This is a genomic window from Streptomyces sp. NPDC050842, from assembly GCF_044456565.1.
GTDB lineage: Bacteria > Actinomycetota > Actinomycetes > Streptomycetales > Streptomycetaceae > Streptomyces.
Genome location: NZ_JBITGA010000007.1, coordinates 452605 through 509085 on the forward strand (window position 1 = coordinate 452605; position 56481 = coordinate 509085).

At 72.2% G+C, this 56481-nt stretch carries 47 protein-coding genes; 23 read left to right on the top strand and 24 right to left on the bottom strand.

Annotated elements, in window-relative coordinates:
- Positions 1–36: 36 nt before the first annotated feature.
- Entirely contained in the window at positions 37–252 is a 216-nt protein-coding gene (locus ACIBG6_RS25745; protein ID WP_267043227.1) for a hypothetical protein, read from the top strand.
- 10 nt (positions 253–262) lie between these two features.
- On the top strand, positions 263–967 hold the full coding sequence (locus tag ACIBG6_RS25750; RefSeq protein ID WP_399224926.1) for a DUF4191 domain-containing protein: 705 nt from the start codon (positions 263–265) through the stop codon (positions 965–967).
- A gap of 71 nt (positions 968–1038) precedes the next feature.
- Here ACIBG6_RS25750 and ACIBG6_RS25755 read toward each other — a convergent pair whose 3' ends face one another.
- The gene (locus tag ACIBG6_RS25755; RefSeq protein WP_399224927.1) at positions 1039–1506 is read right to left on the bottom strand and encodes an RDD family protein; all 468 of its coding nucleotides are present in this window, start codon (positions 1504–1506) and stop codon (positions 1039–1041) included.
- A gap of 220 nt (positions 1507–1726) precedes the next feature.
- On the opposite strand from ACIBG6_RS25755, the gene glnA reads away from it, so the two are divergent.
- Positions 1727–3151, top strand: a complete 1425-nt coding sequence (glnA, locus tag ACIBG6_RS25760; RefSeq protein ID WP_329623901.1) for a type I glutamate--ammonia ligase — start codon at positions 1727–1729, stop codon at positions 3149–3151.
- Positions 3152–3250: 99 nt separating this feature from the next.
- Here the strand turns inward: glnA and ACIBG6_RS25765 are convergent, their stop codons facing one another.
- The 5 genes from ACIBG6_RS25765 to ACIBG6_RS25785 form a co-directional block, all read right to left on the bottom strand.
- The gene (locus ACIBG6_RS25765) at positions 3251–4099 is read right to left on the bottom strand and encodes a hypothetical protein (RefSeq protein ID WP_399224928.1); all 849 of its coding nucleotides are present in this window, start codon (positions 4097–4099) and stop codon (positions 3251–3253) included.
- Complete coding sequence (locus ACIBG6_RS25770) at positions 4096–6012, bottom strand: hypothetical protein (RefSeq protein WP_399224929.1); 1917 nt, start codon at positions 6010–6012, stop codon at positions 4096–4098. The genes ACIBG6_RS25765 and ACIBG6_RS25770 overlap by 4 nt, the downstream gene beginning before the upstream one ends.
- A 128-nt stretch (positions 6013–6140) precedes the next feature.
- Positions 6141–7043, bottom strand: a complete 903-nt coding sequence (locus ACIBG6_RS25775; protein ID WP_399224930.1) for a hypothetical protein — start codon at positions 7041–7043, stop codon at positions 6141–6143.
- A 117-nt stretch (positions 7044–7160) separates the two neighbouring features.
- Complete coding sequence (locus tag ACIBG6_RS25780) at positions 7161–7850, bottom strand: Crp/Fnr family transcriptional regulator (protein ID WP_399224931.1); 690 nt, start codon at positions 7848–7850, stop codon at positions 7161–7163.
- A gap of 146 nt (positions 7851–7996) precedes the next feature.
- Positions 7997–8272 carry a hypothetical protein gene (locus ACIBG6_RS25785; protein ID WP_392297083.1) on the bottom strand — a complete coding sequence of 92 codons (276 nt, stop codon included), beginning with the start codon at positions 8270–8272 and terminating at the stop codon, positions 7997–7999.
- Between the two features lie 149 nt (positions 8273–8421).
- Between ACIBG6_RS25785 and ACIBG6_RS25790 the strand changes: the two genes are divergently transcribed.
- Both ACIBG6_RS25790 and ACIBG6_RS25795 read left to right on the top strand, forming a co-directional pair.
- Positions 8422–8781: an ArsC/Spx/MgsR family protein gene (locus tag ACIBG6_RS25790; protein ID WP_399224932.1), complete on the top strand. Its 360-nt coding sequence runs from the start codon at positions 8422–8424 to the stop codon at positions 8779–8781.
- A 55-nt stretch (positions 8782–8836) separates the two neighbouring features.
- Positions 8837–10288: a PLP-dependent aminotransferase family protein gene (locus tag ACIBG6_RS25795; RefSeq protein WP_399225037.1), complete on the top strand. Its 1452-nt coding sequence runs from the start codon at positions 8837–8839 to the stop codon at positions 10286–10288.
- Here ACIBG6_RS25795 and ACIBG6_RS25800 read toward each other — a convergent pair.
- The gene (locus ACIBG6_RS25800; protein WP_399224933.1) at positions 10264–11184 is read right to left on the bottom strand and encodes a Gfo/Idh/MocA family protein; all 921 of its coding nucleotides are present in this window, start codon (positions 11182–11184) and stop codon (positions 10264–10266) included. The two genes, ACIBG6_RS25795 and ACIBG6_RS25800, sit on opposite strands and share 25 nt — an antisense overlap.
- A 220-nt stretch (positions 11185–11404) precedes the next feature.
- On the opposite strand from ACIBG6_RS25800, the gene ACIBG6_RS25805 reads away from it, so the two are divergent.
- From ACIBG6_RS25805 to ACIBG6_RS25820, 4 genes are all read left to right on the top strand, one after another.
- Positions 11405–12856 (top strand): hypothetical protein, encoded by a 1452-nt coding sequence (locus ACIBG6_RS25805; protein WP_399224934.1) that lies wholly within the window; start codon positions 11405–11407, stop codon positions 12854–12856.
- Between the two features lie 103 nt (positions 12857–12959).
- On the top strand, positions 12960–14141 hold the full coding sequence (locus ACIBG6_RS25810) for an ARPP-2 domain-containing protein (RefSeq protein ID WP_399224935.1): 1182 nt from the start codon (positions 12960–12962) through the stop codon (positions 14139–14141).
- A 137-nt stretch (positions 14142–14278) separates the two neighbouring features.
- Positions 14279–15310: a glutamine synthetase gene (gene glnII, locus ACIBG6_RS25815; RefSeq protein ID WP_399224936.1), complete on the top strand. Its 1032-nt coding sequence runs from the start codon at positions 14279–14281 to the stop codon at positions 15308–15310.
- Positions 15311–15692: 382 nt separating this feature from the next.
- Complete coding sequence (locus ACIBG6_RS25820) at positions 15693–16289, top strand: winged helix-turn-helix domain-containing protein (RefSeq protein ID WP_399224937.1); 597 nt, start codon at positions 15693–15695, stop codon at positions 16287–16289.
- A 21-nt stretch (positions 16290–16310) separates the two neighbouring features.
- On the opposite strand, the gene ACIBG6_RS25825 is transcribed toward ACIBG6_RS25820, so the two are convergent.
- A complete protein-coding gene (locus ACIBG6_RS25825) occupies positions 16311–17759 on the bottom strand; it encodes a PepSY-associated TM helix domain-containing protein (protein ID WP_399224938.1) in 1449 nt (482 codons plus the stop codon).
- 50 nt (positions 17760–17809) lie between these two features.
- Positions 17810–18400 carry a hypothetical protein gene (locus ACIBG6_RS25830; RefSeq protein WP_399224939.1) on the bottom strand — a complete coding sequence of 197 codons (591 nt, stop codon included), beginning with the start codon at positions 18398–18400 and terminating at the stop codon, positions 17810–17812.
- Between the two features lie 234 nt (positions 18401–18634).
- Here ACIBG6_RS25830 and ACIBG6_RS25835 point away from each other — a divergent pair, with 234 nt between their 5' ends.
- The 5 genes from ACIBG6_RS25835 (at position 18635) to ACIBG6_RS25855 (ending at position 25196) form a co-directional block, all read left to right on the top strand.
- On the top strand, positions 18635–19651 hold the full coding sequence (locus ACIBG6_RS25835; protein ID WP_399224940.1) for an NAD-dependent epimerase/dehydratase family protein: 1017 nt from the start codon (positions 18635–18637) through the stop codon (positions 19649–19651).
- A gap of 69 nt (positions 19652–19720) precedes the next feature.
- A complete protein-coding gene (locus ACIBG6_RS25840) occupies positions 19721–20521 on the top strand; it encodes a tyrosine-protein phosphatase (RefSeq protein ID WP_399224941.1) in 801 nt (266 codons plus the stop codon).
- A gap of 63 nt (positions 20522–20584) precedes the next feature.
- The gene (locus tag ACIBG6_RS25845) at positions 20585–23173 is read left to right on the top strand and encodes a hypothetical protein (RefSeq protein ID WP_399224942.1); all 2589 of its coding nucleotides are present in this window, start codon (positions 20585–20587) and stop codon (positions 23171–23173) included.
- Positions 23174–23256: 83 nt separating this feature from the next.
- Complete coding sequence (locus tag ACIBG6_RS25850; protein ID WP_317594423.1) at positions 23257–24141, top strand: metal-dependent hydrolase; 885 nt, start codon at positions 23257–23259, stop codon at positions 24139–24141.
- On the top strand, positions 24141–25196 hold the full coding sequence (locus ACIBG6_RS25855) for a PDR/VanB family oxidoreductase (protein WP_399224943.1): 1056 nt from the start codon (positions 24141–24143) through the stop codon (positions 25194–25196). The genes ACIBG6_RS25850 and ACIBG6_RS25855 overlap by 1 nt, the downstream gene beginning before the upstream one ends.
- 4 nt (positions 25197–25200) lie before the next feature.
- On the opposite strand, the gene ACIBG6_RS25860 is transcribed toward ACIBG6_RS25855, so the two are convergent.
- A complete protein-coding gene (locus ACIBG6_RS25860) occupies positions 25201–25611 on the bottom strand; it encodes a hypothetical protein (protein ID WP_399224944.1) in 411 nt (136 codons plus the stop codon).
- A 37-nt stretch (positions 25612–25648) separates the two neighbouring features.
- Here ACIBG6_RS25860 and ACIBG6_RS25865 point away from each other — a divergent pair, with 37 nt between their 5' ends.
- Positions 25649–26371, top strand: coding sequence for a TetR/AcrR family transcriptional regulator (locus ACIBG6_RS25865; RefSeq protein ID WP_399224945.1), 723 nt, complete (start codon positions 25649–25651; stop codon positions 26369–26371).
- Here the strand turns inward: ACIBG6_RS25865 and ACIBG6_RS25870 are convergent.
- Positions 26356–26688 (bottom strand): 5-carboxymethyl-2-hydroxymuconate Delta-isomerase, encoded by a 333-nt coding sequence (locus ACIBG6_RS25870; RefSeq protein ID WP_399224947.1) that lies wholly within the window; start codon positions 26686–26688, stop codon positions 26356–26358. The genes ACIBG6_RS25865 and ACIBG6_RS25870 overlap by 16 nt on opposite strands.
- Before the next feature lie 66 nt (positions 26689–26754).
- Here ACIBG6_RS25870 and ACIBG6_RS25875 point away from each other — a divergent pair, with 66 nt between their 5' ends.
- Positions 26755–27273: a GNAT family N-acetyltransferase gene (locus ACIBG6_RS25875; protein WP_399224948.1), complete on the top strand. Its 519-nt coding sequence runs from the start codon at positions 26755–26757 to the stop codon at positions 27271–27273.
- Here the strand turns inward: ACIBG6_RS25875 and pulA are convergent.
- The 7 genes from pulA to ACIBG6_RS25910 all read right to left on the bottom strand — a co-directional run bounded on the left by pulA (position 27260) and on the right by ACIBG6_RS25910 (position 40533).
- Complete coding sequence (gene pulA / locus ACIBG6_RS25880) at positions 27260–32551, bottom strand: pullulanase-type alpha-1,6-glucosidase (protein ID WP_399224950.1); 5292 nt, start codon at positions 32549–32551, stop codon at positions 27260–27262. The genes ACIBG6_RS25875 and pulA overlap by 14 nt on opposite strands.
- Positions 32552–32635: 84 nt before the next feature.
- Entirely contained in the window at positions 32636–34351 is a 1716-nt protein-coding gene (locus ACIBG6_RS25885) for a carbohydrate-binding module family 20 domain-containing protein (RefSeq protein ID WP_399224951.1), read from the bottom strand.
- 134 nt (positions 34352–34485) lie between these two features.
- A complete protein-coding gene (locus ACIBG6_RS25890; protein ID WP_317594431.1) occupies positions 34486–35565 on the bottom strand; it encodes a LacI family DNA-binding transcriptional regulator in 1080 nt (359 codons plus the stop codon).
- Complete coding sequence (locus tag ACIBG6_RS25895) at positions 35553–37220, bottom strand: alpha-amylase family glycosyl hydrolase (protein WP_399224953.1); 1668 nt, start codon at positions 37218–37220, stop codon at positions 35553–35555. The genes ACIBG6_RS25890 and ACIBG6_RS25895 overlap by 13 nt, the downstream gene beginning before the upstream one ends.
- Before the next feature lie 50 nt (positions 37221–37270).
- Positions 37271–38170 carry a sugar ABC transporter permease gene (locus ACIBG6_RS25900; RefSeq protein WP_399224954.1) on the bottom strand — a complete coding sequence of 300 codons (900 nt, stop codon included), beginning with the start codon at positions 38168–38170 and terminating at the stop codon, positions 37271–37273.
- Positions 38167–39180, bottom strand: coding sequence for a carbohydrate ABC transporter permease (locus tag ACIBG6_RS25905; protein ID WP_399224955.1), 1014 nt, complete (start codon positions 39178–39180; stop codon positions 38167–38169). The genes ACIBG6_RS25900 and ACIBG6_RS25905 overlap by 4 nt, the downstream gene beginning before the upstream one ends.
- A gap of 75 nt (positions 39181–39255) precedes the next feature.
- Complete coding sequence (locus ACIBG6_RS25910) at positions 39256–40533, bottom strand: extracellular solute-binding protein (RefSeq protein WP_399224956.1); 1278 nt, start codon at positions 40531–40533, stop codon at positions 39256–39258.
- A 370-nt stretch (positions 40534–40903) separates the two neighbouring features.
- Here ACIBG6_RS25910 and ACIBG6_RS25915 point away from each other — a divergent pair, with 370 nt between their 5' ends.
- Complete coding sequence (locus tag ACIBG6_RS25915) at positions 40904–41950, top strand: LacI family DNA-binding transcriptional regulator (protein WP_399224957.1); 1047 nt, start codon at positions 40904–40906, stop codon at positions 41948–41950.
- A gap of 75 nt (positions 41951–42025) precedes the next feature.
- Positions 42026–42952, top strand: coding sequence for a phosphatase PAP2 family protein (locus tag ACIBG6_RS25920; RefSeq protein WP_399224958.1), 927 nt, complete (start codon positions 42026–42028; stop codon positions 42950–42952).
- Positions 42953–42961: 9 nt separating this feature from the next.
- Here the strand turns inward: ACIBG6_RS25920 and ACIBG6_RS25925 are convergent, their stop codons facing one another.
- A complete protein-coding gene (locus ACIBG6_RS25925; protein ID WP_399224959.1) occupies positions 42962–44533 on the bottom strand; it encodes an amidohydrolase in 1572 nt (523 codons plus the stop codon).
- Complete coding sequence (locus tag ACIBG6_RS25930; RefSeq protein WP_399224961.1) at positions 44443–45984, bottom strand: APC family permease; 1542 nt, start codon at positions 45982–45984, stop codon at positions 44443–44445. The genes ACIBG6_RS25925 and ACIBG6_RS25930 overlap by 91 nt, the downstream gene beginning before the upstream one ends.
- A 126-nt stretch (positions 45985–46110) precedes the next feature.
- Here ACIBG6_RS25930 and ACIBG6_RS25935 point away from each other — a divergent pair, with 126 nt between their 5' ends.
- The gene (locus ACIBG6_RS25935; RefSeq protein ID WP_399224963.1) at positions 46111–46716 is read left to right on the top strand and encodes a TetR/AcrR family transcriptional regulator; all 606 of its coding nucleotides are present in this window, start codon (positions 46111–46113) and stop codon (positions 46714–46716) included.
- Here the strand turns inward: ACIBG6_RS25935 and ACIBG6_RS25940 are convergent.
- Positions 46704–49691, bottom strand: a complete 2988-nt coding sequence (locus ACIBG6_RS25940) for a bifunctional [glutamine synthetase] adenylyltransferase/[glutamine synthetase]-adenylyl-L-tyrosine phosphorylase (protein WP_399224964.1) — start codon at positions 49689–49691, stop codon at positions 46704–46706. The genes ACIBG6_RS25935 and ACIBG6_RS25940 overlap by 13 nt on opposite strands.
- Positions 49692–49958: 267 nt before the next feature.
- On the opposite strand from ACIBG6_RS25940, the gene ACIBG6_RS25945 reads away from it, so the two are divergent.
- From ACIBG6_RS25945 to ACIBG6_RS25955, 3 genes are all read left to right on the top strand, one after another.
- Positions 49959–52214: a PIG-L family deacetylase gene (locus tag ACIBG6_RS25945; protein WP_399224965.1), complete on the top strand. Its 2256-nt coding sequence runs from the start codon at positions 49959–49961 to the stop codon at positions 52212–52214.
- Between the two features lie 68 nt (positions 52215–52282).
- Positions 52283–52801: a pyridoxamine 5'-phosphate oxidase family protein gene (locus ACIBG6_RS25950; RefSeq protein WP_399224966.1), complete on the top strand. Its 519-nt coding sequence runs from the start codon at positions 52283–52285 to the stop codon at positions 52799–52801.
- Entirely contained in the window at positions 52798–53229 is a 432-nt protein-coding gene (locus ACIBG6_RS25955) for a VOC family protein (RefSeq protein ID WP_399224967.1), read from the top strand. Before ACIBG6_RS25950 ends, ACIBG6_RS25955 begins: the two co-directional genes overlap by 4 nt.
- On the opposite strand, the gene ACIBG6_RS25960 is transcribed toward ACIBG6_RS25955, so the two are convergent.
- The 3 genes from ACIBG6_RS25960 to ACIBG6_RS25970 all read right to left on the bottom strand — a co-directional run bounded on the left by ACIBG6_RS25960 (position 53156) and on the right by ACIBG6_RS25970 (position 55848).
- On the bottom strand, positions 53156–53860 hold the full coding sequence (locus ACIBG6_RS25960) for a histone deacetylase (RefSeq protein ID WP_399224968.1): 705 nt from the start codon (positions 53858–53860) through the stop codon (positions 53156–53158). The two genes, ACIBG6_RS25955 and ACIBG6_RS25960, sit on opposite strands and share 74 nt — an antisense overlap.
- A gap of 27 nt (positions 53861–53887) precedes the next feature.
- Entirely contained in the window at positions 53888–54382 is a 495-nt protein-coding gene (locus ACIBG6_RS25965; RefSeq protein ID WP_399224969.1) for a GNAT family N-acetyltransferase, read from the bottom strand.
- 104 nt (positions 54383–54486) lie between these two features.
- Positions 54487–55848 (bottom strand): glutamine synthetase family protein, encoded by a 1362-nt coding sequence (locus ACIBG6_RS25970; RefSeq protein WP_015033133.1) that lies wholly within the window; start codon positions 55846–55848, stop codon positions 54487–54489.
- A gap of 289 nt (positions 55849–56137) precedes the next feature.
- Between ACIBG6_RS25970 and ACIBG6_RS25975 the strand changes: the two genes are divergently transcribed.
- Positions 56138–56479: a hypothetical protein gene (locus tag ACIBG6_RS25975; RefSeq protein WP_399224970.1), complete on the top strand. Its 342-nt coding sequence runs from the start codon at positions 56138–56140 to the stop codon at positions 56477–56479.
- Positions 56480–56481 lie beyond the last annotated feature (2 nt).

The window sequence follows — 56481 nt, forward strand, 5'->3', positions numbered from 1 at the left end:
GCCTCGTCTCATCCGCAATCGAGGGAGGACCCCGACATGCCGGCCGCATCGACGCACGTCCGCGTCACCGCGATCCCGTCCGTCACCGACGCCCTGAAGGCCGTGGAGGCCCTGCTGCTCGGCGCCGGGCAGCGCACCGCCCGGCGCAACGCCTGGACCTCCGTCCTGGAGGACCGCCGCCACGCCAAGGACCGGGTCGAGGCCCAGCATGTGATGGAGGCCGCGTCGGGCCGCGCTTCGCGGGCCACGTAAACTTCAGGACATGGCGAGGAAGGCAAACACGGGCAGCGCTGACGCTGCGAACCAGGGGCGGCTCAAGCAGATCGCCCTCACGTACAAGATGACCCGGAAGGCCGACCCTAAGGTCGGACTTGTCGTCGCAGGCGTGGGCATCGTCGTACTCGGTGTCCTCCTCGCGATCGGCTTCCTCATCGGTCATCCGGTCTACCTGGGCATCCTGGGCTTCGTCCTGGCGCTCCTGGCGGCGGCCATCGTGTTCGGGCGGCGCGCCGAGCGCGCGGCCTTCGGGCAGATGGAGGGCCAGCCGGGCGCGGCGGCGGCGGTGCTGCAGAACGTCGGGCGCGGCTGGACGACGACCCCCGCGGTCGCGATGAACCGCAGCCAGGACGTCGTGCACCGCGCGGTCGGCCGGGCGGGCATCGTGCTGGTGGCGGAGGGCAACCCGAACCGGGTGAAGACTCTGCTGGCGGCCGAGAAGAAGCGGATGAGCCGCGTCGTGGTGGACGTGCCGGTGCACGACCTCATCGTCGGCGACGGCGAGGGCCAGGTGCCGCTCAAGAAGCTCCGTACGACCATGCTCAAGCTGCCCCGCGTGCTCACCGGCCCGCAGGTCACCGCGGCCAACGACCGGCTGCGTGCGATGGGCGACCTGATGAGCAACATGCCGCTGCCGAAGGGTCCGATGCCGAAGGGCATGCGGATGCCTCGCGGCGGAAAGATGCGCTGACGCGCCCGACCCCGTACGCGAGAAGGGCCCCGGACCACACGGTCCGGGGCCCTTCTCGCGTACTCGGGGGGTCAGATACGGACCTGGACGGCGCCGGAGAGGCGGTCGTGGAGGCCGCGGCCGTCGCGGTCCCAGATGAGGGCCGGGATGGCGAGGCAGACGAGCACGGAGCGGATGACCACCCACGGAAGGCTCAGCCGGCCGCCGTTCGCCGAGACGACCCGCAGACCGAAGAGGCGCTTGCCGGGCGTCGACCCGATGGTGCCGACCGTGAGGACGCTCAGGACGAGCAGGAGGCCGAGCGCCCAGTTGCTGGTCGCCTGGCTATAGCTGTCGGTGATCAGGCCGTATGCGATCAGAAGGCACAGGGCCCAGTCGAAGGCGAGGGCCCCGAGCCGGCGGCCCGGGCGGGCGATCGAGCCGGGTCCCTCCTCGGGCAGTCCCAGCTGCTGACCCCGGTAACCGAAGTCCACGCCTGCTTGCTCCGCCGCGGCACGGGGGCCGGAGAGCCACGATCCGAGTGCTTGCCTGTTGTCCACCCGACCACGGTACTGCGCCCGTTTTCGATCACTTCCGTCCGGGTCGGACTGGGCACGTCGCAGCACGCCGCACACCCGCTCCGGTTAACTTCGACGAAACAAATGGGTCATGCTGGAGAAATCCCGTCTGCCTATGGTCGGGTCCAGCGTGTGCCACCGCAATGGCGCACGACCGAGCTGCAACCCCGCCCCTCCCCGGGCCGGGAGTAGGAGGAGTTGGATGTCCGAGAAGCACGGGTTCCAGAACGCCGACGAGGTCAAGAAGTTCATCAAGGACAACGACGTCAAGATGGTCGACGTCCGGTTCTGCGACCTTCCGGGCGTGATGCAGCACTTCACGATCCCGGCGACGGCCTTCGACCCGGCTGAGGAGCTCGCCTTCGACGGCTCGTCGATCCGCGGCTTCCAGGCGATCCACGAGTCCGACATGTCGCTCCGCGCCGACCTGTCGACGGCCCGTGTGGACCCCTTCCGCCGCGACAAGACGCTGAACATCAACTTCTTCATCCACGACCCGATCACGGGCGAGCAGTACAGCCGTGACCCGCGGAACATCGCGAAGAAGGCCGAGGCGTACCTCGCCTCCACCGGCATCGCCGACACCGCCTACTTCGGCCCCGAGGCGGAGTTCTACGTCTTCGACTCGGTGCGCTTCGAGACCTCGGCGAACCAGGGCTTCTACCACATCGACTCCGAGGCCGGCGCCTGGAACACCGGTTCGGAGGAGAACAACCGCGGTTACAAGGTCCGCTACAAGGGCGGCTACTTCCCGGCCCCGCCGGTCGACCACTTCGCCGACCTGCGCTCCGAGATCTCCCTGGAGCTGGAGAACGTCGGCCTGCAGGTCGAGCGCCAGCACCACGAGGTCGGCACCGCCGGCCAGGCCGAGATCAACTACAAGTTCAACACGCTGCTCGCCGCGGCCGACGACCTGATGCTCTTCAAGTACATCGTGAAGAACGTCGCCTGGCGCAACGGCAAGACCGCGACCTTCATGCCGAAGCCGATCTTCGGCGACAACGGCTCGGGCATGCACGTCCACCAGTCGCTGTGGGCGAACGGCGACCCGCTGTTCTACGACGAGACCGGCTACGCGGGCCTCTCGGACACCGCCCGCTACTACATCGGCGGCATCCTCAAGCACGCGCCGTCGCTGCTCGCCTTCACCAACCCGACGGTGAACTCGTACCACCGCCTGGTCCCGGGCTTCGAGGCCCCGGTCAACATGGTGTACTCGCAGCGCAACCGCTCCGCCGCCATGCGCATCCCGATCACGGGCTCGAACCCGAAGGCCAAGCGCGTCGAGTTCCGCGCGCCGGACCCGTCCTCGAACCCGTACCTCGCCTTCTCGGCGCTGCTCCTCGCGGGCCTCGACGGCGTCAAGAACAAGATCGAGCCGGCGGAGCCGATCGACAAGGACCTGTACGAGCTGGCTCCCGAGGAGCACGCGAACGTCCAGCAGGTCCCGACCAACCTGGAGGCCGTCCTCCACGCCCTCGAGGACGACAACGAGTACCTGCAGGCCGGTGGCGTCTTCACGTCCGACCTGATCGAGACGTGGATCGACTACAAGCGCACCCACGAGATCGCCCCGATCCAGCTGCGCCCGCACCCGCACGAGTTCGAGCTCTACTTCGACCTCTAAGCCGCGGATTCTCCAGGCTTCACGCTGAGGGCCGCCGCCCCCGGACTTCCGGGGGCGGCGGCCCTCGCCGTTCGTCGAAGACGGCCATGCGACAGCACGTCACGACGACGTGCGGTGCCCCGTGCGTCGGGATGCAGAATCCACGCGCCGCAGCGTCTCATCGGCCTGCGGGATGCCCATGCCGCTGAGGAGCTCGGCCAGCTTCACCCCGATGAAGCCACGGTCCTCGGCGCCCAACCCCTGAAGCAGAGCCACGAGAGAACGCTCCCACTCCGCCTGATCACTTAGCAGGCTCCGGTTCTGCACCGTCCAGTCGAGCACCTCCCGTGCCTGATCCGGGTGGTGCAGCAACCACAGTCCCGCGAGACTGTACGGGCCCTGGGCCACAGCCTCCCGATAGAAGCGGTAGGCCGCTCGCCGCTCATCGCCCCACACGAACGGCATGTCGGCCGCTTGCGAGGGCTCGGGGACACTCAACGGCAGCGATCGCCCGATCCGGTAGGAGATGCCCACCTCCGGCACCTGGAACTCCATGCGGACCGCGTCTGCTCGCACGCCCCGCCTGCCCGCGTCATGGGCGATCCACGAACGTACGTCCCCAGCCGCCAGGCGCTCCCGGGCGACCAGAGCCGGATCGGAGACCCACCATGCGGCGGACACCCGCGTCGAGCCTCCGTGCCGCGTGTCCGCCCGGTGGTCGTGGAGGTCCACCACGGCATCGTGCTCCACCAACGACACCCAATACGCCCGCTCGAAAGCCCTGCGTCCCACCATGGTCAGGCTCGGGGACCGATACGGGCATGTCTCGTCGTGCCTCGGACACGCCACCCGGGGTTCCTCCCCGGTCGCGAGGAACACCAGCGCGCGGTCGACGCGGCTGCCGAGCCGCAGACGCAGCAGGCCGCGCAGCGGGGAGGAGGTCAGCGGTTCCACGAGCGCGCCGCTCATCGCACACCCTCCCCCGCCGGAACCGGCGAACGGTCACGGAGCCGGGCGAAGAGAAGCCGGCGAAGGCCACGGCTGCCTCCGGACGCCCGCAGCACCGCACCGAGGAAGGCTTCCATCTGCGGGCGGCCGTCCGGCCCGAGCGAGGATTCCAGTGCCTCCAACCCCTGCGCCATCGGATGGTGCAGCTGATCGTCGTCGAGCGCCGTCAGTACCAGGGGAACCAGGACCTCCCAGGAGTCGGCGAACAGGTCGGCAAGCATTGTCCTCCGGACGCCCGCACGGTTGATCGCGGGAAACCCGTTGGAGCAGAGGCCCTGGACCGCTCGGACCGCGTACGTGCGGCGGGCGGTCGAGGGCTGTTCGCCCAGCCAGTCGGTGAGTCGGCGAACCACGCGTTCCCTGTTGGCTCTCTCGGTCAGCAGCACACCCAGGGCAGCGGAGACGGCCTTGGACACGTCGTCGTCCAACGGCTCGCCCCTGCCGTCCAAGACCGTGCCCAGCAGTCCGAGGGCGAAGTCGGGCAGAGCAAGCCCCAAGCTGCCCGCGCACGTCTCGGCCACCGTGCAGCGCTTCTCCACCCCCTTGAGGCGGCTCCACTGGCCCAGTTGAGCACGGACAGCGGCGGACAGCACCGTGTCCTGGACCACTTCTCCGAGCGCGTGGGCGACGAGACGCCGCTGCCAGCTACGTGAGGAGCGGGCGAACGGGTCGAGCTGGGCGAGGGCGTCGGGGCCGGACGCCAGACACAGCACCTGTCCGATCCGCCGGCCCGCGACCCTGTCCACTCCGGGCTCGTACGGCAGGTCGAGCAGCCACGTCATCAGGACGCCGGAGAAACCCTCGTAGTCGAGCCACAGGCGCCGGAGGACCTGTTCGGCAAGGTGTTTGCCGCGAAAGACCACCGGCTCGCTCCAGTAGCGGTACCCCCGTGCTGCTCCCGCGGTCCGAGACAACAGTCGTGCCTCCACCCCGGCAAGGCGGTCGTCGATGTCACGGCCGAGAAGGTCGTCGTTCGCCTGCTCGGACGGCGGCTGCGTGCCTCGCACGGCGAGCAGCGGCCTCAGCCGGGCGGCGAACCGCTCGACGACGGACCGGTCCTGCTCCTCAAGCAGGGCGATGGTCGCGGTCAGCGCCAGGTCGTCGACACTGCGACGCACGTTGTTCAGGAGCGTCCCCGCCTCTTCGGCGGTACCGATCCGCAGGTTGTCGGCAGCCGCCTCCAGAGTTCGGTGGTTCGCTGCGACCTCGCCCAGTTCCTCAGCCACATCGACGCCGACGACTGGAGATCCGGCAGCCAGGTACTCCTTGAACGGCGGCACGTCGAGCGAACGGACCGCTTCCCTCAGCTGCTCCGCGCTGAGCGTCCCCGCGTCGGCCATGCCCTGCAGCCGTGACTGGGCAACGTCACGGGGCGAAGGCCCGATGTGGGGGCGGCACCAAGGGGCGATCGCGCGGGGCAGTGCGATCGTCCGGTTCACGATGACGACCAGGTACGCGTCCTTGGCGCGGAGATGGCCGGTGAGCTGGTTGAGCGCCACTTCGTCGAGGCACTCCCCGGCCTCCGGCACGATGCCCTGGACCACGTATCCGCCGGTGGACGATGGTGTCCACCCGGTCAGGTCGGTGGCCGAGTCGAGACCGACGATCCGGCCGTTGCCGGTGACTTGCCGGAGCAGAGCGAACGCGGCCGTACTCATACCGCTTCCGGATTCTCCACGCAGCAGCAGCACTCGACGCCCAAGGAGGATTTCCTCGCAGAGAGCGTAGGAGGGCGGTTCGACAAAGTCGCGCAACCGATCGTCTACTTCTTCCGGCGGGTAGGGGCCCTCGCGGAAGCGCGGCTTTGCGATCGTTCCCTCGGCCTCGCCATCGAGGACCCCGTAATAGTTGTTGTTGGTGACCGGGCCGTGCACATCCCCCATGACCGCGGGACCGTTCCGCACGTTCTGCTCGTTGCCGTCATACGTCGCCTCCGAGCCCTGCGCGGGAACCGAAGGCCGCTGCGGGACCTCGTCAGGAGCTCCGTCGGCTCCGGCCGCAGTCATCGCTGCTCCCCGGGCGCGCCGGTGTTCTTGGTGCCCGAGACGTTGTCGCCGCTGCCCCAGTGCTGGTTGGTAGCGGTGTAGTGCGTGTCGCCGCCGGTGTGGCTGACGTCGCCGGAGACGTCGCCCATGATGGCCGTGCCACCACGGACCTCCTGCCTATTGCTGTGATAGCTCCTCCCCGGCTGCTGGACGGGGGCGCCGGCCGGCTCTGCCGCCTCGACCGGACCGCGCGACGTGTCTGCGGCCAGCACGCCCGACCGGAAGAGATTGCCGGAGGGCGAAGGGATGAACAGCCAGGCCCGCTGGGCGAATGGCTTGCCCTCGACCGTGGCAGGCACCTCGATGCACCGGTCGGGATGCAGCCCGGCGTACCCGCTCAGCACCACGTCCTCGTACACCCGGTCGGAGAGGATCGCGGCAAGGTGGGTGGTCTGCTCGCTTGAGGAGGCGAGGACCGCCTTGACCGGCCGGGAATCGAGCAGCCGATGGGTGTCGTTGCGCGGCGTTCCGTTGCCGTCACCCGGTCGGCCCTCGTCCGGCAACGGGCCCACGTGCACGCTGGCCCGGAGACGGATGCGGGGCCCGACCGACAGGTTGTACTGGGCGAGCACCTCGTCCAGTTCCTTCAGGAACGGCCAGATGACGAACGGCAGGTGCGCCGGGTCGAAGCCGAAGACGATGCCGTCTCCCGTGTTGGCCGGAAACCTTTTGTCGTGCTGCACTCCGGTCAGCCCGGCCTTGGCCAGGGCCTGGTCGACGAGCTCGGGGATCATCTGGCTGACGGGGGCGTGGAGCACAGCCGGGAGACCGGTGAAGTCCTTGGCGTCGACGGCCAGCACGCCTTTGTACGGCGGCAGGGGACGGCTCTCGGCCCAGGGCGCGATCAGCTGCTCAGACATGGGCAACCTCCTCCGGAGTGGTGACGACCGCAGGTGCGCGGCCCGTCGCCAGCCTGGCCCGAGAAGGACCCGACGAATGCCCAGCGCTGGGCACCCGGGTGGTGGCGGTGATCACTTCTACTCGGTGGTCCGGCCCGCCCACATTCGGAGGATCTCCATGTCGCAGATCGTGATCACTCGCCGTCCCGTTTCCACCGCTCCGGCCTGTCGCAGCTCCTGAAGGCTTCCCACGACGGCATTGCGGGTGACGCCGATGGCCTGGGCGAGCTCTCCCTGGGTCAGCCCTGTCAGCCGCAACGGCGCGGCGCCGGCTCCTACCGGTCCCATGAGGTCCGCCAGACGGACCAGCGAGCGGGCCAGACGCGTATGGAGTGGCAGACGCTGCAGTTCGGCATGTCTCAGGTCGGACTCGCGGAGCCGTGCGAGGGTCTGCTGCATCAGCTCCATGACCAAGCCCCGGTCCTCCACGAAGGCACGGAACCTCTCGGCCTCCAGCATCACGGCCTTGCAGGGACGCAGCGCGATGACGTCGGCGATCCGTGCCTGGTGATCGAAGACGGCCACCTCGCCCAGCAGGTCACCGGGGCCGCGGAAGGCCAGCAGGGTGGACTCGCCGCTCTCCTCCCGGCGTATGACCTTGACCAGCCCATCGGTGAGCGCCAGCAGATGGGTGCCGGACTCGCCCTGCCGCAGCATGGTGCCACCGGCCCGGTACCGTCGCTCCACGCCGAGGCCGCACAGCTCCCGCCACACGTCCGGGGCCAGTCGCCGACCCCGCCCTGACGCCTCTCGGTCATCAACCGTCATGACGCGGTTGTATCTCCGCCAGGGCGGCTCCTCCCTGCGGTTCGCCCTTGATGGCTTGATACATGCGGTTTCGCTGCTGCCAGTGCCGGGAGGGCCGCCGTCCCGAGGTTCCGGGACGGCGGCCCTCCTGGCGACCTTTCGCCGGGTCAGCGGCCGTAGCGGATCAGGGCGCGGACCATGCGGCAGGTGGTGTCGGAGGGCGGGTGGATGCCGATCTCGGCGGCCGTCGTGCGTATCGTCGCGTTCGTGGCCTTCGACGGGACGTAGACGCCGGCGTCGAGGAGGGCGATCGCGAGACGCATCGCCTTCAGGCGGCGGTTGTGCGTCACGTACCACTCGCGGGGGCGGCCCGCGGGGAGCGGCTTCCTCTGGAGCGGCTTCCAGGGTTCGAGGGACGGTGTCCGGATCACGGCGAGAGCCATGGGCTACCTCCTGGCGAACGGTGGGGTGCGGGCCCTCCCCGGGACCCTCACCTTCACCCCCTATTTTAGTGGCCCCCACTGACAATCGCCCCTGGCCAGGCAGGGTTTGGGGGGTGGTGGAGGGAGGTCTGGGGGGTACCGTGGGGGGCATGGAGATCTGGATCAATCCCGCCTGTTCCAAGTGCCGCAGCGCCCTCACCCTCCTCGACGCGGAGGGCGCCGACTACACCGTGCGGCGCTACCTGGAGGACGTGCCCTCGCCCGAGGAGATCCGGCAGGTGCTCGACCGGCTCGGGCTCGAACCGTGGAACATCACGCGGACGTCGGAGGCCGTCGCCAAGGAGCTGGGCGTGAAGGAGTGGCCCCGGGACGCGGAGAACCGGGACCGGTGGATCGAGGCCCTCGCCGGGCACCCCAAGCTGATCCAGCGGCCGATCATCACGGCGGAGGACGGCACGGCCGTCGTGGCCCGGTCGGAGGAGGCCGTGCGGGACGCCCTGTCCCGCTGAGCCGGTGACGCAGGCAGGGCCGGGACACGGCCCGGAAGGAAGTGCGGTGAGCGGGATGGCGGACGGAGGGCCCGGCGGGCTCGGGGTCGATCTTCATCTGGAGCTCGGTGCGAGCGGCAGCCGGCGGGCCGTCCTCACCGAGGCCCTGCGCGAGGCCGTCCGCGGCGGACGCCTCGCGCCCGGGACGCTGCTGCCGCCCTACCGGTCGCTCGCCGCCGACCTCGGGATCGCCCGGAACACCGTCGCCGACGCCTACGCCGAGCTGGTCGCCGAGGGCTGGCTGACCTCCCGCCAGGGCTCCGGGACCCGGGTGGCCGAGCGGGTCCTCGCTCCGGCCCCCGGACCGGCACGGCCCGCCGCGCCGGCAGCACTCCCGTACGACCTCGTCCAGGGCAAGCCCGACCCCGGCGCCTTCCCGCGCGCGGCCTGGCTGGCGGCCGCCCGGCGGGCGCTGACCGCCGCGCCCCACGAGGTCTTCGGCGTCGGGGACCCGCGCGGCCGGATCGAGCTGCGCCGGGCCCTCGCCGCGTACCTCGCACGGGTCCGGGGCGTACGGACCACCCCGGACCGGATCGTGGTCTGCTCCGGCACCGCGCACGCCCTGCGGCTCCTCGCGCGCGTCCCCCTGGCGACGCACGCCCGCGAGAAGCCCGCCCGCCAGACGGCCGACCACAAGGCGCCTCCCCGCCCCTGGGCCGTCGAGGCCTACGGACTCCCCTACCACCAGGGGCTGCTGGGCGAGGCGGGCATCCACACGCTGCCGCTGGCCGTCGACGAGGACGGGGCGCGGATCGCGGAGATCCCCCCGGAGGCGGGCACCGTCCTGCTCACCCCCGCCCATCAGTTCCCCACCGGCGGGCCGCTCCACCCCGAGCGCCGGGCCGGCGTCCTGGAGTGGGCGCGGCGCTCCGGCGGGCTCGTCGTGGAGGACGACTACGACGGCGAGTTCCGCTACGACCGGCGGCCGGTGGGCGCCGTCCAGAGCCTCGACCCCGACCGGACCGTCCTCCTCGGCTCCGTCAGCAAGAGCCTCTCCCCCGCGCTGCGGATCGGCTGGATGTGCCTGCCGGAGGCCCTCGTGGACGGGGTCGTCGAGGCGAAGGGCCTGCGCGAACCGCACACGTCGGCGACGGAGCAGCTCACGCTCGCGGAGTTCGTCGACTCCGGCGCCTACGACCGGCACGTCCGGCGGATGCGCCAGCACCACCGCGTGCGGCGCGACCGACTGGTTTCGGTGCTCGCGGAGGGCGTGCCGCGGGTACGGGTGACCGGTCTCTCCGCCGGGCTGCACGCCCTAGTGGAACTGCCCCCGGGGACGGAGCGGGCGGCTGTCGCCGCCGCGGCCCGGCACGGGGTCGCCGTGGAGGGCCTCGCGGACTACCGGCACCCGGAGGCACTGGGCGCGGCTCTCCCCGACGGCCTCGTCGTCGGCTACGCCACGCCCCCGGACCGGCTGTACCCGGCGGCCCTGGACGCGCTGTGTCAGGCCTTGTCCGCCGTGCTCTGAGCGGCGAGCCGCTCCGCCTCCGTCAGGATCTCGGTCAGGCGCAGGCCGAAGCGGGCGTCGCACGGGTGCGGTTCGCCGGTGCGGGCCGCCGTGAGCAGGGCGTCCGCGGCCGCGGCGAAGGCGTCCACCGCGCCTCCCCAGCGGGGCAGTTCGGCCCGGCCCCGGGTGCCGTGCAGGGAGAGCGTCACCTCCGCCGCCTCCGGTGGGGCGCTCAGCGTCAGGGTGGCCGTGCTGCTCGCGCCGGAGCCGTGGCGCAGGACCAGGTGGTGGGTGTCCGCCGGGCCCGGTACGGCCGTGATCGCGGTGACGTCGCCGAGGACCGGCAGGTAGACGGAGAGGACGTGCGGGCCGACGTCCCACAGCCCGCCCTTCTCCCGCCGCCACGGGGAGTCCGCGTACACGCTGGTGGAACCCGTCCCGTAGAGCGAGCCCAGCCAGTGCGCCTCGCCCAGGAACCAGCCGCCCGCCGCCGTCTGCTCCTCGATCCAGCGGGCCGTCGTCTCCGCGAAGCGGAGCGTGCAGAACACGACGGAGGCGACTCCGGCCTTCTCCGTCGCCTCGGCGACCTCGCGGGCCGCCGCCACCGTCGTGGCGACCGGCTTGTCGAGCAGGACGTGGCAGCCGGCCTCCGCCGCCCGCACCGCCAACGGGGCCTGGACGTCCGGCGGCAGCGCGAAGGCCACGGCGTCGCTGGCCGCGAAGAGCGCGTCCACGTCGTCGTACGCGCGCGTGCCGAATTCGGCGGCGAGCGCCTCCGCCGCCTCCGGGCGTCTGCCCCACACCCCGCTGAACTCGACGCCCGGATGCCCGGCGAGCGCGGGCGCGTGCGTACGGGCGGCCCAGGGACCGGTGCCGAGGAGTCCGATACGGGGCTTCGCGCCCTGGTGCTTCGCCATGCCCCCAGTCTGCCTGGTGCGTCTGACAGCGAGGGCGCGGAAGAGCGAGGGTGACGGGCCCGGGCCCGTAATCCGCTGGCGGGCCTCCCCCTCCCCGGTGTTAGCGTCTTCCCCGCCGGCCGCGGGACTTCGGTGCGACTTCCGGAACCTGCCTCTGAAGCAACGTCTTCGCTGTTCGTGCCCCCATTCCCCGGCCGGCGCCCACGAGAAGGGGAGAGCCTTGTCCGAGCTCGTCGCCGCCGAGGACGTGCTCCTCTTCGTCAACGCCGCCGTGACCGCCACCGGCCAGCGCGAGTTCCGCTCCTCCGCCGCCGCGCAGCGCTTCTCGCTTCGGTTCGTCCACGAGTACGTACGGGTCAACTACCGCCCCGTGTACGCGGCCGCGCTCGCCCTCGACATCAACCACCACAACGCCGCCCTCATCGTCGAGCAGCTGCTGCGCACGCCCCACGAGGCGGGCGGCCCCGAGGCGAAGCGGGCCGAGGGGCGGCTGATCGCCGCGCGGCTCGCGCTGCTGCCGCCGCAGCGCGTCTACCGGCTGTTCCGCGCGCTGCGCGCCGCCGGGGTCAACAACCGCCGCACGCGCGCGATCGTGCGCGCGTGGATCGCCGCCCGGCCCGATCCCGCGCTGGACGCCGTGAAGTACCGGCCCGGGGTGAAGGCCGCCCTCCGGCACGTCCACGGCCGGCCGGCCGATCCCGAGACCGGCGACTTCCTCTTCGCGCCGGGCCGCCGCGTCCGGTACGGGAACGCCACCCTCGACGCGTACCGCCGCGCGCACTACGAGCAGGGCGCGCTGTACGAGCTGCCGTTCACGGTCGCCGAGGGCTTCGCCGCGCGGCACAAGGTGCCCCGCGCCCTGTTCCTGGAGCGGATCGCGCCCCGGATGACGCGGCTCGAGCAGCTCAGGACGGAGCGGGCCGCCGACCTGACCGTCATGCCGCTCACCCGGCTCGCGCTGTACGTCCTCGCGCTGCCGTTCGGCGAGCGGGTGGAGCGGCGGGCCGAGCTGACGCACGCGCTGCGCGCCGCCGCCCGGCGCGCGGCCGGGCCGTACGCGGGGAGCTGGGGGCGGGTCGCCGCCGTCCTTGACGACAGCTTCTCCTCCTCCGGTTCGGCGGTGAAGCGGCGCCGTCCGCTGGCCGTCGCGCTGGGCTGCCACTTCCTCCTGGAGGCCCTCGCGGCGCCGGGCGCGTACACCGCGCTGTGGACGTCGGGCGGCTCCGATCCGCTGCTCGTCCGGCCGTCCGGGCCGACGCCGCTCGGCCTGCGGATCCTGGACGCGCTGGAGACCGGACCCGACCGGATGGTGATCGTCTCGGACGGCTGGGACAACGCCCCGCCGGGGCTCGCGGGAGAGGTCCTGCGGGTGTGGCGGTCGCGGCTCGATCCGGAGCGGCGGACGAGTGTCGTCCACCTCAACCCCGTATACGACGCGGAGGGCTTCGACGTGCGCCGGCTGGCACCGAGCGTGCCGACCGCCGGGATCCGGGATGCGGAGGATCTGGCGGCCCTGGTGGAGATCGCGCAGTTCGCGGAGGGGCGGACGGGGTTCGCCGAGCTGGGGGCCTATCTGGACCGGCGCGTGGAGCTGTTCTTGAGACCGACCGGCACATGGGGGGCGGAAGAAGGAGCGGGGCTGGGTGCGTGCAGTTGCAAGGCGGAGGATTGAGGCATGGCGGAGCCATGGTGATTGACGACAACGCGGCAGATGTGCGTGCCCAGGCCCGCGACGCCGCCCCCCATGTGCCGGTCGGTCTGAAGGGGGCCGGGGGATGACGCGGATCGATCTGACCGGGCTCGACGTCCGGCCCGCGCAGGTGTGGGGCGGGGTGCGGATCGTGCCGCTGGTGCGGGCCGAGCCGGTGGCCGGGCTGCGGCTGCGCCGGGAGGTGTACGAGGGCTCGGGGCTCGGTGCCGTGGACCTCGGCGACCGGACGACCTACACCTCGTACGTGCCGCACGGCTTCGTCGCCGACTGGACGGGCGCGGGATCGGGGGCGGAGCCCGGAGGCCGGCCGGGGGCCGAGTCCGCCGTCTACGGGACCCGGCTCGGCGACGAGGGCGCGCCCGCGTGCGTGCCCGTGCGCCGCATCCACCGGCTGGCCAAGCGGCGGCAGGGCGAGCGGCGGCTGCGCTTCCTGCCGCTCCACCTCGCCCTTGAGGGGTACCTCGCGCTGCACTTCGGCGGGCCGTCCGTGGTCTGGGACGACTGGTCCAGGAAGGCCCTCGGGCACGGCCTCTCGCCGCGCGCCGAGGCGGCGTACGCGGGCTGGTCGGTGCCCGGGCTCGCGGAGGCCCTGCGGATCTTCGAGCTCCATCCGGGCCAGTGCGGGCTGCTCCTGTACGTGGCCGACGCGCTGGCCGCGGCCTTCGTGGTCCCGCACCCGGAGGACTACCGCGTGCTGCACCCGACGCTCGTGGAGGACCTGTACGGGGAGCTGGTCCACCAGTACGCGTACTACGGCGGGCCGGTGCCGGAGTTCACGGCGCGGATCCGGGACGGCGTCGGCGGCATCCGTACCCTCACGGACCTGCGGGCGGCGGCGCGCGAGCAGGAGCGGGCCTGGGCCGACGCGCACGACGGGCTGATGGCGCGGGACCTCCTGGAGACCTCGTACGCCTTCGAGCGGGTGCACCGGATGGGGGACTTCGACCTGCACCGGTTCCTGCCGCCGTTCCTGCGGGACGGGCGGGAGCAGCACATCGGCGAGCTGATCACCGACCACAAGGGGCGGGCGGCGTATCTGAAGACCTTCCGGCTCTCCGAGAAGCAGATCCGGAAGGGGCATCTGCTGCGGACGCTCGCGGACCGCGACTGGCACCTGGGGCGGACGGCGGAGGCCCTCGGCACCTCGTACGCGGAGGTGGTGCGCCGGATCGAGGCGGCGGGGCTCGGCGGGCTGCTCGATTCGCACGTCGTCGCACGGCGCGCGCGGGAAAAAGAGGAAAGCTGAGTAACACGGGGTTCACAAACGGGCAACCGACGGGAAATCCGGTGTTGCGAAGCTGCGACCGGACACAGACACCGCAGCTTCTCGCAGCGCCGCGAGCCGCCGCGCACCCGCAGCAGCACGCCCAAAGGATGAGGCCCGTGACCTTCAAGGCTGAGTACATCTGGATCGACGGCACCGAGCCGACCGCGAAGCTTCGCTCGAAGACGAAGATCATCGTGGGCGGCGGCGCCGCGCTCGACGAGCTGCCGATCTGGGGCTTCGACGGTTCCAGCACGAACCAGGCCAAGGGCCACGCCTCGGACCGTGTCCTCAAGCCGGTCTTCGTCTGCCCGGACCCGATCCGCGGCGGCGACGACATCCTGGTGCTGTGCGAGGTCCTCAACACGGACATGACGCCGCACGAGTCCAACACGCGTGCCGCGCTGGCCGAGGTCGCCGCGAAGTACGCCGCGCAGGAGCCGATCTTCGGCATCGAGCAGGAGTACACCTTCTTCGAGGGCGACCGCCCGCTCGGCTTCCCCGTCGGCGGCTTCCCCGCCGCGCAGGGCGGCTACTACTGCGGCGTCGGCTCGGACGAGATCTTCGGCCGTGACGTCGTCGAGGCGCACCTGGAGAACTGCCTCACGGCGGGCCTGGGCATCTCCGGCATCAACGCCGAGGTCATGCCGGGCCAGTGGGAGTTCCAGGTCGGCCCGCTGGCTCCTCTCACGGTCTCGGACCAGCTGTGGGTGGCCCGCTGGCTGCTGTACCGCACCGCCGAGGACTTCAAGATCTCCGCGACCCTGGACCCGAAGCCGGTGAAGGGCGACTGGAACGGCGCGGGCGCGCACACCAACTTCTCCACCAAGGCGATGCGCGAGGGCTACGACGCGATCATCACCGCCGCCGAGTCCCTCGGCGAGGGCTCGAAGCCGCTCGACCACGTCAAGAACTACGGCGCCGGCATCGACGACCGCCTGACGGGTCTGCACGAGACCGCCCCGTGGGACAAGTACTCCTACGGCGTCTCGGACCGCGGCGCCTCGGTCCGCATCCCGTGGCAGGTCGAGCAGGACCAGAAGGGCTACATCGAGGACCGTCGCCCGAACGCGAACGTGGACCCGTACGTGGTGACCCGCCTGCTGGTGGACACCTGCTGCGAGGCCCTGGAGAAGGTCGGCCAGGTCTGATCGTCCGGTCCTCCGGACCGCGATCCCGACGCACTTCCGAAGAGGCGCCCACCGTTCGTACGGTGGGCGCCTCTTCCGTCATGTGGGATGGATGACACGGGGTTTGGCCGGGGAAAGGCTCGTCGGGGGCATTCCCTTCTGGTTCAATAGGGATATGGCCACGATGACGAACGACACCGCGACAGGTCGCAACGACCTCGAGCCGTTCTGGCCTTCCCGGCAGCACGACGACTTCGACCGGGTCTGTTGCCGCGCGAGGAACGCGTCGGCCCTCTAAAGCCCCGATCGGTACGGTCCGATCCCCGGCCTTCGGCCGACGCGCACGACGACTGACGTACGACGCCTGTCCGTTCGTTTCTCCGCGCGAAAGAGCTGACTCTCCATGGCCCACATCCAGAGTGCTCCCCTCACCGCCGTCCGCCCCGGCCGGCACCGGCTCCGGGCCGTCGACCCCAACGAGGTCGCCGGACTCCCCCCGCTCTCGCCACTCTCCCCGCTCTCCCCTCTCTTCCAGCTTTCCCAGGTGGCGGAGCTCCTGCCGCCCGGCGCCACGCTGCTGCCCGCGCCGCAGCACGCGCTGCCGACGCTGCCGGGCCGCCCGCCGATGGTCGGGTACCTCGTGCTCGTACCGGCCGATCAGCAGCCGCAGGCGCCCGTGGCCGCCCCCGTCCCCGCGCCGCCCGTGGCGGCGGAGGAGCAGGGGCCCGTGGTCATCGACGGGGTCCGGCGGATCGCCGTCGTGGACGGGGAGGAGCTCGACCTGACATATCTGGAGTTCGAGCTCCTCGCCCATCTGGTGGCGCACCCCCACCGGGTGCACACCCGCGACCAGTTGGTCACGACGGTGTGGGGGTACGGGCACGTCGGCGACGGTCGTACGGTCGACGTGCACGTGGCCCGGCTGCGCCGGAAGCTGGGCGCCGAGCACCGCCACACGATCCAGACCGTGCGGCGGGTCGGCTACAAGTACACGCCCTGATCCCTGACTTGATCAGGTGGTTCAGAGCGTTCGCGAGGCCCTCGCCCTCACCTTCGCCACCAGGGCGAGGGTGAGGTCCACGGCCAGGAACAGCAGCAGGCTGAGGCCGAGCAGCGGGACGAACCAGCCGACGAGTGCCGTGGCCGCCGCGAGCGGCAGCAGCATCGTCACCGGGACCTTGCGCCAGGCCCCGCGCGCCACCGGGCGGCCCGGGCGGCGCTGCCACCACATGCGGTAGCCCCAGAGGATCAGCAGGATCAGGGAGAGCGCGAGGGCCGCGAGCGCCAGCTGGTTGAACAGGCCCAGGAACACGCCGGTGTGCGCGTCGATGCCTATCCGGGTCAGCTTGGCGAGGAGCGGGTGGTCGGCGAAGGCGAGGCGGTCGAGGACCGTGCCGTCCGCCGGGTTCACGGCCGCCGAGTCCAGCTGGAGCGGGAACTGCGTGTCGGTCTCCTTGACCACGTACCCCTTGCCGTCGGCGGGCAGGACGACCGAGATGCTCGGGCTGTCGATGCCGGCCGCGCGGGCCGCCCCGACGGCCTTGTCGACGCCGATGTCCGGGCCCTGGGCGGTGGTGCCGCCCTGCTGGTGGCCGGCGCCGTGCCCCTCGTGTTCCGAGCCGGCGCCGGCGCCACCGTCGAGGGTCGCGGTGAGGGTGGGGGTCGCGCCGCCGAGGCCGTCCTGCACGACGCCGATGTTCTCGCCCGCGTACCGCGACCAGGTCAGGCCGGTCGCGGAGAGCAGGACGAGTCCGGTCACGGCCCACAGGCCGACGGAGCCGTGCCAGGAGAGCGTGCGGCGGCGGGACTTCGGGCCGCCCTCGGGGACGAACAGCGCGCGGCGGTTCTTCCTGCGGCGGCCGAGCCAGAGTGCCAGACCGCCGAGGGCGATCACCCACAGCCAGCTGGCGGCCAATTCGCTGTAGTTGCGGCCGAGCTCGCCGAGGTGCAGATCGGCGTGGAGACCGTCGATCCAGGTGCGCAGCGGCAGGGCGCCGGAGCTGCCGAAGCTGGGCAGCTGCCCGCGTACGTCCCCGGTGTACGGGTCGACGAAGACGGCGAGCGACGTGCCTTCGGGGACGTCCGGGTCGGCCATCAGGACGCGGGTGGTGGCGTCCGGTTCGGCGCCGGGCCAGACGGCGGTGACGGTGCCGTTCGGGTTGACCTTGCGGGCGATGTTCACCTGCTGCGAGAGCGGCAGGGTGGTGTCGCCGACCGGGACCTCCAGCTCATGCGCGTAGATCACCTTCTCGGCCTGGAAGGAGAGCGCGTAGAGCAGGCCGCTGGCGGCGGCCACGAGGAGGAACGGGGCGACGAGGACGCCCGCGTAGAAGTGGAGGCGGAGGACGAGGGGGCGCAGGGCGCTCCAGGTGCCGGCCTTGGCGGGGGCCTTGGCGGCGGCGGGGGTTTCGGATGTCTCCGACGGTGGCGCCTCGGTGGTTTCCGGGCGTGCGGGATCGTCGATGGTCATGGCTGACTGTCCTTGGAGTCGACGTGGACAACGGGAGGAGACCCCCGGTGTCAGACGTGTGCTCCGAGGGTCGTGGCGCGGGGTACGGACAGCCGGGGCGGGCCGCGCCGGGAGACGGTGTGCGCGAGGACGACGGTGTGGGGGCGGTGGGCGTGCCCGCGTGCCCTGCGGACCGGGCCGCGGGGGACGTCGGGGACGCGGACGCGGGCGCACAGCAGGCGCAGCGGGGTGAACGCGTACGCGAGGGCCGCCTCGGCGACCCTGAAGAACGCGGCTTCGCCGTGGGCCAGCCAGAGGCCGCAGAGGAGCGCGGCGAGGAGGTGGACGGCGAGCATGCCCGGGTCGGAGTCCATGCCGGTGGCCATGCCGGGCGATCCCATGAGGCCCATGGGGTCCATGGCGGCCTGGCCGGTCGCCATGGTGTGCGGGTGCGTCATGGCCGCCGTCGCGTCGCTCGCGGCGTGCGCCGGCGGGTGCGAACCGGCCATCGAGAAGAGCAGGTGCAGGGCGCCCTGGAGGACGAGCATGGCGCCCGCGATCGTCGGCGCGCCCCGGCGGCGTCCGGCCGCGGCCCAGGCGGCGACCGCCGTCGCGGCGAAGGCGCCGAGGAGACCGGACGTCGGGAGCTGATGCGCAGACATGGACGAATGCCCCACGGCTGCCAAGGTCACGCACACCACCGCGAAAAGTGCGGCTCGCAGGGCGCGCAAGGGCGACCGGGCATCCGTCATCGCCCGCCATGGTGTCATCCCGCCATCTGGCCGAACAGACCCCCTCCCGCACCTCCGTCCCGCCCGGCGCGTTCCTCCCCCGGCGGAATCCTCCCGGAGCGGAATTCCTTGGCTCCGCGCACCGCCGCCGGGCACGCTTCGATCATGAAATTGCTGATTCTCGGTGGTACGGAATTCGTGGGTCGCGCGGTCGTCGAGGCCGCGCTCGGCCGGGGCTGGGAGGTGACGGTCTTCCACCGCGGCCGCCACGAGCCCCCGGCCGGAGTCACCTCCCTGCTCGGCGACCGCACCACCGGCCCGGAGGGGCTGGCCGCGCTCGCCACCGGTTCGTGGGACGCCGTCGTGGACACCTGGTCGGCCGCGCCGTCGGCGGTCCGGGACGCGGCGCGGTTGCTCGCGGACCGGGTCGGGCGGTATGCGTACGTGTCGAGCCGCTCCGTCTACTCCTGGCCGCCGGCCGCCGGACTCGGCGAGGACGGCCCGCTGGTGGAGGGTTCGCCGGACGCCGGCGACGTGCCGTACGCGGAGGCCAAGATGGGCGGCGAACTCGCCGCCACGGCCGCCTTCGGGGCGGACCGGACGCTGCACGTCCGCGCGGGCCTGATCATCGGCCCGTACGAGAACGTCGGCCGGCTCCCCTGGTGGCTGGGCCGGATCGCCCGCGGCGGTACGGTCCTGGCCCCCGGTCCGCGCACGCTCCCCCTCCAGTACGTCGACGCCCGCGACCTCGCCGAGTGGACGCTCGACGCCGTGGCGGCCGGGCTCTCGGGGCCGTACAACCTCGTCTCCCCGCCTGGGCACACGACCATGGGCGAGCTGCTCGACGCGTGCGTGCGGGCGACCGGCGCGGACGTCGAGCTGCGGTGGGCGGAGCCGGACGCGGTCGTCGCGGCCGGGCTCGAGCCCTGGTCGGAGCTGCCCGTGTGGCTGCCGCCGGGCGAGATGTACGACGCGATGCACACCGCCGACGTCTCCAAAGCCGTCGCGGCGGGGCTGCGCTGCCGGCCGGTCGCGGAGACGGTCGCGGACACCTGGGCGTGGCTGGAATCGCTCGGCGGGGTCGCGCCGAGGCGCCCCGACCGGCCGGAGGTCGGGCTCTCCCCCGAGCGGGAGGCGGAATTCCTGGCGAAGCACGCGCCGGACATCGAGGGCGGTAGCTGACGAACTGCCCTCTTCCGGGAGATCCACTACGGTCGACAGGAAAGGGACGAACCGGAGGAGTCGACGCCCATGCCCGCCATCCCCGCCTCCTCCGTCGCCAATCTCCGCGACCTCGGTGGTCTGCCCCTCGGTGACGGGCGCGCCGTCCGGTCGGGTCTCGTCCTCCGCTCCGCGCAGCTCGACCGGCTCGATCCGGCCGAGGCGGTGGTGGCGGACCTGGGCATCCGTACGGTCGTCGACCTCCGGACGGAGAGCGAGCGCGGCGACCGGCCGGACCGGCTGCCGGCCGGGGCGCGGCTGCTCGTCGCGGACGTGCTCGCCGACCACCTGGCCGTCAGCGGGCTGCCGCCCGCCGCGCGGCTGAAGCTGCTGCTCACCGACCCGGCGCTGGCCGAGGAGCACCTCGGCGGGGGCCGGGTGCGGGCGGCCTTCGCCCGCACCTACCGGACCTTCGTGTCCGGCGACTCGGCCCGCGCCGCGTACCGGGCCCTGCTGACCGAGCTGGGCACGCCGGGCGCCGGTCCCGTGCTCTTCCACTGCTCGGCGGGCAAGGACCGGACGGGGTGGGCGGCGACGGTCGTCCTGTCGCTGCTCGGCGCGGACGAGGAGACCGTCCGGGCCGAGTACCTGGCGGTCAATTCGGCGGTACGGCAGGCGTTCGCGCCGATGATCGAGGGGTTCACGGCCCAGGGCGGCGACCCCGAGCTGGCGCTCGACCTGATCGGGGTCCTGCCGGAGTACCTGGAGGCGGGGCTCGACGAGGTGGCGATCCGGCACGGCTCGATGGAGAAGTACGTACGGGAGGGGCTCGGCGTCCCGGACGAGGTGACGGCGCTGATCCGCGAGCGGCTGACGGTCCACGCGGCCTGAGCCGCCGTCGAGGGGCGTCGGGGGCCGGGGTGACCATCGGAAGAATCGCTCGTTCTGCTGAACGTGAGCACCCAGGATCTCGATCCCTCGCCCGTGGGCCCCGTCGACGTCGAGCAGGCCGAGGCCGCGCTCGTCGAGCGCTATCCGCGCCTCGTGCGCATCGCCTATCTCGTGCTGCCGCCGACGCTCGGCCGCAACCGCCGGGTGCTGACCGCGCACGCGCTCGTGCAGCGTTCGCTGCCGCGCCGCCCGGTGCCGGGTCCGGCGGTCCCGGGGCCCCGGCGCACCGAGGACGCGGTCGATCCCGGCTACGCGTACGTGCGGGGCGAGGTGCTGCGGCAGGCACTGGTCGCCGGGCTGCCGCTGCGGCGGCGCGCGCTGCCGCGCCGGGCCCAGTTCCCGCCGCTGCTGCCGCAGGTGTGGGGGCTGCGGGTGTTCCCCCGGGTCGGCGGCGCCGACGAACTCGCCCTGGACCAGCGCCTGTCCGCCCTCTCGGGCCCCGGCAGGGCGGCGTACGTGCTCCGCGGCCTGGAGCGCCAGGGCGACCCGGAGGTCCTGCGCGTCCTGGCCGCGGCGGGCGTCACCGACCCGGCGGCGGCCCTCGCGGAGGCGGACGCGGTCGACGCAACGGAAGCCGACGCCCCTCCCGCGCCGGGCGCCGGTGCCGACGCGGCGGGTGACGCCGTGGGCGGGTCCGGAAGTGCCGGTAGCCCCGACGCCCCGGGCAGGTCCGGAAGTGCCGGTAGCCCCGTCGCCCCGGGCAGGTCCGGAAGTGCCGGTAGCCCCGACGGTCACGCCGACAGCACCCGGCGGCCCGGTGGGGACGGCTTCCCCGGTGGGAAAGGCCGCGCCGGCGGGAACGGCCTCCCCGGCGGGGACGGCCGCGCCGCGCGGGTCGGCGAGCAGGCCGGGCCCGGCCGGGGCGGGACCCCGGGCAGGGCGGGCGAGTTCGGCCGGCTCGCCGGTGCCTGGGCAGGCGGCGAGGCGGCCGTCCCCGGCGCCGAGGGGCCGCGTCCCGACGGCGGCACCCGAGACGGCGGACGGCCCGGCGATTCCGGCGGCGACGAGCGGCCCGCGGGCCCCGGGGGCGGCCATCCCGAGGCAGGGCGCGGCGCGCTGTCCGCGGGCACCGGGAGGCCCGGGAGGCCCGGAGACCTCGCGAGCGGCGAACGGCCCGGGGGCAGCGGAAGCCGCGGGGGGTTCGAGGACACCCGGTACGGCGACGCCGGTCGGGGCACGCCGGAGCGCACGTCGGCCGACGGTTACCGCGAGGCCGGTCGTGGGCGGCGGGGTGGGCGGGTCAGTGGGGCCGCTCTGCTGGAGTCGGCCGAGTTCGATCCCTGTTCGTTGCAGGCCCGGCCGACCGATCTGCTGCGGCGGCGGCAGCACGGCCGGGCCGCGCTCGTCGCCGTCGCCGCGCTCGTCGTGTGCGGGACGCTGCTCGGGCTGCCCGGGGACGGCTGGGGAAGAAACGGTGCTGCCGCCCCCTCGTACGCCCGCAACCCGGCCGCCGAAGCCGCCCTCGATCCCGGCGCCGTCAAGCGCGTGCCGCCCGCCGCCTGGCCCGGGTCGACGCGGCAGGACTTCTCGGTGTGGCCCGCGCGCGGCGGGCTCACCGGGGACCGTGCGCTGCTGCGGCGGGCGCTCGCCGTGTGGGCGCGGCCCGGGCTCTCCGTGCAGTCGTCCGCGACGCCGGGGACGCCCGTGGGGCCGCCGATGGGGCCGCCTCAGTTGTTGTTCGCCGGGCTGGTGGACGGGGTCCGGGTGGTGCTCTTCCATGACGGGCTGCGGGCCGTGCGGTACGCGGAGCCGGTGGCGGGGGCCGCGGGCGCCGCGCTGGACTTCGCGCGGACGGACGCGGCCGACGCCGTCGGTTCGGCCGCCCTCGTCGTCTCCCGCGCCTCGGGCAACGTCCGCTATCTGACGGCCCCTTGGGTACGGGAGACGGCCGTACGGGACCTGCTCGCGCCCGCGAAGGAGCCGTGGCCGCTGGCCCGGGACGCGTACGGGGTGACCGAGCCGGTGCCGAGTCCCGCGCAGGCGAAGGAGTGTGAGCGCTGGAATTCCCTCCAGGTGCGGGACGGTTCGGGCACGCGGCTCCTCACCGACCTGGGCGAGCTGGCGCCCGCCCGGCTCCTGTGGGGCCCGCCGGACGCGCCGGCGGACGTGACACGGCAGGAGGCCCGCGAGGCGTGGGCGCGGACGGCGTGCCGCCTGACGGCCGTCCGGGCGCACGGGGTGCGGTCGGTGAACGCCTGGCGATTCGCGCGGCAGCCGCTGCCCGAGGGCGCCGGCCACGGCACCTGGGTGTGCACCCGCGCGGAGACCTGGCGCGGTACGGGCAGCCGGGTGCTCGCCCAGTTCCTGGTCCCGTCCCCGAAGGTCCCGGCGGCGCTCGCGGCCCGGTCCGAAGGATCGCCGGCGTGCGGCGTGCGGGACCCCCGGGTCCTCGCGGGCGTGCTGTGGCAGGCGCCGAGCGGCGGCTGGTTCGTCCTGGCGGCGGGCAGTCCGGACTTCGCCTCCCTGGAGACCTCGGGCGGGGTGAGGGGCCGGGCGGACGGTCCGATGCTGGCGGTGAAGGCGAAGGCGGGGGCGCGGGCCGATCTGGACGGCACCCTGCGGGACGGCACCCGGGTCCCCGCGCTGCGGTGAGGGGAGGGCCGGGTGGCTCGTACCGCCAAAAAGGCGGTGCACAAGCCTGTTGCCATGGCCCTACCCCTCAGTACATTGACGGCATGTCTAATACGCAGCCTGCACCGGTGGCGTCGGAACACGTCGAGCTCAAGGCCCGCAAGGTCTCCTTCGACTGGGATGAGACCCCGCTCCACTGGGTTCCCGGCGACCCCTTCACCACGCACACGATCAATGTGCTGCACCTGCTGCTCCCGGCGGGCGAGCGGTGGTTCGTGCACGTCTACAAGCAGGCACTGCCGTACATCACCGACGACCGGCTGCGCGAGGACGTCATCGGCTTCATCGGCCAGGAGGCCATCCACTCCCAGGCCCACGACGACGTCCTCCCCCACCTGCGGAAGCTGGGCCTCGACCCGACCCCGTACACCGCGCAGGTCGACTGGTTCTTCGAGAAGCTCCTCGGGGACCGGACCCTGCCGCCGGGACGGCCGCGCCGCTGGTGGCTGATGGAGCGGGTCGCGATGATCGCCGCCATCGAGCACTACACCGCATTCCTCGGCAACTGGGTCCTCAACGCCGACGAGCTCGACCGGCGCGGCGCCGACCCCGTCATGCTCGACCTGCTGCGCTGGCACGGGGCCGAGGAGGTCGAACACCGCTCGGTCGCCTTCGAGCTCTTCATGCACCTCGACGGCGGCTACCGGCGCCGCGCCCGCACCTGGGCACTCGCCTTCTCCGCGCTCGTCTTCCTCTGGCAGCGGGGCGCCCGCTTCTTCATGGAGAACGACCCGAGCCTGCTCGACGGCAAGGCCTCCTTCGGCCAGTTCTACCGCAAGGGCCGGCAGGGCGTGCTGCCCTCCACCCCGGACATGCTGCGCTCCATACCCCGCTACCTGAGCCGCGCCTACCACCCCTCCCAGGAGGGCGACACCGCGCAGGCGCTCGCCTACCTCGCCTCCTCCCCCGGCGCCGGCGGAGGCCACTGATGCCCCGGCTGACCACCGTCGCGCTCGTCGCCGGTGCCGCGCTGCTCGTCCGCCGCGCCGTGCGCAGCCGGATGTCCACCGCCCCGCTGTGGCCGATGCCCGCACTCGACGTGCCCGTGTCCGGGTACGGCAGGGGCCGTACGGTCCCCCGCCGGGTCCTCGTGACCGGGCGCGCCACGCCCGCCGAGGGTGTCGTCGAACTGCGCCTGGAGGGTGCCGGGTTGCCCGCGTGGCAGCCCGGCGCCCATGTCGACCTCGTCCTGCCCTCCGGGCTCGTGCGGCAGTACTCGCTCTGCGGCGACCCGGCCGACTCCGGTACGTACACGGTCGCGACACGTCTGATCGAGGACGGCCGGGGCGGTTCGCGCGAGGTGCACGAGCAGCTCCACGAGGGCACGGAGGTCGAGATCCGCGGCCCCCGCAACCGCTTCCCGCTGGTCGACGCCCCCGCGTACGTCTTCGTCGCCGGCGGCATCGGCATCACCCCGGTCCTGCCGATGGTCCGGGCCGCCGAGGCGGCCGGGGCGGACTGGCGGCTCGTGTACTGCGGGCGGAGCCGGGCCACGATGCCCTACCTGGAGGAGATCGAGCGGCTCGGCGGCGGCGACGGCGTCACCGTCGTCGCGGAGGACGAGTCCGGCTTCCCCGAGCTGGGATTCCTCGCGCACCTGCCCGCCGAGACCGTCGTCTACTGCTGCGGTCCCGACGGACTGATGGACGCGGTGGGCGCGGCGATGCCCGAGGGCCGGGCGCCGCGCCTGGAGCGCTTCTCCGCCGCCGCGCCGGCCGGCGGCACCGCCTTCGAGGTCGAACTGCGCCGCTCCGGCCGTACGGTGCGGGTGGCGGCCGACCAGTCGGTGCTCGCGGCGGTCCGCGAGGAGGTCCCCGGCCTCATGTACTCCTGCCGGCAGGGGTTCTGCGGTACCTGCCAACAGCGGGTACTGGAAGGGGAGATCGACCACCGGGACGAGCTGCTCACCGACGCGGAGCGGGACGACTCGATGCTGATCTGCGTCTCGCGCTGCGCGGGGAAGCGGCTCGTCCTGGACCTGTGACGCCCTACGGCAGGATCAGCCAGTCGAAGGCGAGGGCGGCCAGCAGGCCGCCCACCAGGAGCCAGGTGGCCAGCCGCGTACGGCCGTTGCGGGAGAGCTCGATCACGACGCCGCAGAGGATCATCGCGAGGCCGTACACCCCGACGACCAGGACGGACGTACGGCTCGCGAGACGGATCACCAGGACCACGGCGAGGGCGACGAGGAGCACGGAGGCGGCCGCGACGCGGAGCCGCCGCGCCTGCTTGGGGGTGAGGCCGCCCGCCGCGGGCGCCTCGTCGTCGTCGGACTCGTCGAACTCCTCGGCCTCGTCGGTGTCGTCGATTTCGTCGGTGTTCTCGGTGCCTTCGGTCTCGGGGGCCTCAGGTGCCTCCGGGGCCTCGACTGCCGTGGTTTCCTGGTCGGAAGCGCTCATGAAGCAGGAGCGTATCGGACCCCGTTAGGCTGTTCGTATGACGACCGGGGTACGCCGCAGGATGGGCGTCGAGGAGCGCAAGCAGCAGCTGATCGGGGTGGCTCTCGAACTCTTCAGCCACCGCTCTCCCGACGAGGTGTCCATCGACGAGATCGCCGCGGCCGCGGGGATCTCGCGACCGCTGGTCTACCACTACTTCCCCGGCAAGCAGAGCCTCTACGAGGCGGCGCTGCGGCGGGCGGCCGACGAGCTCGCGGCGAGGTTCGTGGAGCCGCCGCGGGGCCCGCTGGGGGCGCGGCTGCTGCGGGTGATGGGCCGGTTCTTCGACTTCGTGGACGAGCACGGGCCGGGCTTCGCCGCGCTGATGCGCGGCGGTCCCGCGGTGGGCTCGTCCACGACGAACGCGATGATCGACGAGGTGCGGCAGGCCGCGTACGAGCAGATCCTCGCCCACCTGAGGGTCGACGAGCCCTCGGCCCGGCTCGAACTGGTCGTCCGCTCCTGGGTCTCGCTCGCCGAGTCGACGGCCCTGCTCTGGCTGGACGGCCGCCGGGTCCCGCGCGCGGAGCTGGAGCTGCAGCTCGTGCACGACTTCGCGGCGCTGGCCGCGGTGAGCGCCGCGTACGACACGGAGATGGCGGAGATCCTGGTCGGGATCCTCGCCGACGAGCCGGCCGACGGCCCCTTCGCGGAGCTGGTGACCCGGCTCGCCGCGCTCGTGCCCCAGGCGGGCGCCGTGCCTGGTCAGCGCTTGCGGTAGGACGATTCGAGGTCGCGGATCTCGACGGAGAGCCGGACGCCCTCGGTCGCCTTGACGTACTTCGGCAGCAGGGCGAGGACGGCCTTCGACAGGCGCGCCTTGGCGTCGTCGGTGCGGCCGAACAGCAGGGCGATCTCGACGTGGACGATGACGTCCTCGGTCGAGCCGTCGCCGACGACCGTCTCCTCGACCTCGCGGAAGCGGGTCTTGCAGGCGTCGAGCGAGGCGTTCACGGACTCGACGACGAGCGGGTGCAGGGCGAGTGCGAAACCGCGCCGGTCGAGGGGCGCGGAGTAGTCCACGGTGATCTGCGGCATGGGGGTCACTCCCGGGGAGGGGGCTGCGGATGTCGAATGTCTGGCCACACCTTTACGGTGATCACCATGACGGCACAAGTGACCTTCCGGCAGGCGGACGACCGGGATCTCGACCTTCTGGTGGAGCTGTTCGACGGGCTGGCCCACTGGATGGTGCGGAACGGGATCGACCAGTGGAAACCGGGCGCGAAGAACGCGGAGCACTTCCGGGGGCGCATCGCCGGCGGTGAGGTGTGGCTCGCGTTCCACGAGGGCCGGGCGGTCGGCGCGTACGAGCTGTGGTGGGACGACGAGCAGGCCTGGGGCCCGCAGCCGCCGGTCGCCGGTTACGTGCACCGGCTCATGACCGACCGGGACGCGGCGCCCGCCGGGACCGGACGGGTGCTGCTCGCCCACGCGGAGGAGCGGATCGCGGCCGGCGGGCGGGGGGTCGCGCGGCTCGACTCCATGACGAACAACCCGCGGCTTCGTACGTACTACGAAGCCGCGGGCTACCGGGTGGTCGGCGAGGAGCCGGGCAAGCTCGCCGCCGACGGCACCCGGTACGGGGTCACGCTGTGGGAGAGGCCGATCAGCCGGCCTTGAAGACCGCCACCGTCCGGGCCGGGACCGTGAAGGTGCCCGAACCGGCCTCGTAGGAGGCGGACTTCACCACGGCGTCCGAGCCGTTCGCCTGGACCGGGTGGAGGGCGTACGCCCCGCCCGCCAGGTCGGCGACCCGCTGCGTCCGCTCCTGCGGGGTCGCGTTGAGGACGACGACCAGGTCGCCGAGGCGCATGGTGATGACGCCCGGGGTCTCCTCGCGGCCGGAGAGCGGGAAGGACACGGTGGACTGGACCCGGTCCGCCGTGGCCAGCGAGAACACCGGCTCGGTGGTACGGATCTTCTGGAGGTCCCGGTAGGCCGCCGAGGCGCCGTCGATCTGCTCGCAGCCGGCCGTGAGGGCCGGGTTCACGAGCAGCGGCTTCCCGTAGGACCACTTGGCCTTGTTGTCGGGGGCCGGGGGCAGGCCGCGGCCGAAGCCGTTGCCGTCGCGGCAGTCCCAGTGGATCGCGTTGAACCAGTCGCCGCTGTCGTAGGAGTTGCGGTCGAGGGACTTGGAGCGCAGCAGGTCCGAGCCCGCCTGGGAGAGCGCCGGGCCCTGCGAGAGGGTGGCCGTCGCCATGGCGAGGACCTGCATGCGGGCGCGGTCCGCGGCCGACGTGCCGGCCGGGAGCTTGAAGGCGAGCGCGTCGTACAGGGTCTCGTTGTCGTGGGCGTCGACGTAGGCGAGGGCCTCACCGGGGGCCGCGGCGTAGCCGGCCGGGGCGCCGTTGTAGTCGACCTGGCTGCCCTTGACCGTACGGCCCGAGGTGTCGGTGAAGGTGTAGTCGGCGAGGTTGCCGGTCAGGCCGACCTTGATCAGGTCCTGGTAGTGGAGCAGCCGGGCCTTCTGCTCGGCCGGGGTGCCGTTGGCCGACGAGGCGTTCGGGTCGGTGAAGAGTCCGGAGGCGAAGCCCTGGACGCCCGGGTCCTCGTCGAAGGGGCCGCCGCCGCGTACGGCGTCGCGAGCCCGGTCGGAGAAGGTCGCGATGCCCGTGCCGGCCATGTTCTTCTGGGTGGCCTGGACGAAGCGGGCGTCGTCGGCGATCTCGCCGAAGTTCCAGCCCTCGCCGTAGAGGACGATCGCCCTTCCGTCGACGCCGTCGCGTGCGACGGTCAGCTCGTCCAGGGCCTTCCGCACGGCCAGGATGTTGGCCTTCGGGTGGTGGCCCATGAGGTCGAAGCGGAAGCCGTCGACCTTGTAGTCCTTGGCCCAGGTGACGACCGAGTCGACGACGAGCTTGCCCATCATGGCGTTCTCGGGCGCGGTGTTGGCGCAGCAGGTGGAGGTGGCGACGGTGCCGTCGGCCTGGAGCCGCTGGTAGTAGCCGGGCACGACCTTGTCGAGGACGGACTTGTCGGACTGTCCGGCGGAGACGGTGTGGTTGTAGACGACGTCCATGACCGTGCGCAGGCCGTTGCCGTTGAGGGCCTGGACCATCTGCCGGAACTCGACCGTGCGGCGGGTGCCTTCGGGGTCGGTGGCGTAGGAGCCCTCGGGGACGGTGTAGTGCAGCGGGTCGTAGCCCCAGTTGTAGGCGTCCTTGGCCGCGGCGGCGGCGACGCAGGCCTGCTGCTCCTCGGAGTCGGGGGCGTAGACCTTCAGGTCACAGGCGGGTGCGGTCTGGCCGGACTTCTTCTCGGGGATGGTGCCGATGTCGAAGGCCGGGAGGAGGTGGACGTAGGAGGTGCCGGTGGCGGCGAGGTCGCGGAGGTGCTGCGAGCCCTTGCTGTCCTTGTCCGTGAAGGCGAGGTAGGTGCCCTTGTGGTCGGCCTTCGCCGTCGGGTCCGCGATCGAGAAGTCGCGGATGTGGAGCTCCTGGATCTGGGCGTCCCGCAGCGGTACGGCGGCGGGCTTCTTCAGGGACGTCCAGCCCTTCGGCGCGAGCCGGGCGTCGGTGAGGTCGACAGCGAGGCTGCGGGCGGAGTCGGTGGTGAGGGCGGTGGAGTAGGGGTCGGTGACCTTGTTGGTGACGACCTTCTGGACGGTCGGCGCCCAGACCTTCACCGCGTACCGGTACGGCTTGCCCGTCCAGGACTTCGGCCCGGTGACGGACCAGACGCCGGAGGTGTCGTCGCGCCGCATGGGCACGGTCCGGCCGTCGAGTTCGAGGGCGACCGACTGGGCGGTGGGGGCCCAGAGGGAGAGGGTCGTGCGGCCGTGGCGGAAGACCGGGCCGAGGGCGGCGCCCGTGGCCTTCGTCGCGTACAGGTCGTCGAGGACGCCGGCGGTCTGGACGCCGGTGGCGGCGAGCAGGGCGCCGTTGGCGGCGCGCTGGGTGGCGATCAGCTGACCGCGCAGGGAGGCGCGGACCCGGTCGGCGTCCCGCGCGTCGAGGGTGAAGGCCGGGTACTCCTTGAGGTGCGGGTACTTCGCCTTCTGGGCGTCGCTCAGGGAGGAGGGGGCGAGCCGGAGCCACTGGCCCTCGCTGCTGAGGGCCCCGTCGGTGACGGTGATCCCGCCGTCCTTCGCGTACACCAGCTGCTGGCTGGTGGCGTCGGTGGTCTTGACCTTCCAGACGACGGTGTTCCGGTCGATCCACTGGGCCCCGGCCTTGGTGAGGTCGAGGTTCGGGGCGCCGCCGACCGTCGGGAGCAGGTACTTCTGCTGTCCGGAGAGGGCCCAGATCTCGTGGCCGTAGGTGGCGAGGTCGAGGGACTGGTCGGTGGGGAGGTCCTTCTCGTCGCCCTTGTGGAGGATGTACGAGAGGGAGGTCGCGCCTTCGGCGAGCGGCACCTCGTAGACGGCGCCGTACGCGTCGACGCGGACCGGCATGAGGGGCTTGGACCAGTCGGTGGGCTGGGCGGCGCCGGTCCAGGTGTGGAGGCCCCAGCCGTCGTAGTTCCCGTCGGGCCGCTGGTAGTGGATGACGGCCTTGGTCTTGTCCTGCGGGGCGGGCGCGGGCGCGGTGTCGGACTGGCCGTCCTGGCCCTGCGTGATCCAGACCTCGCCGGTGCGGCCGAGGGCGATGCTTCGCTGCGGGCCGTCGGCGGCGCCGTCCTTCTCGACGGTGTACGCGACGGTGGACGCGCCGTCGGGGACCTTGACCCAGGCGAAGGCGCCGTGGGCGTCGCGGCCGGTGAACGCGGCCTCCTGGCCGGCGGCCTTCAGGGTCCAGCCGTCGTAGTTCCCGTCCGCGCGCTGGTAGTGGACGACGGCGTACGTGCGCTCGACGGCGACCGGCTTCTCGGGCGCGGGGACCTGTCCGGCGGTGGTGGTGGCGGTGGCGCTCGCGGTGCGGCCCGCGCTGTCGACGGCGACGGCCTTGTAGCGCAGGGTGGTGCCGGCGGCGGCCGTCACGTGCTGGGTGACCTTGTAGGGGGCGTGGTCGGCGGTGCCGAGGACCTGCCAGGGGCCGTTGCCGGTCTGGGCGGCGAAGACGACCCGGTTGAGGCCGCCGCCGGTGACGTCGGCGGTGAGCTCGACCGTGCCGGTGGCGCCGCCGGCGGGGGCGTCGAGCGACAGGGTGGGCCCGGCGGCCGGGGCCGGGAGGGCCTTGTCCGCCTTGAGCACCAGGGAGGAGAGGGCCGGGACGGTGACGGTGACCTTGCCACCCGTCGCGGTGTACGCACCCTGCCCTCCGTACAGGGCACGGAAGTTCGCCGAGTCCACGGGGATCGTGACGGTCTTCTCGGTGGTCGCGCTGTTGGTGGCGACGAGGTACTCGGTCCGCGTCGTCGCGTCCGTGCGGGAGAAGGCGTAGACGGAGCCCTCGGCGAGCCGCTCCTGCTGGACGCCGTCGCGGAGGGCCGGGTGCGCCTTCGTCAGGCGCGACAGTTCGGCGACGGACGCGTAGACGGGGTGCTTCGTGTCGTACGCGTCGGTGGCGTGGGTGCGGTCGGTGCCGAGCTGGTCGTCGTCGAGGTAGTCGGCGGCCTGGGCGGCGAAGAGGGGCTGGCGGGCGTCCTTGTCGCCGCCGGCGCCGGTGAAGCCCTGCTCGTCGCCGGAGTAGATCACCGGGTTGCCGCGGGACAGGAACATCAGCTCGTTGGCGAGCTCGGCCCTGCGGAGGAGTTCGGCGTCGGTGGCGTTCGGGTTGTCCTGCTTGAGGAAGGTGCCGATGCGGCCCATGTCGTGGTTGCCGAGGAAGGTCACCTGCTCGTAGGCGTTGGCCTTGTCGGTGGTGTACCGGTAGTCCTCGGCGAAGACCTTGGCGAGGCGGTCGGCGCCGGCGCCCTGGGAGGCGAAGGCGCGGGCCGCGTCCTGGAAGGGGAAGTCGAGGGTGGCGTCGAGGCGGCCCCGGGTGACGTACGGGGCGGTGACGGTGGTGTCGGCGGAGTAGACCTCGCCGAACATGAAGAAGTCCTCGCGGCCGCGCTTCTTGGCGTACGCGTCGAGGGCGGTCGCCCACTCGGTCCAGAAGTCCAGGTCGACGTGTTTGACCGTGTCGATGCGGAAGCCATCGATCTTGAAGTCGCGGACCCACGTCTCGTAGATCTTCTTCATCCCCTCGACGACCTCGGGGCGCTCGGTCCACAGGTCGTCGAGGCCGACGAAGTCACCGTACTCGGCGGACTCGCCGGCCCAGGTGGAGTCGCCGCGGTTGTGGTACATCGTGGGGTCGTTGAGCCAGGCCGGGACCTTGGTGTTCGCCTTCTCGACGGGGGTGTACGGGAAGGAGCCGGCGTCGACCTTCCCGATCGCGTCCCGGTCGTCGAAGGGGCGGCCGTCCTTGTCGAGGTACGGGTAGGCGCCCTTGGGGCGGTAGCCGTACTTCTTCTCGGCGTAGTCGACGGTGTCGGCGGTGTGGTTGGTGATGACGTCGAAGAAGACCTTCATGCCCTTGGCGTGGGCGGCGGCGATCAGCTTCTCCAGGTCCTCGTTGGTCCCGAAGTGCGGATCGACCTGGGTGAAGTCGGTGATCCAGTAGCCGTGGTAGCCGGCGCTGGCGTCCTTGCCCTCGCCCTGCACGGGCCGGTTCTTGAAGATCGGGGCCATCCAGATGGCGGTGGTCCCGAGGCCCTTGATGTAGTCGAGCCGCTGGGTCAGGCCCTTGAGGTCGCCGCCCTGGTAGAAGCCCTTGTCGGTCGGGTCGAAGCCGGTCTGGGTGCGGCTGCCGGTGAGGCCGCCGCGGTCGTTCGCGGTGTCGCCGTTGGCGAACCGGTCGGGCAGCACGAAGTAGAACTGCTCGCGGGTGAGGTCCTGGCGGGCGGGCTGCGCCGCGAGCGTCCGGTCGGAGGGCGGGGCGGGGGGCCTGGGCGCGGCGGCCGCGGGGACGGCGGGCACGAGGGCCGCGCACAGGGCGGCGGCCAGCGCCACCGCCGTTCTCTTGGGTGTCACGGAGGTGCTCCCTGGAGGAGGGACGGGGGTACGGGTGGGAGGGCCGCCCCGGCGGGGGCGACCCTGTGGCTCTTCGGACGGGCCTTAGGGGCGGAAGGTGTCGTTCAGGACGATCTGGCCCGAGGCGGGGACGGTCGCGGTGCGGTTGGCGCCGGACTCCCAGGTGACGTTTCCGGCGGCGTCCTTGCGGACGTACTTGTACTCGAAGGACGTTCCGGCGGGCAGCGAGACCGTCAGCTTCCAGACGGGGTACGCGGCCGGGTCGAGCTTGAGGGCGGAGGCCGGGGCCCAGTTGCCGAGCTCGGCGCGGTTGCCGGTGACGTAGATGTTCTGGCCGACCGCGGTGGTGGCGTTGACGCTGAAGGCGGCGCCGGCGGTGGCCGGGGGCGTCGTCGGCGGAGTGGTCGGGGTGGTGCCGCCTCCGCAGGTGGTGGCGTTCACGTGGAGGGCCACGGCCGTGTTGGCGGCGAGGGTGGCCGTGAACTGGCCGGACGCGTTCACCGTCACGCCCGTGTTCGACTGGACGTCGCAGTAGGCGCCCGGGGCGAGCTGGGTCTGGAAGGTGCGGGTGAGCGCCGAGGACTCGTGGTTGATCGCCACATAGGCCTTGGAGCCGCGGCCGAACGCTATGGCGTTGTTGCCGTTGTCCCACCAGTCGGTGACGGCCTGGCCGCGCGCCGCGTTGCGGAAGCCGACCATGGAGGAGATCTCGCGCCAGGCGTGCTGGCACTTCCAGCCGTCGCTGTAACAGGCGTTCACCTGGCCGCCGTTGGGCGGTCCGGCGTCCTTGTCGGTCCACTCGTAGCCGGAGTGGACGTCCGGGGAGCCGTAGGGCCAGGCGAGCATGAAGACGGAGGCGAGGGTGTAGTTCGCGCCGTCCTTGTAGCTGAGGGTGTCGCCGCCGCGCTCGGTGTCGTGGTTGTCGACGAAGACGCCGGACTGGCCGGAGGGCATGTAACCCCAGGCCTCGCCGAGGTTCTTCAGGTAGGAGAGCTTCTCGCCCTGGACGATGCGCTTGAGGTCGCGGGCGTAACGGAACTCCTGGACGTCCCCGCTGCCGAGGTACTCGCTCGGGGAGACGGCCTCGCCGGCGCCGTGGATGGCCTCCAGCTTCCAGAAGGCGTTGGGCTTGCTCAGCCGCGACTTGATGTTGGCGAGGTCGGCGGCCGGCATGTGCTTGGCGGCGTCGACGCGGAAGGCGTCGACACCGAGCGAGAGCAGGTCGTTCAGGTAGCCCGCTATCTTGCCGCGGACGTAGTCCTCGCCCGTGTCGAGGTCGGGGAGCTGGACCAGTTCGCAGTTCTGGACGTTGCCGCGGTCCTGGTAGTTGGTGATCGAGGAGCGGCAGTCGTCCATGTCGGAGCCGGAGTAGAGGCCCGGGTAGTCGTACTTGGAGAACGAGGTCCCGCCCGTTCCCGTGCCGGAGCCGTTCGCCATGTGGTTGATGACGGAGTCGGCCACGACCTTGACGCCGGCCGCGTGGCAGGTGTCGATCATGTTCTTGAAGGCGGTGCGGTCGCCGAGACGTCCGGCGATCTTGTAGCTGACCGGCTGGTACGAGGTCCACCACTGGCCGCCCTGGAGGTGCTCCTGGGGCGGGGAGACCTGGACGTATCCGTATCCGGCGGGGCCGAGACGGTCGGTGCACTCCCGGGCCACCGAGGCGAAGTTCCATTCGAACATCACCGCGGTGACGTCCTTCTCACCGGGCGGGGTGGCCTGCGCCGGGGGGTTCACCGCGACGGCCACAGCGGCTCCCGCCACGAGGGCGAGTGCAGCTGCCACGGTCTTTCGGGCCATGATTCCTCCTGCTGACTTCACTGTCGCAAGAAGTTGCTGAAAATGTCAGCAACTGTTTTCAGCCGTGACCGTACGAGTGCCCCGACGCCCGGTCAACCCTCCTGACGCCGCTCCGGACCCCTCGACGCAAGTTGTTACGAAAGGACTTGCGACACCCTGCCGGGCGGCTGCGCGGTCGAGCCGCGGACCACCAGCTCCGGCTGGAAGACGAACTCCGTGCGCTGCACGGGATTCCCCTCGATCTCCTCCAGGAGCGCGCCGACCGCCGCCGTCGCCATGGCCTGCACGGGCTGGCGCACGGTGGAGAGCGGCGGGCTGGTGAAGGCGATGAGCGGCGAGTCGTCGAAGCCGACGACGGAGACGTCACCCGGCACGTCGAGGCCCCGGGCACGGACGGCGCGGATCACACCGAGCGCCATCAGGTCGGAGGCGCAGACGATGCCCGTGCACCCCTCGCCGAGCAGGATGTCGGCCGCCGCGTGCCCGCCCTCGACACCGAAGAGCGTGGGCCTGATGAACCGTTCGGCCTCGGCCCGTTCGATGCCGAGGAGCTCGTACAGCTCGGCGGTGAAGCCCTCGGCCTTGCGGCGCGACGGCACGTACCGGGTGGGACCGATGGCGAGCCCGATCCGCTCGTGGCCCAGTTCGACCAGGTGCCGCACGGCCATGCGGGCCGCGGCCCGGTCGTCCGGGGAGACGAAGTTGGCGTCGATGTGCTCGTTGTAGCCGTTGATGAGGACGTACGGCACGCCCCGGTCGCTGAGCCGGGCGTAGCGCGCCGGGTCGGCGGAGGCGTCCGCGTGCAGCCCGGAGAGGAAGACGATCCCGGCCACCCCGCGCTCCACGAGCTGCTCGACGAGCTCGTCCTCGGTGGCGCCGCCGGGCATCTGCGTACAGAGCACCGGCGTGTAGCCGTGGCCGGCGAGGACCTGTTCGACGACCTGCGCGAACGCCGGGAAGATCGGGTTGGTCAGCTCGGGCACGACGAGCCCGACGAGGCCCGCGCTGCGGCGTTTGAGCCGTACGGGACGCTCGTAGCCGAGCACGTCGAGCGCGGCGAGCACCTTGTGCCGGGTCGCTCCGGCCACCCCCGCCTTGCCGTTGAGGACACGGCTGACGGTGGCCTCGCTGACCCCGGACTGGGCCGCGATGTCCGCGAGCCGCGGGGCGCCGTTCCCGGCACCCCGCGGCAGGGGGATCGTCACACCGCCCACCAGGCGGTGGTGTCGGCGGGGAGTTCGATCTCGTCGTCGACGACCCTGATCTCCTCGTTGGAAAGGAGGAACCGGCCGGGCAGCGGGACGGAGATGGCCCGGCCGGTGGTGTTGGCGGTGCAGACGAAACCGTCGCGGCGGAAGGAGAGCACACCCTCGGGTGCCTCCAGCCACTCCAGGGCCTCGCCCGCACCGAGTTCGGGACGCTCGCGGCGCACGGCGAGCGCGCTGCGGTACAGCTCCAGGGTGGAGCCGGGGTCGCCGGTCTGCGCCTCGACGCTCAGCGCGCCCCAGGTCGCGGGCTGCGGCAGCCAGGAGCCGCCGTCGCCGAAGCCGTACGAGGAGCCCTCGGCGGACCACGGGATCGGCACGCGGCAGCCGTCGCGGAAGCCGTCCTGGCCGCTGGCCCGCCAGAAGGACGGGTCCTGACGGACCTCGTCGGGCAGGTCGGTGACGTCCGGCAGGCCGAGCTCCTCGCCCTGGTAGACGTAGGCCGAGCCGGGCAGGGCCAGCATCAGCAGGGTCGCGGCCCGGGCCCGGCGCAGGCCGAGCTCTCGGTCGCCGTCCTCGCGCAGCTGGGTGCCGAGGCCCGCCGGGTTGGCGAAGCGGGTGGCGTGCCGGGTGACGTCGTGGTTGGAGAGCACCCAGGTGGTGGGGGCTCCGACCGGGCGCATCGCGGCGAGCGACTCGTCGATGACGGTACGCAGCTCGGTCGCGTCCCAGTGGGTGCCCAGGTACTGGAAGTTGAAGGCCTGGTGCATCTCGTCGGGGCGCACGTAGTTCGCGGTGCGGTCGACGGTCGGGGTCCAGGCCTCGGCGACGAGGACGCGCTCCCCGTCGTACTCGCTCAGCACGTTCCGCCAGGATCGGTAGATCTCGTGGACGCCGTCCTGGTCGAAGAAGGGCATGACGTCGTTGCCGAGCAGCTTCAGCTGGTCGTGGGCGCCGATGTCGGGCAGGCCCGGGGCCTTCACCAGGCCGTGGGCGACGTCGACGCGGAAGCCGTCGACGCCCATGTCGAGCCAGAAGCGCAGGATGGAGCGGAACTCGTCGCGTACGGCCGGGTGTTCCCAGTTGAAGTCGGGCTGCTCCGGCGCGAAGAGGTGGAGGTACCACTCCCCGGGGGTGCCGTCCGCTTCCTCGGTCCGGGTCCAGGCGGGGCCGCCGAAGATGGACTCCCAGTCGTTCGGCGGCAGTTCGCCGTTCACGCCCTTGCCGGGGCGGAAGTGGTAGCGCTCGCGCAGCGGCGACCCGGGGCCCTCGCGCAGCGCCCGCTGGAACCACTCGTGCTGGTCGGAGGAGTGGTTGGGGACGAGGTCGACGATGATCCGGAGCCCCAGGTCGTGGGCCTCGCGGATCACGGCGTCGGCGTCGAGGAGCGAGCCGAACATCGGGTCGATGGCCCGGTAGTCGGCGACGTCGTAGCCGGCGTCGGCCTGCGGCGACGCGTAGAACGGGGAGAGCCAGACGGCGTCGACGCCGAGTTCCTTGAGGTACGGCAGCCGGCTGCGGACACCCTCCAGGTCGCCCATGCCGTCGCCGTTGCCGTCGGCGAAGCTGCGCGGGTAGACCTGGTAGATCACGGCGTCTCTCCACCAGCCCGTGTGCGTGCCGGTGGCGGGGACGTCGGCCGGGGTGGCGAGATGCTGGGTCATGTCTTCCCTGAGAGGTAAGGAGGTACGTTCGGGCGGGGTGTTCAGGGCCGTCAGCCCTTGACGGCACCGGCCGACATGCCGGTGACGAGGTGCCGCTGGGCGAAGAGGAACACCAGGGCGGCGGGGACGGCGATGAGCACGGAGGCCGCCGCCATCGGGCCCCACTGGGCGCCGTACTGGTTGACGAACTTCTGGAGTCCGCCGGCGAGCGTCAGGTTCTCGTCGCCGACCATGAAGGCGGAGGCGTAGGCGACCTCGCCCCAGGCGGTGATGAAGGAGTAGAACGCGGTCACCGCGATGCCCGGCTTGGCGAGCGGCAGGATGAGCCGCCAGAAGGTGCCGAACGGGGTGAGTCCGTCGACGTAACCGGACTCGTCGATCTCGCGCGGGATGGTGTCGAAGAAGCCCTTCATCATCCAGGCGCAGAACGGGACGGCGATCGTCAGGTAGGTGATGACCAGGCCGACCGGCTGATTGAGCAGGCCCATCGACGACATGATGTTGTAGATCGGCACGATGAGGACGGCGACCGGGAACATCTGCGTGATGAGCAGGGTCCACATCAGTCCGCGCTTGCCGGGGAAGCGGAAGCGGCTGACGGCGTAGCCCGTGGTGGCGGAGATGAAGACGCCGACGACGGTGGTGAGACCCGCGACGAGCAGCGAGTTGGCGAACCAGGTGAGGAACGGGGTGTCCCTCAGGAGGTTCGTGTAGTTCTCGAGCGTCGTCTCCTTGAAGAAGTCCGTGGTGATCGCGAACTCGGCGGGCTTCAGGGAGGTCAGGAGCACCCACAGCACCGGGAAGACGGCGATCACGGAGGCCACGATCAGCGTGACGTGCAGGGCGACCGAGGCGAGCGGCGAGCGGCGGCCGCGCAGCGGGGCGTTGGCCTGCGGCTGGGGGGCGGCGGCGCGGTGGGTGGCACGGCGGGTGGGGGTCGTGGTCGTCACCAGACTTCTCCCTGCTTGCGGAGGACTCGCCGGTAGACCGCGGCGAAGAGCATCAGGAGGACCAGGATCAGCACGCCCCACGTCGACGACTGGGCGAAGTCGCGCGGACTGACCTCGAAGGAGAACTTGTAGGCCTGTGTGACGAGGATCTGGGTGGCCTCGCCGGGCCCGCCCCGGGTGAGCAGGAAGATCACCGGGAACATGTTGAAGGTCCAGATGGTGGAGAGCAGGATCACCGTCGTGGAGACCGAGCGGAGCCCGGGCATGGTGATGTGCCGGAAGCGCTGCCAGGCGTTGGCGCCGTCCATCTCGGCGGCCTCGTACATCTCGCTGGGGATGGACTGGAGCCCGCCGAGGAGGGCGACCATCATGAACGGGACGCCGAGCCAGACGTTGACGAGGATGACGGAGAACTTGGCCCAGGTGGGGTCGTTCAGCCACGGGACGGCGTCGATGCCGCCGCCCGCGAGGAGCTTGTTCAGCAGGCCGTTGTCCTGGTTGTAGAGGAAGCGCCAGGCGAAGACGGAGACGAAGCCGGGCACCGCCCAGGGCAGGATCAGCAGCAGCCGGTAGGCGGAGCGGCCGGCGATCTTGCGGTTCAGGATGTTGGCGAGGGCGAGACCGAGGGCGAAGGTCAGCGACACGCAGGCCACCGTCCACACCAGCGTCCAGCCCAGGGTGGAGAGGAACTGGCTGCCGGTGAGCGCGTCGGCGTAGTTGTCCAGGCCCACGAACTCGTAGGTGGCCGGGATCTCGTTGACGCCGATCGACCGCGCGACGTTCCGCTCGTTGGCATCGGTCAGCGACAGGTAGATGCCGCGGATCAACGGGTAGCCGATGATCACCGCGATCACGACGATCACCGGGGCGACCATCGCCCAGGCGTACCAGTGGGTGGAGAGTGAGCGCTTCGCCGCGCCCCGCTGCTTACCAGTTCCGCGGCTCCGGCCGCGGGCGACACTGTCGCCCGCGGCCTTCGCCACCGACTGGCTGGGGGTGTCCACAGCCATCAGCCGGCCTGCCTTCCTTCCTCTTCCTGCTACTTCGCCTGCTACTTCGCCTGCTGCTGTCCCGCTACCGCTCTGCTACTTCCAGTCCTTCAGGAGCTTGCGGTAGGAGTCACCCGTCGCCTTGGCGCCGGCGTCCGGGGAGGTCTGGCCGGTGAGGACCTTGGTGTACTCGGTGACGAGCGGCGCGAAGAGGCTGCCGGTCTCCGGGATCCAGGGGCGCTCGACGGCCTTGTCGACGACCGGCTTGAAGAACATGATCATCTCGTTGGTCGCGACGTCCGGCTTGATGTAGACGGACTGGCGGGTCGGGAGGAGGCTGAGCTCCTTCGCGACCGTCGCCTGCGTCTCGGCCGAGGTCATGTACTCGGCGAAGGCGTAGGACGCGTCGAGGTTCTTGGAGCCCGCGTAGACGGCGAGGTTGTGACCGCCCTGCGGGGCGCCCTGACCGGCGGAGCCGGCCGGGACCGGGGCGATGCCCAGGTTGGCCTTGTCCTTGAACTCCTTGCCGGCGTAGGTGTCGGCGACGGCCCACGGGCCGTTGATCATCATGGCGACCTTGCCGTCCTTGAAGGCCGTCTGCATGTTGTTCCAGCCGTCGGTCGCGTCGGTCTTGGCCGCGCCGGAGTCGACCAGGTCCTTGACGACCTTGAAGCCCTTCACGCCCGCCGGGCTGTCGACGGTGATCGTCTTCTTCTCGGCGTCGACGAGGTTGCCGCCCTCGCCGTACAGGAAGGAGAGGAACCAGTACGCGTCGTCGCCGCGGAGGTACAGGCCGGTCTTGCCGGTCTTCTCCTTGATCTTGGCGGAGACGGTCTTGAGCTCGTCGATGGTCTTGGGGACCTCGACGCCGGCCTCCTTGAAGATCTTCTTGTTGTAGAAGATGCCCATGGAGTCGATGACCTGCGGAACGCCGTAGGTCTTGCCCTTGTACTTGGTGGAGGCGGCGGCCTGCTCCAGGAAGTCGTCCGCGCCCTTGAGGGCCGCGGTGCCGTCCAGCGGGGCCAGGTAGCCGAGGTCCGCGAACTCGGGGGTCCAGGCGACCTCGGAGCGGATGACGTCGGGCGCGCCGGAGCCGGACTGGGCCGCGTTCTTGAACTTGTTCTGCGCCTCACCGAAGGGCACGTTCACATACTTGACGGTGACCTTGGGGTGCTTCTTCTTGAAGTCCTCGGCGACCTTCTTGAAGACCTTGTCCTCGGAGCCGACCGTGGACGTGTCCCACCAGGTCACGGTGCCGGAGAGCTCGCCGGAGCCCTTCGAGCCGCCGCCGTTCGAACCGCTGTCACTACCGCACGCCGCCAGGGTCACGCCCAGGGCCGCGACCAGCGCGGTGGCCGCTATGCCACGCCGCATGTGAACTCCTTCAGTGATCCCGGGGAAGACGAGGGGCTGGAACGTTCCTCATTGCGACCGCTCCCTCGCGGCGCTCCGGGTTGGCAGGAACGTAACAGGGATGAAAACGGGCCGAAAGAGCTTGCGTGAAATTTCTGCAAGACCCGGGGATCGTTACATCCGCGTGTCCCTAAGGTTGCCGAAGGGCCGGTTGACAGGGGCCGGAGCAGGCCACTTCCGGACAGAACGCCCCCACAAGAGGTCACCGCCCTCACACGCTCCGTCTCGCAAGACCTGCAAGACCTTGCGAAACCAGAGGGAATCCGTCCCGAATCCACCCCGACGGGCGTTCGGTGGGCAATACGCGCTGTGACCGGTACAGTCCATCCTCATGACCGCGCGGCTTGCCGATATCGCAGCCCAGGCGGGGGTCAGTGAAGCCACAGTCAGCCGCGTGCTCAACGGCAAGCCCGGTGTGGCCACCGCCACCCGTGAATCCGTGCTTGCCGCACTCGACGTGCTCGGCTACGAGCGGCCCGTACGACTGCGTCAGCGCAGCGCCGGGCTCGTCGGTCTCATCACCCCCGAGCTGGACAACCCGATCTTCCCCGCGCTCGCGCAGGTCATCGGGCAGGCCCTGACCCGGCAGGGGTACACGCCGGTCCTGGCGACCCAGACCCCCGGCGGATCCACCGAGGACGAGCTCACCGACATGCTGGTGGAACGGGGCGTCGCCGGCATCATCTTCGTCTCCGGGCTGCACGCCGACACCACCGCCGACATGACGCGTTACGACCAGCTGCGCGGCAAGGGCGTCCCGTACGTCCTCCTCAACGGCTTCTCCCCCAAGGTCCAGGCGCCCTTCGTGTCGCCCGACGACCGGGCGGCGATGCGGCTCGCGGTGACGCACCTGGCGGCGCTCGGCCACACCCGGATCGGGCTCGCCGTCGGCCCCAAGCGGTTCGTCCCGGTGCTGCGCAAGATCGAGGGCTTCCGGAAGGGCATGGAGGAGCGGCTCGGCCTCGGCCCCGAGGAGTCCGAGGAGCTGATCCAGCACTCCCTCTACACCCTGGAGGGCGGCCAGGCGGCAGCGGGCGCGCTGATCTCCCGGGGCTGTACCGCCGTCGTGTGCGCGAGCGACATGATGGCGCTCGGCGCGATCCGGGCGGCCCGGCAGCAGGGGCTCGACGTGCCGCGGGACGTGTCCGTCGTCGGCTTCGACGACTCCCCGCTCATAGCGTTCACGGATCCGCCGCTGACCACCATCCGCCAGCCCGTGCAGGCGATGGGGCAGGCCGCGGTCCGCGCGCTGCTCGAGGAGGTCGGGGGGACCCCGGCTCCGCACTCCGAGTTCGTCTTCATGCCTGAGCTGGTCGTTCGCGGGTCGACGGCGTCGGCTCCGTCTCCGGTGCCTCCTTCTCCCGTATCTCCTTCTTGAGGGGGAGCGGGTGCGGCCGGAACCCGACCGGGGGATGATCGGTCGAGGGGACTGGATCTGGCAAACTCTCTGCCTATGGGTGAAACGACCGTGAAGAGTTTGGACGACCGGACGACCCCGTCGTCACCCATCGTGGCCGACGGCAGGTTGTCGCGCCTGCGTGCGCGCGTGCCGCGCCGGCCCACGATCTGGTTCGAGATCGCGCTCATCGCGATCAGCTACTGGACGTACTCGCTCATCCGCAACGCGGTGCCGGAGCAGAAGGCCCAGGCGCTGAAGAACGCGGACTGGATCTGGCAGGCCGAGGAGTCCCTCGGCCTCGCCTTCGAGCACGCCGTCAACCACGCCGTGAACTCGGTGACCTGGCTGATCGTCTCGATGAACTACTACTACGCCACGCTGCACTTCATCGTGACCATCGGTGTGCTCGTGTGGCTGTACCGATGGCAGCCGGGCCGTTACGCGGCGTTCCGTACGGTCCTGTTCGCCACCACCGGTGTGGCCCTGGTCGGTTACTACCTGTACCCGCTCGCGCCGCCGCGGCTCATGACCAGCCAGAGCTTCATCGACACGGTGCTCGTGCACGAGACCTGGGGCTCGATGGCCTCGGGCAACCTCAAGCACGTGTCGAACCAGTACGCGGCGATGCCGTCGATGCACATCGGCTGGTCGCTCTGGTGCGGGCTGACGATCTTCCTCCTGGCCAAGGCGCCCTGGGCGAAGATCCTGGGCCTGCTCTACCCGACGGTCACGCTCGTCGTGATCGTCGCGACCGCCAACCACTTCTGGCTGGACGCGGTCGGCGGCATGATCTGCCTGGCCTTCGGCTTCCTCGTCTCGTACTTCTGGTACGGCTCCCGGCCGCACAAGCTGCCCAAGCTGGTGGAGCCGGCCGCTCCGGCCGCCCAGGGCGGTCCGCGTCCGTCGGAGAGCACGAAGGACACGGACCGCGAGGCGGGGCAGGACGCGGACGCCGAGCGTCCGGTCGGCTCCCGCAGGTAACCGAGTCGGTCAGTCCTGCCTGTACGCGATCCGGCCACCGGTGACGGTGAGCCGGATCGCCGTCTTTTCGACCTCGTCCGCCGGAGCCTCCACCGGGTCCACGGCGAAGGCCGTGAGGTCGGCCCGGAAGCCCGGGGCGATCCGGCCGGCGACCGTCTCCTCCCCCGCCGCGAACGCCGCGTGCGTCGTCATGCCCTCCAGGGCCATCAGACCGGTCAGACCGTGCCGGGCCGAGGCCGCGCCGCGCGGGGCCCGGGCGGTCGCGAGGACCTGACGGGCGTCGTGGTGGGCGATGGGCCAGTCGGAGCCGAGGGCGAGGTGCGCCCCGGCCTCCCGCAGGTCGCGGCAGCGCCAGGCGCGGGCCGACCGCGCCTCGCCGAGCCGCTTGGACCACTCGTCGGTGTGGTCGGCGCGGGTGTACGCGGTGTGCGGCGGCTGCATGGAGGCGACGACCCCGAGCGCGGCGAAGCGGCCGAGCTGGTCGTCGGGGACGGTCTCGATGTGCTCGATCCGGTGACGGGGACCGCCCGCGCCGAGGCCTTCCACGGTGTCGAGGACATGCCGGACGGCGGCGTCGCCGATGGCGTGGGTGGCGGTGCCGACGCCGGCGCGGTGGAGGTGGCGTACGGCGGCGGAGTACGCGGCCGGGTCGGGCCAGAAGGCATCGGTGCCCTGGCCGTGGCAGTCGGCGTGCTCCAGCCAGGCGGTGCCGCCCTCGACGGTGCCGTCCATGAAGAACTTCACGCCGCCGATCCGCCACAGCCGGCCGGCCCGCTCCTGGAGGCGTACGAAGCCGTCCAGCTCCTCCTCGGTGGCGCCCGGCATGCACCAGGGCGCGAGGCGCAGCCGCAGCGGCAGGTCGCCGTCCTCCTCCAGGGCGGCGAGGAGCCCGGGCACGTCGTGTCCGCCGAGGTCCATGACGTGGGCGCCGGTGAGGCCGGTGGCGGCCATGCCGGTGAGGAGCTCGACGAGCCGGTCGCGGCGCTCGGCGTACGGCTGGGCCGGGAGGACCGGGGTCATCAGGTCCATGGCGGCGTGCTCGATCAGGTGCCCGGTGGGGCGGCCGTCGGCGCCGATGACGATCTCGGAGCGCTGGGTGAAGGCGCGGGGTCCGTCGATGCCGGCGGCCTTGAGGGCGGTGGCGCTGACGAGGGCGGAGTGCCCGTCGTAGAGGCGCAGGTGGGCGGGGGCGCCGCCGAGGACGTCCTCGATCAGGTCGCGGTGGACGGGGCGGCCGCCGAAGACGTTGTGGTCGAGGCCGAAGCCGAGGACCCAGCCGTCGCGGCGCTCGGCGGTCCGCAGGGCGGCGCGGAGTCCTTCGAGGTCGGTGACGGCCGAGAGGTCGGTGCCGGTGTACATCTCCAGGCCCCAGACGGGGTGGCTGTGGGCGTCGGTGAGGCCGGGTGTGAGGGTGGCGCCGGCCAGGTCGACGGTCTCGGTGCCGGGTCCGGCCCAGGCGCGGGCGTCGTCGGCGTCGCCGAGAGCGGTGATCACTCCGCCATGGACGGCGACGGCGGTGGCGCCGGTGAGCTCGGGGTCGCGGACTCGGGCGTCGACGAGGACGAGGTCGGGTGCGGACACGAGGGGTCTTCTCCTTCGGTGGATGCGGGTTCGGCGGCGAAGTTCGCGTAGACCTCGGGGCGCGTGCGGCGCAGCCGGTTGGCGAGGAGGAGCCCGAGGACGAAGACGGCGGGGACGAGCGAGACCAGCACGGTGTTCACGGTCGTCGAGGCGGCGGTGAAGAGCTCGATGTTGGCGGTGACCAGGCCGATCGCCCCGGCGAGCAGGACGAAGGCGGTGACGGGGGCGACGACGGTGCGGAGGACGCCCTCGCGGTGGTCGATCCTCCGGAAGAAGAAGGGCACGGCGAGCGCGGCGAGCAGCTGGAGGACCATCAGGCCGAGCATGCCGGGGGTGTTCACCCAGAGCAGGAGCTGCTGGTACGGGTCGGCGCCCGCGAGCGCGAAGGCGAGGACGACGACGGCGCCGAGCACGGTCTGCGCGGCCCCCGCGACGTACGGGGAGCGGTGACGGGGGTGGATCCGGCCGAGGGTCTTCGGCAGCACGCCCTCCTCGGAGAGGGAGAGGGTGTAGCGGTTGATGGCGTTGTGGAAGGCGAGGAGGGAGGCGAGGACGCTGGTGACGATGAGGATGTGCATCAGGTCGGCGGCCCACGCTCCGACGTACGTGGTGATGGCGGCGAAGAAGAGGCCGCCGGGGTCGTCGGCGGCGGCCTGGACGACCTTGTCCTCGCCGAAGGCCTGGATCACGGTCCAGACGACGAAGGCGTAGAAGAGGCCGAGGAAGGCGACCGCGAGGTAGGTGGCGCGGGGGATGGTGCGCTCGGGGTCCTTGGCCTCGCGGCGGTAGATGACGGTGGACTCGAAGCCGGTGAAGGCGGCGAACGCGCAGGCCAGGACGGCGGCGGTGCCGCCGGTGAGGACGTGTTCGGGGGCGAGGCCGCCGAGGGAGAGGCCGTTCGCGCCCCCGTCGACGAGGACGCCGCCGGCGAGGAGGACGAGGATGCCGGTCTCGGCGACGAGGAGGACGCCGAGGAGTTTGGCGCCGAAGTCGATCGAGCGGTAGCCGCCGTACCAGATCAGCAGGAGGCCGGCGAGGGAGACGGGCAGCCAGGGGACGTCGTGGCCGAGGGCGGCGGCGGTGTCCGAGGTGGCGGAGCCGAGGAGCCCGTACACGCCGATCTCCATGCCGTTGTAGCCGAGCATGGCGACGAGGGCGGCGGCGATGCCGATCGGCCGGCCGAGGCCGCGGGTGATGTACGCGTAGAAGGCGCCGGCGCTGCGGACGTGGCGGCTCATGGTGGTGAAGCCGACGGCGAAGACGGTGAGGGTGAGGCCGGCGAGGAGGTAGCCGACGGGGGCGCCGATGCCGCCGAGCAGGATGGCGATGGGGGCGACGCCGGCCATGACGGTGAGCGGGGCGGCGGCGGAGACCACGAAGAAGGAGATGTCGGCGGTGGAGAGCGTGCCGGTTCTCAGCCCCGGGGGCTCGTCGGGCGTGGAGGGGGGCATGGGCGAGGACATACGGGGGAAGCCTTCCGTGACAGGAAACCTAAAGGCTTTCGGTTTGCGCAATGTAGCCTCGTCCTCGACCGTTCGGGAAGACCTGACGGGCACCTGAACAGGGAGTGACGATTCATGGGCCGGCCGCGCAGACCTCTCCTCGACCGGGAGCGGATCACCACCACGGCGCTCGAAATCGTCGACGAGAAAGGCGAGTTCAGCGTCCCGCAGATCGCGAAACGCCTCGGGGTGCAGACCGCATCCGTCTACCACCACGTGGACGGCCGGGACGGGATCGTGGAGCTGCTCCGCGAGCGGGTGGCCACCGGCATCGACGCCGCGACCCTGGACCTGCCGCACTGGGACGACGCCATGGCCGCCTGGGCCCGCTCCTACCGTTCGGCGTTCGCCGCGCACCCGCGTGCGATCCCGCTGCTCATGACGTCACCGGTGCGCGCGCCCAAGGTCCTGCACCAGTACGAGAAGGCCGTCGGCCGCCTGCTCGACGCCGGGTTCGCCCTGCCGGACGTCATGCCCGTGATCATCGCCCTGGAGAACCTGGTCCTCGGCTCGGCGCTCGACCTGGCCGCGCCCGAGACGATGTGGGAGCTCGCCGACGAGGCGGCCACGCCACGGCTTGCCCGCGCGCTCGGCGCGATCCCGGAGGGCCGCGCCGACCAGGCCTTCGAGCTGGCGCTCACCGGGTACTTGTCCCACGTCCGGGCCGCCTACGCCCCGTAGAACAGCTCCTCGACGATGGCCCGGGCGCGGCGGGTGATGCGGCGGTAGTCGTCGACCAGTTCGCCGACGTGGCCAGGGACGTAGCCCAAGTACCGGCCGACCGCGGCGAGTTCGCGCGGGGCCGAGGGGAAGGTGTCGCCGGGGCGGCCGCGGACCAGCATCACCGCGTTGCGGACGCGGGTGGCGAGGACCCAGGCCTCGTCGAGGGTCTGCGCCTCCTCCGTCGGGATCAGGCCCGCCGCGTGCGCGGCCGCGAGGGCCTCGCGGGTACGGGTCGTCCGCAGCCCCGGTTCCGCCCAGCCGTGCCGCATCTGGAGCAGCTGGACCGTCCACTCGACGTCGCTCAGGCCGCCGCGCCCCAGCTTGGCGTGGAGCGTCGGGTCGGCGCCGCGCGGCAGCCGCTCGGACTCCATGCGGGCCTTGAGGCGGCGGATCTCGCGGACCGCGTCCTCGCCGAGGCCCTCGGCGGGGTAGCGCAGCGGGTCGACGAGCTCGATGAACCGGTCGGCCAGCTCCAGGTCGCCCGCCATGGGTTCGGCGCGGAGCAGGGCCTGGCTCTCCCAGACGAGCGACCAGCGGCGGTAGTAGGCCTCGTACGACTTCAGGGTGCGGACCAGGGGGCCGCTCTTGCCCTCCGGCCTGAGGTCCGCGTCGATCAGCAACGGCGGGTCGGCGGTGGGGAGCTGGAGCAGTCGCCGCATCTCCGCGACCACCTTGCTCGCGGCCCGCGCCGCCTCCTGCTCGTCGACGCCCTCGCGCGGCTCGTGCACGAACAGCACGTCGGCGTCGGAGCCGTAGCCCTGCTCGTGGCCGCCGAAGCGGCCCATCCCGATGACGGCGAACCGGGTCGGGAGGGTATCGCCCCACTCGGCGCGCACGACGGCCCGCAGGGCGCCGGCGATCGTCGCCGCGTTGAGGTCGGTGATCGCCTCCCCCACGCGGTCGACCAGCGCGCCGGGGTCGGGCTCGCGGGGGTTGTCCTCGGTGCCGTACGAGCCGATGAGATCGGCCGCGGCGGTACGGAACAGCTCCCTGCGGCGCACCCCGCGGGCCGCCGCGACCGCCTGCTCGGCGTCGTCCGCGCGGCCCACGGCCGCCAGGACCTCCTGCTCCAGGTGGTCCCGGCCGCGCGGCTTCAGCCCCTCCGGGTCGCCGAGGATGGCGACCGCCTCGGGGGCGCGGAGCAGCAGGTCGGGGGCGAGGCGGCCGGCGGAGAGCACCCGGGCGAGGTTCTCGGCGGCGGCGCCCTCGTCCCGGAGGAGCCGGAGGTACCAGGGGGTCTTGCCGAGGGCGTCCGAGACCTTGCGGAAGCCGAGGAGGCCGGCGTCCGGGTCGGCCGAGTCGGCGAACCAGCCGAGGAGCACCGGCAGCAGCGTCCGCTGGATCGCGGCCTTGCGGCTCACGCCGGCGGAGAGCGCCTCCAGGTGGCGCAGGGCGGCGGCCGGGTCCTGGTAGCCGAGGGCTTCGAGGCGCTGGCCCGCCGCCTTCGGGCTGAGCCGAATCTCGCCGGGGGCGAGCTGGGCGACGGCGTCGAGCAGCGGCCGGTAGAAGAGCTTCTCGTGCAGCCGGCGGACGACGGCCGCGTGCCGCTTCCACTCCTTGTTGAGCGCGGTGACCGGGTCGGTGCGCAGGCCGAGGGAGCGGCCGAGGCGGCGCAGGTCGGCCTCGTCCTCGGGGACGAGGTGGGTGCGGCGCAGCCGGTACAGCTGGATGCGGTGCTCCATGGCCCGCAGGAAGCGGTACGCCTCGTCGAGCTGGGCGGCGTCCGCGCGGCCGACGTAGCCGCCGGCGGCGAGCGCGGCGAGCGCGTCCAGGGTCTTGCCGCTGTGCAGGCCGGCGTCGCTGCGGCCGTGCACGAGCTGGAGGAGCTGGACGGCGAACTCGACGTCCCGCAGGCCGCCGGGGCCGAGCTTGAGCTCGCGCTCGACCTGGGCGGCGGGGATGTTGTCGACGACCCGGCGGCGCATCTTCTGCACGTCGGGGACGAAGTTCTCGCGCTCGGCGGCCTGCCAGACGAGCGGGGAGACGGCGTCGATGTACTGGGCGCCGAGCTCCGGGTCGCCGGCCACGGCGCGCGCCTTCAGGAGCGCCTGGAACTCCCAGGTCTTCGCCCAGCGCTGGTAGTAGGCGAGGTGGGAGGAGAGGGAGCGGACGAGGGGGCCGTTGCGGCCCTCGGGGCGGAGGTTGGCGTCGACCGGCCAGATCGTGCCCTCGATGTTGGTCTCGGAGCAGATCCGCATGAGGTGCGAGGCGAGCCGGGTCGCGGCCTGGAGTGCCTTGCCCTCGTCGGCGCCCTCGGCGGGCTCGCCCACGAAGATCACGTCCACGTCGGAGACGTAGTTGAGCTCGTGGCCGCCGCACTTGCCCATCGCGATCACGGAGAGCCGGCACTGGGCGGCGTCGGCGGGCTCGGCGGTACGGGCGATGGCGAGCGCGGCGCGCAGGGTCGCCGTCGCCAGGTCGGCGAGCTCGGCGGCCGTCTCGGCGACGTCGATGGTGCCGCACACGTCACGGGCCGCGATGGCGAGCAGGCAGCGGCGGTAGGCGACGCGCAGCGAGACGGCGTCGGTGGCGTCGGCGAGCCCGTGCTCGAACTCGGCGACGCCCGGGTGCAGGTCGGTCGCCTCGTACGTGACGAGGGACTCCCAGTCGCGGGGGTGGCGGGCCAGGTGGTCGGCGAGCGCCTCGGAGGCGCCGAGCACCCCGAGGAGCCGGTCCCGGAAGGGCTTGGCGGAGAGCAGGGTGGCGGTGAGGGTCTGCCGCTCGGTCTCGGGCTGGGCCTCGACGAGCCGGACCAGGCCGCGGAGGGCCAGATCGGGGTCGGCGGTGGCGCCGAGGGCGTCGAGGAGGACGGCGTCGCCGCGGAGGGCGGACAGCTCGGGTACGTCGAGGAGCCGTTCGGCCCCCGACGGATCGGTGAATCCGTGGCGCAGCAGACGTGAGAAAGTACTGCTTCTGCGTCCCGGCACCGTCATCCGACCGCTCCCTCCAAGCAGGTCCATCCCAGGTCTCCCACAAGGTCGGGCCCGGGAGGTCGAGCCTATCGAGCCTATCCGGAGTGAGGAGCGCGGGCGCCCAGGCCTTCGGATCGAAGCGGATCACACGTGACATCTCGCACATTGATCGCTTTTCGGGCTGGATGAACCGTATTTCTTGAAAGTCCGTCTTGTTGTGTGCGTGCACCACCCCCGCGCGCCGTCCCGTCCTCTCTCCCGTCCTTCTGTGAAAGCGCGCCGACACCGATGCCCGTCCGTCTCACCCGCCGTCCCGCCGCCTCCTCCCGCCGCGGGGGCTCCCGCCGCAGGGTCGTCACGACGGCCGTGACGACCGTCCTGGTGGGCGGCACCTTCGCCGGTCTGCTGTCGGTGACGACGGCGCCGGACTCCTCGGCGGCGTCGGCCGCCCCGCCCGTACGCACGCCGGAGGAGGGGAAGGTCCGCCCGGTCGAGGCGCGGGCGAAGGAGCGCGCGGCCGAGGCGCCGGCCGCCGCCTCCGACGGCGCGTCCGTGGTGCAGATCGTGGCGCACCCCGACGACGACCTGTTCTTCATGAACCCGGACACCTCCCAGTCGATCCGCTCCGGCAACGCCCTGACCTCCGTCTACCTCACCTCCGGCGAGTCGGACGGCGTCAACGCCCGTCCGCGCGACGCCGCCGGGGCCGCGCCCGACAAGGCGGGGTACGCGGAGGCCCGGCAGAACGGCATCCGCGCCGCGTACGCCGAGATGGCCACGGGCAGCCGCATCAGCCCCTGGGACCGGGTCGCGATCCCCACGGCCGGCGGCGCGACCGCCGAGCTGGACACCCTGCGGGCGAAGCCGCACGTGAAGCTGGTCTGGCTGCAGATGCGCGAGGCCGGGGCGACCAACGGCGACCGCCCCGAGAGCCTGAACGGCCTGTGGCACGGCCGGATATCCGCGCTCGCCTCCCAGCTCGCCTCCGGCACCCCGGTCGCGGCGGACTTCACGTACACCAAGGACCAGGTCGTCGCGACGGTGACCGGGGTCCTGGAGCGTTTCCGGCCGACCTTCGTGCGGATGCAGGACCCGACCTCCGGCAAGGTCGCCGGCACGGACCGCTACCAGGACCATCAGGACCACCTGTACGGGGCGCGGTTCGTCCAGGCCGCGCTCGCCCGGTACGCGGAGATACCCGGGCACCCGCACGTCGGCGTGCAGAACTACCTCGGCTACCCGACCAGCGTCCTGCCGCACACCCTCGACCCCGAGACGGCGGACGCGAAGCTGAAGACCCTCAAGACGTACGCGTGGATGGACGGCGTCAACGACTGCGGGACCGTCTCGGGCTGCGGCGACCTGAAGGTGGCCGCGCGGCCCGCGGGCCGGGGCTGGGCGCAGACCATCCGGTACGCCCGGGGCACCTCCACCTCCTGGGTGCAGCGCGACCGGGACGGCGCGCTGCACGCCTTCTCCGTCCTCGACGGGCGCCTCGCGACCTGGCGGAAGGCGGCGGGCGAGACGGCGTGGCAGGGGCCCGTGCTGCTGCCCGGCGGCGGCCTGGACAGCGGGGTCACCTCCACCCTGCTGCCCGACGGCCGGCTGGCCGTCTTCGGCACCCGGACGACGCTCGGCACCGGCCCGGCGGACTACCGGCGCGAGGTGGTGACGACCGAGCAGACGACGGCGGGCGGCGCGGGTGGCTCCGGCGACGCGGGGGGCTCCAGCGACGCGGGCGGCTCCAGCGACGCGGGCGGCTCCGGCGACGCGGGGGGCTCCGGCGGCGTCTTCGGTCCGTGGCGTTCGCTCGGCACGCCCGAGCGGGACGACATCGGGGGCACCTCCGACATCAGCGCGCCCGCCGTGACCCTGGGCCTCGACGGCCGGGCGACCCTGGTCGTACGGGACAGCGGTCACCGGCTCGCGGCGCGCGAGCAGGGCGCGGACGGCCGGTGGGGTCCGTGGCGGACGCTCGGCGGCGCCGACGTGCACGGCGACCCGGTGGCGGCGACCGACGCGACGGGCCGCGGGTACGTCTTCGCGAGCACCCCGACCACCGTCCTGGCGTGGGCGGCGCAGCACCCCGGCGGGCCCCTGACGGGTCCGGTGCTGACGGGCCTGCCGCCGACGACGCTGGCGCTGAGCGCGAACGCGGCGCCGGGCGGCGAGGGCGTACGGCTCTGGTTCCGCAAGCCGGCCTCCAACGACCTGCGGACCGCGGACTTCTCGGGCGCGGGCCTGGCCTCCCCGATGCGGGAGCTGGCGGGCGGCGTCGCGGGCTTCGGCCCGGTGAGCGGTTCGGCCGGGGGCACGGTCGGCGGCTCGGTGGGGGGACCCGCGGGCTCGGCGGACGTGGGCGGCATGCTGGCGGTCCGCTCCCGTACCGGCGTCCTGGCGACGGCCCCGCTGGGCCGGGGCGGGACGCGGCCGACGTGGCGACTGGAGCGGTTCCTGTTCGCCGGGGCGCCCGACGCGGGGACGGACGGGGTCGCGGCGATCGGCCTGAACGGCCGGCTGCACTGGACGCCCGCGGACCGATGAGTTCGGGCGGGCGGACCGGTCTCCCCTGTGTGGCCCTTCCCGTGGGCCACGCGAAAGGACGGCCGGTCATGGATCCGCGTACTTCCCTCGACCCCCGCTACAGCGACCCGAAAGCGGCCCCGCGGCCCTGGTCCGACGCGGCCGCGCGGCTCGCGGCGGCCGAGGTCTTCTGGCTGACGACGGTCCGCCCGGAGGGCCGCCCGCACGTCACGCCGCTCATCGCGGTCTGGTCGGCGGGGGCCCTGCACTTCTGCACCGGGCAGGACGAGCGCAAGGCCCGCAATCTCGCGGGGAACGCGTCGGTGGTCCTCACCACCGGCTCCCCCGCCCTCGACGAGGGCCTCGACCTCGTCGTCGAGGGCGAGGCGGTCCGGGTGACGGACGAGGAGCGACTGCGGGAGCTCGCGGAGGCGTACGTGGCGAAGTACGGCCCGCACTGGCGGTTCGAGGTGCGGGACGGGGCGTTCTTGGGTGACGGTGGTACGGCCCTGGTGTTCGCGGTCGCGCCTCGTACGGTCTTCGGCTTCGCCAAGGGTGAGCCGTTCGGCCAGACCCGCTGGCGTTTCGGAGCAGAGGAGCAGACGTGAACTGGACCCTGGAGGTCGTCCCGGTCCCCGTGACCGACATCGACCGGGCCAAGGAGTTCTACGGCGACAAGTGCGGCTTCAAGATCGACCTGGACAGCGAGGTGGCGCCGGGCATGCGGATCGTCCAGGTGACGCCGCCGGGCTCGCGCTGTTCGATCGCGCTCCTGAGCGGCATGCCGGCGATGCCGGGCACGAAGGAGATGGCCCCCGGCACCCTGCACGGCCTCCAGCTCTGTGTCACGGACATCGAGACGGCACGGGTGGAGCTGGTCGGCCGGGGGGTCGACGTCTCGCCCGTGATGCACGTCGGCGAGACGGGCTGGGAGAACGGGAAAGGCGACACCTGGAACTCGTTCATGACCTTCGAGGACCCGGACGGCAACGGCTGGCTGGTCCAGGAGGCCCCGTCGGAGCTGTCGGAACGCTGAGGGCGGCGACGGCCTCCGCGGTCCAGTGCCCGGCCGCGCCGGGGCGGCCGGCGAGATAGGCGGCGATCTCGGCGGGCCGCCACGCCCCGGCGTCGTGCAGTCCGGCGGCGAGGTACCGGAGGTAGGCGGCGGAGGGCGGCCGCGGGGGCAGCGGCCGGGGGGCGGTGAAGGTGAGCACGGGCAGTCCGTCACGCTCACCCTCATCGCCCCCGTCATCGAGATAGCCGGCGCAGACGAGGGTCTCGTACCGCCCCGGCCCGAGCGCGCGACGCCCGGTGGCGAGCACCTCCGTGAGGTCGAGGTCGCGACCCGGCGGCCGGTACATCTCCTGTGCGGCGATGTCGGAGAACTGACCGAGGGTCAGCAGGTGGGCGACGGCCCAGGCGGTGCCGTCGGCGGCGGGGTCGTAGAAGGCCCGGCCGCCGCCCCACACGGGCGACTCGGTCGCGAAGTACACGCGCCCGGGCAGCAGGAGGGCCACCGCGGCCGCGGGCGCGCGCGGATCCCGGCACCCGGGGAAGGCCCGCGCGGACCCGGGCGGCCGGCCGCCGGCGAGGTAGTACCCGAGGCGCTCGGCATGCGTGTTGGAGCCGTAGGCGGCGTACCAGACACGGGAAGGGGCGTCCGACATACCGTCAGACGCTAGCGCGGACGGCGCCTAGAACCCCAGGTAGAAGTGGCGCAGCTTGTCGTCCTCGGCCACGCAGGGCATCCCGGCGGCCTCCATCACCCGATGGGAGGCGGGGTTGTCGAGGTCGGCGTCCCCCTTCACGCCTTCGGCGCCGGCCTGCCGGGCGATCTCCAGGAGCGCCCGCAGGGCCTCGGAGGCGTACCCCTTCCCCCGCGCCCCGGGCACGAGCCCGTACCCGACGGTGGCGACCCCGAGCTCGTCCGGCGGCCCGTGGAACCCGATCCCGCCGACGGAGACCCCGCTCTCCAGGAGCCGTATCACGTAGGGCCGGAACACCCCCGGATCCCCCCGCTCGACGACCCCCCGCAGAAATCCGGTGCTGGAGCGGACGTCCCCGTCCCCGGGATACCCGTCCCCCCACAGGTCCTGCTCCGCAGGCTCACGAGCGACGATCCGCTCGGCCTCCCCCACGCTCAACGGGTGCAACATAAGCCGCTCGGTGGCGACAGAAGTGATCTTCACCGGTGCAGTCTGATCCGCCCCCACCCGCCGGGCAACGCATTTCCTGCGCCCCTGACAGCCGGCGGGCCGATGGCTGAGCGCCACCGGCCCGGACCGTCGGCGCCTTACAGCACCGGGAGGTTCTTGCGGAGTTCGAAGGCGGTGACCTCCGAGCGGTACTCCTCCCACTCCTGCTTCTTGTTGCGCAGGAAGAAGTCGAAGACGTGCTCGCCGAGCGTCTCCGCGACCAGTTCGCTCTTCTCCATCAGGGCGATCGCCTCGCCCAGGTTCTGCGGGAGCGGCTCGATGCCCATCGCGCGGCGTTCCGCGTCGGAGAGGGCCCAGACGTCGTCGTCGGCGCCTGCCGGGAGTTCGTAGCCCTCTTCGATGCCCTTGAGGCCGGCCGCGAGGAGGACCGCGTACGTCAGGTAGGGGTTGGCGCCCGAGTCGATGGAGCGGACCTCGACGCGGGACGAACCCGTCTTGCCCGGCTTGTACATGGGGACGCGGATGAGGGCCGAGCGGTTGTTGTGGCCCCAGCAGATGTACGAGGGGGCCTCGCCGCCCGAGCCGGCCGTGCGGGAGGAGCCGCCCCAGATGCGCTTGTACGAGTTGACCCACTGGTTGGTGACGGCGGAGATCTCGCCCGCGTGCTTCAGGAGGCCCGCGATGAAGGAGCGGCCCACCTTGGAGAGCTGGTACTCGGCGCCCGACTCGTAGAAGGCGTTCCGGTCGCCCTCGAAGAGGGACAGGTGCGTGTGCATGCCCGAGCCCGGGTAGTCGGAGAACGGCTTCGGCATGAAGGTGGCCTGGACGCCCTGCTCCAGCGCGACCTGCTTCATCACCAGGCGGAACGTCATGATGTTGTCCGCCGTGGAGAGGGCGTCCGCGTAGCGGAGGTCGATCTCCTGCTGGCCCGGCGCGCCCTCGTGGTGGGAGAACTCCACCGAGATGCCCATCGATTCGAGCATCGTGATCGCCTGGCGGCGGAAGTCCATGCCCACGTTCTGCGGGGTGTGGTCGAAGTAGCCCGAGTTGTCGGCCGGGGTGGGCCGCGTGCCGTCGAGCGGCTTGTCCTTCAGGAGGAAGAACTCGATCTCGGGGTGCGTGTAGAAGGTGAACCCGAGGTCGGAGGTCTTGGCCAGGGCCCGCTTCAGGACGTACCGCGGGTCCGCGAAGGACGGCGAGCCGTCCGGCATCAGGATGTCGCAGAACATCCGGGCCGTGCCCGGGGCCTCGGCGCGCCACGGCAGGATCTGGAAGGTCCCCGGATCCGGCTTGGCGATCATGTCCGATTCGTATACGCGGGCAAAGCCCTCGATCGCCGAGCCGTCGAACCCGATGCCCTCGTCGAAGGCCTGCTCAAGCTCGGCGGGCGCCACGGCCACCGACTTGAGGAAGCCCAGCACGTCGGTGAACCACAGGCGTACGAAGCGGATGTCGCGCTCCTCGAGCGTACGGAGCACGAATTCCTGCTGCTTGTCCATTTCCACACCCATCCTTGCTGGTCAGGCCGCCTGCTCCCACCGCCTCCGGTACATCGGGGGGCACCTGAGCATCCCACCACATGGTTTCGCGCACGTTGCGTACCCATAGTGCCTGCTCGGGTGTGACGCAGGTAACGGGAGGGAGGCGGACGGCGGTCGTCCGGTCGTGTCGTGGCCGTTCACCGGCACCGAGTGGTACCCCATTCGGCCCACAGAGGGTCCGCGCCCACTACGATCTGCGCCCATGGGGGCCACGCGGCTCGTACGCCTGTTCCGACACGCGCGTCCCATGGCACTGGTGAGTGCCGTGGCGACGCTCCTCGCCGCGCTCTTCGTCTGCCTCGGTCCCGGGCCCGGCGCCGATCCGCATCACGCGGCGGCGCCCGACACGTACGGCGCGCGAGCCTCGACGGTCGTGGCCGAGTACATCTGTCCGTACGACCGCGGCGGCTGCTCCCTCGTCCCCTCCCTCTCGCCCGCGGTGCTCAGCGCGCCCCCGCTCGACCCCCCGCTCCACGCGGAGGGCCGGCTGCCGCGCCTCGACCCGCCCGCCGGTGACGGCCCGGCCCGCCGCCCCGGCGTCCGGCCGCGCGCGCCGGACCTGCACGTCCTTCAGGTTCTCCGGACATAGGG

Coding starts and splice junctions, on each gene's coding strand:
- ACIBG6_RS25960 (WP_399224968.1), bottom strand. CDS start 53,860: ATGTCGGACGCCCCTTCCCGTGTCTGGTACGCCGCCTACGGCTCCAAC.
- ACIBG6_RS25950 (WP_399224966.1), top strand. CDS start 52,283: ATGGATCCGCGTACTTCCCTCGACCCCCGCTACAGCGACCCGAAAGCG.
- ACIBG6_RS25940 (WP_399224964.1), bottom strand. CDS start 49,691: ATGACGGTGCCGGGACGCAGAAGCAGTACTTTCTCACGTCTGCTGCGC.
- ACIBG6_RS25775 (WP_399224930.1), bottom strand. CDS start 7,043: ATGTCTGAGCAGCTGATCGCGCCCTGGGCCGAGAGCCGTCCCCTGCCG.
- ACIBG6_RS25745 (WP_267043227.1), top strand. CDS start 37: ATGCCGGCCGCATCGACGCACGTCCGCGTCACCGCGATCCCGTCCGTC.
- ACIBG6_RS25840 (WP_399224941.1), top strand. CDS start 19,721: ATGCCCGCCATCCCCGCCTCCTCCGTCGCCAATCTCCGCGACCTCGGT.
- ACIBG6_RS25945 (WP_399224965.1), top strand. CDS start 49,959: ATGCCCGTCCGTCTCACCCGCCGTCCCGCCGCCTCCTCCCGCCGCGGG.
- ACIBG6_RS25780 (WP_399224931.1), bottom strand. CDS start 7,850: ATGACGGTTGATGACCGAGAGGCGTCAGGGCGGGGTCGGCGACTGGCC.
- ACIBG6_RS25820 (WP_399224937.1), top strand. CDS start 15,693: ATGGCCCACATCCAGAGTGCTCCCCTCACCGCCGTCCGCCCCGGCCGG.
- ACIBG6_RS25765 (WP_399224928.1), bottom strand. CDS start 4,099: ATGAGCGGCGCGCTCGTGGAACCGCTGACCTCCTCCCCGCTGCGCGGC.
- ACIBG6_RS25855 (WP_399224943.1), top strand. CDS start 24,141: ATGCCCCGGCTGACCACCGTCGCGCTCGTCGCCGGTGCCGCGCTGCTC.
- ACIBG6_RS25795 (WP_399225037.1), top strand. CDS start 8,837: ATGGCGGACGGAGGGCCCGGCGGGCTCGGGGTCGATCTTCATCTGGAG.
- ACIBG6_RS25905 (WP_399224955.1), bottom strand. CDS start 39,180: ATGGCTGTGGACACCCCCAGCCAGTCGGTGGCGAAGGCCGCGGGCGAC.
- ACIBG6_RS25750 (WP_399224926.1), top strand. CDS start 263: ATGGCGAGGAAGGCAAACACGGGCAGCGCTGACGCTGCGAACCAGGGG.
- ACIBG6_RS25785 (WP_392297083.1), bottom strand. CDS start 8,272: ATGGCTCTCGCCGTGATCCGGACACCGTCCCTCGAACCCTGGAAGCCG.
- ACIBG6_RS25870 (WP_399224947.1), bottom strand. CDS start 26,688: ATGCCGCAGATCACCGTGGACTACTCCGCGCCCCTCGACCGGCGCGGT.
- ACIBG6_RS25825 (WP_399224938.1), bottom strand. CDS start 17,759: ATGACCATCGACGATCCCGCACGCCCGGAAACCACCGAGGCGCCACCG.
- glnA (WP_329623901.1), top strand. CDS start 1,727: ATGTCCGAGAAGCACGGGTTCCAGAACGCCGACGAGGTCAAGAAGTTC.
- ACIBG6_RS25860 (WP_399224944.1), bottom strand. CDS start 25,611: ATGAGCGCTTCCGACCAGGAAACCACGGCAGTCGAGGCCCCGGAGGCA.
- ACIBG6_RS25790 (WP_399224932.1), top strand. CDS start 8,422: ATGGAGATCTGGATCAATCCCGCCTGTTCCAAGTGCCGCAGCGCCCTC.
- ACIBG6_RS25935 (WP_399224963.1), top strand. CDS start 46,111: ATGGGCCGGCCGCGCAGACCTCTCCTCGACCGGGAGCGGATCACCACC.
- ACIBG6_RS25865 (WP_399224945.1), top strand. CDS start 25,649: ATGACGACCGGGGTACGCCGCAGGATGGGCGTCGAGGAGCGCAAGCAG.
- ACIBG6_RS25810 (WP_399224935.1), top strand. CDS start 12,960: ATGACGCGGATCGATCTGACCGGGCTCGACGTCCGGCCCGCGCAGGTG.
- ACIBG6_RS25850 (WP_317594423.1), top strand. CDS start 23,257: ATGTCTAATACGCAGCCTGCACCGGTGGCGTCGGAACACGTCGAGCTC.
- ACIBG6_RS25830 (WP_399224939.1), bottom strand. CDS start 18,400: ATGTCTGCGCATCAGCTCCCGACGTCCGGTCTCCTCGGCGCCTTCGCC.
- ACIBG6_RS25920 (WP_399224958.1), top strand. CDS start 42,026: ATGGGTGAAACGACCGTGAAGAGTTTGGACGACCGGACGACCCCGTCG.
- ACIBG6_RS25885 (WP_399224951.1), bottom strand. CDS start 34,351: ATGGCCCGAAAGACCGTGGCAGCTGCACTCGCCCTCGTGGCGGGAGCC.
- ACIBG6_RS25970 (WP_015033133.1), bottom strand. CDS start 55,848: ATGGACAAGCAGCAGGAATTCGTGCTCCGTACGCTCGAGGAGCGCGAC.
- ACIBG6_RS25975 (WP_399224970.1), top strand. CDS start 56,138: ATGGCACTGGTGAGTGCCGTGGCGACGCTCCTCGCCGCGCTCTTCGTC.
- ACIBG6_RS25800 (WP_399224933.1), bottom strand. CDS start 11,184: ATGGCGAAGCACCAGGGCGCGAAGCCCCGTATCGGACTCCTCGGCACC.
- ACIBG6_RS25930 (WP_399224961.1), bottom strand. CDS start 45,984: ATGCCCCCCTCCACGCCCGACGAGCCCCCGGGGCTGAGAACCGGCACG.
- ACIBG6_RS25895 (WP_399224953.1), bottom strand. CDS start 37,220: ATGACCCAGCATCTCGCCACCCCGGCCGACGTCCCCGCCACCGGCACG.
- ACIBG6_RS25915 (WP_399224957.1), top strand. CDS start 40,904: ATGACCGCGCGGCTTGCCGATATCGCAGCCCAGGCGGGGGTCAGTGAA.
- ACIBG6_RS25835 (WP_399224940.1), top strand. CDS start 18,635: ATGAAATTGCTGATTCTCGGTGGTACGGAATTCGTGGGTCGCGCGGTC.
- ACIBG6_RS25910 (WP_399224956.1), bottom strand. CDS start 40,533: ATGCGGCGTGGCATAGCGGCCACCGCGCTGGTCGCGGCCCTGGGCGTG.
- ACIBG6_RS25875 (WP_399224948.1), top strand. CDS start 26,755: ATGACGGCACAAGTGACCTTCCGGCAGGCGGACGACCGGGATCTCGAC.